The sequence below is a fragment of the Nonlabens ulvanivorans genome (assembly GCF_032922765.1).
In the GTDB taxonomy this organism is placed as follows: domain Bacteria; phylum Bacteroidota; class Bacteroidia; order Flavobacteriales; family Flavobacteriaceae; genus Nonlabens; species Nonlabens ulvanivorans.
Genome location: NZ_CP136694.1, coordinates 1,095,761 through 1,153,431 on the forward strand (window position 1 = coordinate 1,095,761; position 57,671 = coordinate 1,153,431).

A 57,671-nucleotide genomic window follows, 5' to 3' on the forward strand; every position below is an offset into this window, starting at 1 on the left:
TTTGCCACGCTCTGCAGTACGTCCTGCACGTCCAGACACTTGTGTTAATAGATGAAAGCATCTTTCATGTGCTCTAAAGTCTGGAAAATTAAGCATGGTATCTGCACTCAAAACACCAACTAAACTTACGTTTCTAAAATCCAGACCTTTAGTAAGCATTTGTGTTCCTACAAGGCAATGAACCTCACCAGTATCGATTTGCTCAATAATTTTTTCAATACTATTCTTTCCTCTGGTCGTATCTAAATCCATACGAGCAATCTTAAGATCTGGAAATAATTCTTTGAATTCTTCTTCAATTTGCTGTGTACCAAAACCTTTAGTGTCTAGAGATGTACTAGAGCAAGAAGGACATTCTGGAGGCACGATTGTATGATAGCCGCAATAATGACATCGCAACTGTTTTTTATATTGATGGAATGTTAAGCTCACATCACAGTTAGGACATTGAGGTGCATTACCACAAGTATTACATTCTAGGATAGGTGCATATCCACGTCTATTTTGGAATAAAATTACTTGATTATTATTCTTAAAAGCCTCTTGCATTTGCTCAATTAAGCTATCAGAAAAATGTCCTTTCATTTTCTTACGCTTATGCTTATCTTTTATATCAATTATTTGAATTTCAGGCATTAACACTTTTCCATAACGCTCTTTCAATTCAACTAATCCATACTTTCCTAAAGTTGTATTATAATAACTCTCTAATGATGGAGTCGCAGACCCTAATAAGACATCAGCTTTTTTCATATGTCCTAAGACTACCGCTGCATCACGTGCATGATATCGAGGATCTGGATCAAACTGTTTAAAACTCGTTTCATGCTCCTCATCTACAATAATGAGCTTTACGTTTTGAAATGGTAATAGAATAGCACTACGAGCTCCTACAATTACATAGGGCTCTTTATTTTCAATAACATGATTCCATACTTCTAATCTTTCATTAAGATTATATCTAGAATGATAAACGAGCACCTGATGTTTGAAATAATGCTTTAAACGAGATATAAGTTGGGTAGTTAAAGCTATCTCTGGTAATAGATATAACACCTGGTTACCTAACTCTAACTGTTCTTGAATAAGCCTTACATAAATTTCGGTTTTACCACTTGATGTGACTCCATGTAACAAAGTTGTTTTACCGGCTGCAAATTGCTCTCTAATCTCATTAAGTGCTTCTTGTTGCGCTGGTTGAAGTTCAAAAAGTTCGCTTCCTTGTTCTTTTTCATCGAGAACACGATCTATAGCTTGTTCTTCTTCAATAAAAATGTTTTTATCTATTAAAGCTTTAATAGTTGCCCTAGAAACTCCTGCTCTATCCTGCAATAATTTTGATGTGACTAATTTGTTTCCTGTTTGTAACATGAATAATGACATTACTGTATCACGCTGTTTTGGCGCTCGAGTCATATCATCTAGCAAATTTTTAAGCTGCTCTTCATCTTTATATCTTTTGTTGAGAAAGATATACTTTACCGTTTTTGGCTTATAAGTAGAATAGACTTCTTCTTGAAGAATGATCCACTCTTGTTCGAGCATCTTTTTAAGAATAGGTAATACAGATTTTCTGTCTAAAATATCCATTACCTCTTTTACCTTCAAGGCTGGTCTATGAAGTAGCGCTTCCATAATTAAGAATTGCTTATCATCTAAAAAATCATCATTAACTTCTGTATCTGGATTTTTAAGAATAATTGTCTCGCTCTCCAGTAGTAATGACTTAGGCAATGCAGCACGCATCACTTGACCTATACTACATACATAATATGAGGCTATCCATTCCCAAAACTTTAGTTGATCTTTTGTTACTGTAGGTAACTCATCAACTATGAGCTCAATATCTTTTACCTCATAATTAAGTGGTGGTGATTGATGAATGTGATGAACAATACCAGTGTAGATCTTAGATTTTCCAAACGGGACAGCAACACGCATTCCAGGTTCTAAAAAATCAGCCTCGGCAGCAGTAACTCGATAAGCAAAAAGCCTTTCAAGCGGTAATGGTATGATAACATCAATATAATGGGACATAAAAAAATCTACTATGTAAAAATAGTAGATGATTTAAAGTGTTGCATGATAAATAACGGTTATTTATCCAATAATTATTTTTACTTGAGTCTTACCCAAGTCTGTGTGCGATATAAAAATAGAATATATCCTCTAACCATTAACAGATCTGGATTATCCTCATTGAGCCAAATCTTGCAATCATAGGATTTACCATTTTCTGGATCAAGCACAGTACCATTTTTATAGACCTTACCTTTTGCCTCTAAGTCATTAATAATGACTAGACCTTCAATCGGTGCGTCCTTTAAGTCACCATCACAACTAATACATAGCGGTTTTTCAGGCGCTTCTGGATCTAGTACTTTTAATACTTTGCCGTAGTATTTCCCATCTTTCTCAAAGATTTCTACATGCGATTTAACAATACCAGATTCTTCGTCAACAGTTTTCCAAACACCCGTGATATCTTGTGAATACGCTTTCGCGAAAGCGATAAAAATAAAAGCTACGGTAATCAATAATCTCATATCTGTAAATTAAAAAACCCACGCAAAGTTACTTTACGTGGGTCATAATATTCTAAAAGTAATATTAAGACTTACCTAACATTCCTTCTTTTAAATCTTCATCTGCTGGATCGTCTCCTAACCAAATTCCGAATAGAGCTCTTTTAAATTCAATACCAGCAATAGTACCTAAAGCTTTACCGTTTTTAGAAACCATTGTCCCTTTTCCTGGTACATAAGCGATTTGAAACTCATCACCTTCTACTATAGCATCTTTAAAAAATCCTATAAATCTTGTAATATCTCCTTTAATTGCAGCACGCTCTGCATCTGTACAGCTATCTTCAAAGCCATCTTCTACAGCACTCTTCATTTTGTCCTGAGTCACTTTACTATCGGTAATATCTAGTGTGATAGCCATAGCTAAATCTGCATCTACTAGTGTAGAGCCATCACCAGACTTTACTGTTGTGTATAAAGCACCTACATATAGATCAAACCATAATTTTTCTCTAAGTCCTGCTCCATTAAGCATCAATTCTTGTCCTTCAACAGTAAGTGATTTTTCAACCTTTACATCATTGATAGTTACTTGTGCGTCTGCAGTAAAAGTAGCAACTAAGGCTACTGCTAATAAAATTAATTTTTTCATTGTGATTCTTATTTTGGGTTTTTAAAGATAATATTAAGTATTCAAATTCTGTGCCTTTAATTTTCTAAGTGAGGCATTTAATTCAAAACCTAATAGTAGAATGTTGGAATTGAGCCATATATAAATCATTAAGATCAGTAAAGCACCTATCGATCCATAAATTTCATTATAGGAAGTGAAATTATCTATATAAATACCGTAAAGAACTGACAATAAAACAATTAATATTGTAGTCACAGTCGCTCCTATTGAGAAAAATCGAGATTGTCGTCCATCTCTTGTACCAAAATAATAGAGCACGGCAACAAAGATATAGGTAAGTATTATCACAATTAAATATCTAACCAATACCAGTGTTCCACCTTGACCGGTTTCACTCATAATATTAGATTTGCGCAACTCTTCTAATAAGTATTCTACATAACCGGCTACAATTACCATGATTAAAAGAAATAAGGTAAGCATCACCGACACAGCTAGTGAAATAGCATATTGCCTAAAAAATCCACGATTGAAATCTGTATGATAAGATCTTTCAAATCCGTTAAAAACAGCATTGACACCATTAGACATAAAGATTAGTGAGGATACAAAGGCGATGGTTAATAAACCTGTATTACCTTGAAGTGCAATTTCTTTAAAGATTTGGTCAAAGATACTTACCGCTTGTGCTGGTAGTAATTCAATTACGAATTCTAAGAACTCATTCTGAAAATTCTCAATAGGAATAAATGGTATAAGATTTAATACAAATAGAAGAAAAGGAAATATGGCCATAAAAAAGCTATAGCTAATAGCACTAGCCCTTGCAGAAAAAGCTCCTTGTGCAATTCCTATAATGTAGGTCTCTGCTACATCATAAAGAGTCATCCCTTCTAATCCAGGTATACGTATTTTATTTGCAAGATTAATAGGCCATCTTAAAACCGGTATACGATCAAATAAATCTTTGGTTTTACTCATGGACCGCTTTAAGACTTAAATCTAAATTATAAACGCTATGTGTTAAAGCGCCACTTGAGATAAAGTCTACTCCACAGGCTGCATATTGAGGTGCGGTGTCTAAAGTGATACCACCGCTACTTTCTGTAAGGCATTGATCACCTATTAGTTCGACAGCTTTACGTGTGTCTTCATAATTGAAATTATCAATTAATATGCGATATACACCATCATTAGTTAGAATCTCTTTAATCTCATCGAGGTGTCTAGCTTCAACTATGATTTTTAAATCACGATTAGTTTCTTTTAGGTATTGTTTAGTTTTTTGAATCGCTTTACTAACGCCACCAGCAAAATCTATATGATTGTCCTTAAGCATGATCATATCATAAAGGCCAAATCTATGATTAACACCACCACCAATTTTTACAGCCCATTTTTCAAGAACTCTAATACCAGGCGTCGTTTTTCTTGTATCCAGTATTTTTGTTTGAGTACCTTCTAAAGCATCAACAAAAGTTCTTGTTTTAGTAGCAATAGCACTCATGCGTTGCATTGCATTTAGTGCTAGACGTTCTGCCTTTAAAATAGATTGTGATGAACCTGTTACATAAAACGCCTCGTCACCATATTTTACTGGACTGCCATCTTCTATTCTCACATCAATCTTTAAAGCCGGATCTACTTCATGAAATACAGCTTTTGCAAATTCTACACCAGCAAGAATACCATCATCCTTTACTAGTAAACGTGCTTTACCTGTTGCTGTTGCAGGAATACAAGATAAGCTACTATGATCACCATCGCCTACATCTTCTCTTAAGGCGTTAGTTATAATACGTTTAATTTCTTCTTTAAATGCTGTGCTTCCGTATTCCATTAGTATATATTATTAATCAAAAATAAGCTAAACATCTGTTTTTACATATTGTTAAAATGCAATTAACTTTGCTGATATGAAAATTACACTTCTAACCGTAGGTAAAACAGATGATTCTCGAATCGAACAACTCACACAGATGTATGTCGATCGCTTAAAACATTATATCAACTTTGAATTAGAAATAATTCCAGATTTAAAAAAAACAAAAAATCTGAGTGAAGATCAACAGAAAAATGAGGAAGGTAAACTAATCTTAAATAAACTTGAAAAAAGCGATTTTGTCACCCTTCTAGATGAAAGAGGTAAAAAACTATCAAGTCTTCAATTTGCTGAGTTAATTAACAAACGTAGTGTATCAGGCTTAAAAAGGCTGGTCTTCATAATAGGTGGCCCGTATGGATTTTCTAGTGACGTTTATCAAAGAGCAAATTCAAAATTGTCTTTGAGTGACATGACTTTTTCTCATCAAATGGTACGGTTATTTGCTACAGAACAAATTTATAGGGCTTTTACTATTCTAAGAAATGAGCCTTATCATCATGACTAAATAAAAATACCCCATAAAGGGTATGTCTATTTCCCATAAAAATTTGTTAATTGCATACTATAAACTAAAAAATTATGAAAAACCTTCTATTATTAATGCTTGGAATGCTTTCATTACAAGCAATTGCTCAAATTGAAATTAATGATGATAATGCCGAAGAAAAATTACTAATAAACAATGATAAACTTATCATAGTAGACTTTTATGCTACGTGGTGTGGTCCTTGTAAAAGAATGGATCCGATTATAGAACGTCTCGCTGAAAAGTATGGTGACCGTATTTCTATATACAAAATTGATGTTGATGAAAATGAAGTAGATGATGCATTAGATGTGACTTCTATCCCAACTTATTACTTTATAAAAAATAAGGAAACTCTAGATTATATGGAAGGTGCTATGTCTGAAGAAGATTTTGAAGATCTTATCATTGAACATGGTGGTTTTTCAAGTAGTTCTTCAAGTGCTGGTAATTCTGAAGGTACAGAAGGTGAATATAGTCAAGACAGCATAGATGCAATATGGTATGATAGTGACGCCTTAAATAGTAAAGCTTGGCATGCTTATTTAGAACATACTGAAATTGATGTATTATTAAAATCTATTAAAATTGTTAAAAGATCTATAGAGTTAGATGCTAACTACAATAATACCGATACCTATGCAGCATTATTATATAAGACTGGTCGATATGATGAAGCATGGAAACAAGCTAAAGCAGCTATTTTACTAGCTAAAGAAGAAGACGTAAATTATAGTAGCACGCAAGAATTATTACTTAAGATTGTTGATAAAATGTAAATTATCAAACACTAATAAAAAAGCCGTTCTATGTGTAGAACGGCTTTTTTTATGTCATTTTTCTTCCTCTTAACATCTCACGTTTGCCTGGTGGACCAGGTAACCGCTCTATGATAAAGCCTGCTTCTTGCATATTTCTACGCGCTTGACCTTGTGCGCAATAGGTAGTTAAAATTCCTTCTGGCTTTAATGCTTTAAAAGCTGCATTAAATATATCTACCGTCCACAAATCAGGTTGAACTCTAGGCCCAAAAGCATCAAAGTAGATAATGTCAAAACGTGACACATCATTAATCTGATCAAATTTTTTCTCTAACTTTTCAATAGTAAACTGATTTGTAAGCTGCACAGCTTGCTCCCATTCACATTGATGAAGTTTTTCATACAATACTTGATTTCCTAACAATTGTCCATAATTAACTTCAATAGCTTCAGATACAGCTATCGGAAAAGCTTCTACGGCGGTGTAATAAATAGAGTGTTTAGTTGGAAACTGTGCCGTAATCATGGCGTTAAGTCCAGTCCCTAAACCATATTCTAATATAGAAATAGGTTGTGTAGGTTCACGCTTTCGCGAAAGCGTATCCTTAAAACCCATCTCTATGAAAACATGAAGCGCCTCTTGTAAGGCGCCATGTTTTGAATGATATTGTTCATTCCACTCAGGCATATGAATAGTTTTAGAACCATCGCCAGTAGTGATTATTTCACGTTTCATCTACTCTTCTGTAGTAGGTTCCATACCTTCTACATCTGGATTTTCAAATTCTTCCACCAAAGCACCATCTGCCATAAAAGCATAGGTTACTTTGTCCTCAGTTATCTTTGCTATTTCTTCTTCACTTTCTCCAGCGTCTTGTGCATAATGAATCAACTCATCTTTAGGAGTAACACTTTTATAAGCCTTACCTCTTAAAATAACTTCTTTATCTGTACCATTTTTAGGCAAAAAGAAACCATAGTCTTTAAATTTTACAAAAGCAGACTCTGTATCATTAACAGGAAATTTAATCCAGCATCCTTTATTGACACATACCTCTTGAATCATTCCTTTTACTTTAACTTGCATGGTATCTCCTTCTTTCATGCCTTCATAAAAGCTACCTAACTTTACCGCTTCAATGGCATCAGATGCGTCAATTTTTTCTCCATAGCTCATATAAGCCATTTCTTGAACTTGCTCATCGTTGACAGCTGGTGTCATGTCTACTTTCACCTCTTCTTTACATCCTACCATAGCAGCTGCTGCTAGTAAGGAGAATACAATTTTTTTCATAATGTTGATAGTTTAATGCAAATTTAAGAATTCGTTTAGGTAATTGATGTACAGATATCCAGTATCTTTGCAAAAAACTTTGACAAGCCATGACAGACGCCTACGAAATCGTTATCGATAAGATTCAAGAATCAAAATTAAGCCTTACTGATTTTGATAATTTGACATTCGGTAAAACATTTACAGACCACATGCTAGAATGTACATGGCGTGATGGTAAATGGGAAACTGCTGTTATAAAACCTTACGGTCCTATAATGGTAGAGCCTAGTTGCAAGGTATTCCATTATGGACAAGCGATTTTTGAAGGAATGAAAGCATTTAAAGATGATGCTGGCGATGTCTTTCTTTTTCGCCCAGAAGATAACTGGATACGTTTTAATGAAAGTGCAAAGCGTCTAGCAATGCCTGAAGTACCTGAAGAAGTATTTATTGAAGGGCTTAAAACACTTGTTAATTTAGATAAAGATTGGGTACGTCATGGCGAAGGATTATCTCTTTACTTACGACCTTTTATGATTGCTAGTGAAAATGGTGTGGCCGCTGCCCCATCAACTGAATATAAATTTATGATTGTAATGTCTCCTGCATTTGCTTATTACAAAGGTGATGTAAGAGTTATTATTGCGTCTGATTATTCTCGTGCTGCAGATGGTGGTGTAGGATATGCCAAAGCAGCAGGAAACTATGCGGCTAGCTTCTACCCTAATAATCTTGCACTAGCAGAAGGTTATCAACAAATCATTTGGACTGATGCTGCCTCTCATGAATATTTAGAAGAAGCAGGCACGATGAACATTTTTGTTCGTTTAGGAGATACACTTTTAACGGCACCTAATAATGATCGTATTCTTAATGGAGTTACCAGACGTAGTGTTCTACAGTTAGCTAAAGACGCAGGTTTGACAATTGAGGAACGCAGAATAAGTGTTAAAGAACTTAATAAAGCTGCACGAGACGGCAGCCTTAAAGAAATATTTGGATCTGGTACCGCTGCGGTTATTGTACCTATTAAAGGTTACAAGCATAAAGATTTTAAATATGAGCTTCCTATTTTAGAAGACAGCTATGCAGAACATTTTAAATCTGCTTTAAAAGATATACAATACAATCGTGCAGATGATCAGCACGGTTGGAGAGTAAAAATATAAGTTAACAGAATATCCTAATTCAAAAAAGCCATCAACTAATGATGGCTTTTTTTTTGATAATGCTTTATGAAGTCTTCAAAATCTTCTCAAAATTAGGTTTGAAATAATTAGGCCCTTTAAGCACCTTACCATCCTCACGATAAATAGGTTTTCCATCATCTCCCAATTTACTCATATTAGATCTTTGTATTTCATCAAATACATCTTCAATAACGTCTTGCATACCATGCTCTATAATAGTACCGCAAAGTATATATAGCATGTCACCCAATGCATCTGCAACTTCTACTAAATCATTGTTTTGTGCAGCCTCAAGATATTCTTCATTTTCCTCTTTCATTAATTCAAAACGTAATTTATTTCGACGTTCTGTAATATCACCTTGTGGTTGATGATTCATTCCTAGTTTAAATGCTGTGTGAAATTCTTCTACTGCTTTAATTTGTTTCTTCATGTGCTGTTATTGATAAGATCGTGTCGTAATTTTGTCAAAAATAGTTATTCTATGTTTCATTTATTATTACTTGCAAAAGACCCTATGTTTTCTAGTGGTCAGATTACCTTTGGTATTATATTCTTTATTGCTTTTGTAATAATCATATCATTCATGTATTTGAAAGATAAAGGAATGCATAAAAAAAACTATAAAGGAGTTAAATGGATTCTTGTAGGCTTTATTGCCTTCATCCTATTACTATTCGTTATTAAAGTCTCCCTAAAAAGTTAAGTTGCATTTTAAATATACCCTTTAAAGGGTATTGACTTGAAGTATTGATTAGGTTTAATTTTGAATTTAAACTTAACCAATGAGAAAATTATTTTATAGTGCTATAGTGTTCTTAATAAGCTTTTTAAGTATTGCACAAAGTTATTCTGGAAAAGAAACTGATAATTATTCAGGCATTACTAGTCTTTCCTTTAATCCTGCAAACTTAGCAGACTCAAGATTTAAAACAGATATTAATCTATTTCAAGTATCATCTACTACCTCTAACGATTACTATGCTTTTAACTTTTCAGAACTTTTCAATGATGCCAGCGGTATCAGTTTTGAAGAATCTGGAATGCGTTTCCCTCGCCAAAATAATAATGTGTATCAAAATTTAGATGTACTAGGACCATCATTTTTATTCAATCTTTCAGATAAACATAGTCTTGCCATTTCTACCCGTGTAAGAGGTTATTTAAATTTGAGAGAAGTCAACGGTAATCTTTTTGAAACCTTACAAGATGGAGATATCCTCAATAAAGACTTTAATATCGATATGGAAAACCTTAATGGTACCGCACATGCATGGGCAGAGGCTGGATTAACCTACGGATTTGTAGTGATGAATAAAAAAAATCATTTCTTAAAAGCTGGTGTAACAGTAAAATATTTATTGGGAGCTGGTGGCTTTTTCATAAACTCAAATAGTATCAATGGTTCTTATGATTCTATTGCTGAAACTATATCTGCAAATGGTGATTTATCATATGCCGCTGCTAATTCGACAGATGAAGATGACGACTTTGATTTTGGTAACGGTAGTTCAAGTGTAGGTGGTGATATTGGTTTAATTTATGAGTATCGTCCAGAACTTAAAAAGGACCGTAAATTAGACTCACTAGCTTTAAGAGGTCATAATCAATACCGCCTTAAACTAGGTTTAAGTATAACTGATATAGGAAGCATTACTTATCAAGACGTCAATATCGACACATACTCTGTATCTGGTACGGTAAGTGCTTCAGATTTTGACGAGGATTTTGAACAAGGTCTTGAAGACAATTATTCTTTTATTTCTAATACACAGGATGTGACTGTTCAATTACCTACTGCTCTCAGATATGCCATAGACCTACGCGTTGATCGCAATATTTACATTGCTGCAACAGGCGCTGTGGGATTAAATGCATCGACAGATCCTTATAGTAATAATCAATTGAATTACACAACTATAGTTCCTAGATATGAATCAAGACTATTTACATTATATACTAATATTAGTTTTGTAGAATATGCTGATATGACTTGGGGCGCAGGATTAAGGTTTGGCCCATTGAGCTTTGGTTCTGGATCTATTCTTAGTAACCTTATTTCAGAAGATTCTCAAGCTGCTGATTTTTATATAGGTCTCAAAATACCATTCCATCATCGTTTAAAATCAAAAAAGAAAAAGAATAAATTTAAAGAGTTGATCTAAAAGAAATCAAAAAACTATTTTGTTTAAACCAAAATAAAGAGGCTCATAAAAAGATTATAAAATCTTTTTATGAGCCTCTTAAATTTTAAACTATTACTGATTAGTCTAGATGACCATACTTTTCTGAATACATCAACATTTGATCTGCAAACGTCTCTGGTTGCTCAATGGTAAACGATGTAATCTCATCACCTTCCATAATTGGTGTAATCATAGGATTTACAAAACCTCTATAAGCTGGTGTTTTAAATTGACTATTACGATCTAACACCTCACGATGTAAATCTTGATCTACCTTAACACCATAGTCTTCAACTAGTGCTTGTGCAGCCTCAAAATCACCTTCACTAGTAATACGTTGAGTCTCTCTCAATAATTCACCAAAAAGTGTTCTCAACTTTTCATAATCATTAATGTCATAATAGGTCTTTCCGTCTTTAGTTACTTTTTCAATAACATTATCTTCTAGTCCTCTTTCATAAACCCATGCACTCACCCATTGTCTATTACGCATATGGTCTTCTTCTACATCTTGACCTAACTCTAAACGTACTAATTGAGAAATCAATCCATTTCTTATATAACCATCATATGCAGCTGTTCCAGTTTTTTTCCAATCTTTTACAAGACCTAGCTCTTCTAGTTTAGGGTCCATTAAGTAATATAGACCAAATAAATCGGCTCTACCTTCCTCAATAGTAGATTTATAACTTTTTAAAGTTTCTTTAGGCGTTGCAACACCTTCATTAATTTGTCCAGACGCGTGACCTACTACTTCATGTAATGCAGTATGTAATTTATCTGCAAGCGCTCCATATTCTTTTTCAAGTGCAATCTCTTCATCATCAAAGGCAAATTCTTCTAATCTACCTGAGCTACCAGAACTACCATAAGCCTCAATAATGTTACCTAAAGAAACCGATTTACTACCATGCACTTCTCTAATCCATACATTATTAGGTAAATTAACTCCTATTGGAGTCGCAGGGCTAGCATCTCCAGCCTCACCTGCCACATTTACCGTTTTATAACTTACACCGGTAACTTTCTCCTTTTTATGTTCATCCATTAAAGGCGAGTTATCTTCAAACCATTGAGCATTTGAACTTAACACTTCCATCTTACGTGACATATCAAAATCCTTAATCTGTACAATAGTTTCATAACTACCCTTATATGCGATAGGATCATTATAAACTTCTACAAAACCTGTTATCCAGTCTACTGCACCATCTGTTGATTTAGACCATACAATAGCGTATTCATCCCATTTATGTAAATCACCTGTTTCATAATACTCTATAAGCAAACCTATAGCTTTTGCTTGTTCAACGGTTTCTGCCACTCCTTGAGCTTTTTGCAACCAGTAAATCATTTGATCCATCGCTGGACCATATAAACCGCCACTTTTGTAAGCTTTTTCTACGAGTTTACCATTCTCTTTTACAAGTTGAGAATTTAATCCCACTTCAATAGGTTCATTAGGGTCGACATTAATACTTTTATAATATGCTCTGGCTTCTTCCTCAGTTACATCAGGACCATAAAAATTAACCGCACTAGCTAGTACAATATCTTTTCCTTTTGCTTTATCAACTTTTTTAGCATCTTGATCATTAAACATGACCATCCACACGTCTTCAGCTATAGTCACATTAGTCTGTGCCATTAAACGTTTAAAATAGTCCTCATCAAATCCTGGTTTCATCTTATCCATACTGTAGTGATGATGGATTCCATTTGCAAACCATACTCTATGAAGATAAATTTCAAACTCTTTCCAGTCTACATCATTTACATCACCTTTATAAGACGTGTAAATAGATTCTAGACCTTTACGCAGTTCTAGATTATGGCGATAATTTTGATCCCAGATAATATCTCTACCACTCAATCCTGCCTGAGTTAAATAATAAACAAGTTTTTGTTGTTGAAGATTTAATTCTTCCCATCCTGGGATTTGATATCTTAAAACTCCTATGTCAGCAAATTCAGTCACATCATAGCTAAATTCTGTAACAGGAGCCTCCATTGTTTCAGGTACTTTATCATTACAAGAAATTAACGCTGTTGTTGCTAGTACAATGCTAGCAATCTTTAAATATTTCATAAAATACAATTGTTTAAAATAATTTAATGGTTTGGATTACGCTTTCGCGAAAGCGTAACATGATAACTCATACTAAATGAAACCAAATTTAAGAAAATAAACAAGTAGTAATTAACGTGTAGGAATAGATTTTATAAGAGGAAGATTCCTAACCGATAGTTTATTATATTTGAAAGTATAACGTTCCCTACTTATATAATGGCTCGACTTTTCCCTTACAATCACGAATCGACAACTCGATTTATAATCACTATCGTGTTAATCCTTACATCTATACAGCAGGTTATTGCGCAAGCACAACCACTAGATAGTGTCATGAATATATTGAACCGTAATGACATCGCGCAATTAAGAGAAATAGTAAAAAATCACGATGTTAATGACCTAAATAAAAGTGATCAAGCTCTTTATTTTCTAGCTACTGGCGGTATTAAATGTGCCATAGATGATTTTGAAAATGCTTATAAAGATTTACAAAAAGCAAAAAATCATTCTGATGATAAGCGTGTCATTTTTATGGCAAACGATTACATGATGGAACTTAGTAATTCAGCATCAGAATTACAGGTAGCGCCAGAGTCGCTAATGATTGAAAATCTATCTATTGCGACAGAGCTTAACGACCCTACTCTTTTGATTAAAAGTAAATTCTATTTCATGTTCAAAGAAATACAATTGGGTAATTATGCACAAGCACAAGATATTTGTTATGAGATGAGAAACATAAGTATCGAGAATGATTTGAAACAAGAATTGATTGATACCGAATTTAATCTAGGAACCTTACATTACTATCAGGCACAAAATGATTCTGCTTTATTTTATTATCAAAAAAATCTTGCAGACGTCATTGCAAAAAAAGACACTTTTGATATCGCCGTGAGACTTAATAATCTAGCCATGTTACAAATGGCTATAGGTGAAAATCAAGCTGCGGTAGATAATTTAATTGAAGCCAAAGAACTGATTAAAAATAAAAACGATAAAGAATTAAGTGTAGGCTTATTGCGCAACATAGCCGATGCTCAAACGGCTGCTGGTAATTACAAAGAAGCAATTGATTACTACAATCAGTTCATATCAGAAGAGGATTCTTTGGAACGTAGTGACATAGCTCAAAACTTAAAGGAACTACAGACCAAATATGAAACAGCAGAAAAAGATCTTGAAAACGCTGAGCTAACTGCTAAAAACCTGACTAGTAAGAACAAAATTTATTTATTGCTCTTTATTCTTGCCTGTATTACGGGAATAGGTGCTTATCTATTTAATAGAATGAGACAAAAGCAAAAATTACTTGCCGCACAAGCTGAAGCTCAAAAACAAAGAGAAGAAAAATTACTGCGTGATCAAGAATTAGCAGGTATTGATGCGATGATCACTGGACAGGAAAAAGAACGTAAAAAAATCGCTCAAGATTTACATGACGATATAGGCAGTTCCTTGACTACTGCTCGTATGTGTATTGAAAATGTTATAGGTAAAAGTAATCAAGTAGAAAATAAAAAAATACTAGAAAACGCCTATGATTTATTGAATGAAACGTATACTAAAGTTCGCAATATATCACACGCTCAAAAAAGTAGTGTTCTAAGTTCACATGGTTTAATAGGTACATTAGAACAACTTGCTAGCCGTATTAACGCCGGTAAGTCCATACAGGTTGAAGTTATACATCATGGTTTACAAGGTAATTTAAGCAATAGTATGGAGTTAGGTCTTTTTAGAATTATTCAAGAACTGCTCAACAACACTATCAAACATGCCGAAGCACAAAACGCAAGCATTATATTAACTGGCTATGAGGACCATGTAAGTATTATGGTGGAAGATGATGGTAATGGTTTTATTCCAGAAAATTTAAATAATAATGGAACAGGTCTTGATAGCATTAATACTAGAGTTCAAAACTTAGATGGTACTATGGAAATTGATACTAAACTAAAACGCGGAACCACTATTAATATTGAAATTCCCCTAGTATGATATTTATAACTATTGCCGAAGATCACATCTCGCTCAGTGATGGTCTTAAGGTTTTTCTAGAACAAGATTCTAATATCGAGGTTATAGGGAACGCGCCTAACGGAAAAGAAATGTTAGAAATGCTCAAGTTTGTAAAACCACAAGTGGTACTTACAGATATTAACATGCCTATTATGAATGGTGTTGAGTTATGCACTGCTATTAAATCTTTAAATAAAAACATTAAAGTAATCGCTTTAAGTATGTATGATAATCCTGGCGCCATTAAGGAGATGATAGATGCAGGTGCAGATGGATATGTCCTTAAAATAAGTCCCTTAACAGAACTTAAGAAAGCGATTGAAACAGTCGCATCTGGTAAAAATTACTTTGATCAAGCAATTGACCTTGAAGAAGTCAATAAAAAAGAACAAAATGATGATGTACAACCTTTATCGCGCAGCGAGACTGAAATCCTGAAGCTTATTGCATTAGGAAAAACATCTGCAGAGATTGCCGAAGAAAGACAAACCGCAGTGAGTACCGTTGTTAAACATAGAAAAAATATGATTCATAAATTGCAATTAGAAGGTAAAAATGAGCTCTACAAATATGCCTTACAACGTTATGGCCATTATAACCAGTAAACATGAAAGCATTTAAATATCTTCTTTTCATTTTTATAATTATCTCCTGTAAAGATCAGTCGCCCACTAATATATTTACACCTATCGCGACAACAAATATCAGTAGTTTTGAAATTCAAAATCCAATAGAGAACGACACTATTCTATATTTTAATAACTTTAAGTCTAGTTATGTTGACCAGCGTCAACTAGAAATCTGGTTACCGCAAGGTTATCCTCTAACCGACGTAGATTATAAATTATTATATATGCATGATGGGCAAAATGTATTCAACAAAAGTTCTTCAAATTATGGCAAAGCATGGGAAATAGATGAGAAAATGGATTCCCTATCTGTCATTAATGCTATTAAGCCTACCATTGTAGTTACAACATGGTCACATTCTAAGAAGCGCATGAATGAGTATATGCCGCAACAACCTAAAGAATTAACACAATCCAAATTTGCAAAATCTGAATTAAAGAAAAACACTGGTTATGACCAACTCTACTCAGACGAGTATTTAAAATTTGTAACCACGGAAGTATTACCTTTTGTAAGAAACAAATTTCAAGTATCTGTAGAACCTAAAGATAATATCATCATGGGAAGCAGTATGGGCGGATTAATATCTCTGTATGCAATGATGGAATATCCTAACATTTTTGGTAACGCAGGTTGTTTGAGTACACACTGGCCTGTTCCTTATTTAGGTAAAGCTTTTATAGAAAGTCTACCGGAAACCATACCACCGGCAAAGAATCATCGCATTTACTTTGATTATGGAACAGAAACACTAGATAAAGATTATGAACCATACCAGCTGCGTGTGGATAGTATGTTTATAGAAAAAGGTTATACATCAGTTAATTATAGGTCTATCAAATTTGAAGGACATGAGCATGATGAAAACTATTGGAGACAAAGAGTGGCACCAGCATTAGTCTACTTACTAAACTAATTGAAGTATTTAATTAGTTTAAAATATAAAAAATCCCATTTCAAAAAAGACATTTGAAATGGGATTCATAATTAAAGATAGACCTAATTTAAAATTGGTACCTCACTCCTACTTTATATGTTCTACCTCTAGTTTGATATCCAAACAATTCTTGGAAATCAGTATCTGTAACGTTGTTGATACCAGCAAAAAATGTAGCCGGTACATTTTTTAACCCATAAGTTAGGTCTAGATCCACTGTATGATAACTACTCAATACCACAGCATCATTAGTAAATGTATTTGAGTTAAAGAAAGAATCTCCTCTATCATCATTGTACTGATATCTTAAGGTTATAAATCCTCTTGCGATAGCTTCAACTCTTGCACTAGCATTAACTTTGTGTTTTGGTATACGGCGCAATAAAGATTGATCATTACGTTCTATAAAACTATAGTTTGCTGTCAGCATTAATTTATCAAACAATGTGGTCTGACCACTAACTTCTATACCTTTTGCAGTTAACTCTTCTTCAACATTCTGATATTGTGAAATAAAATTTACAGGATCAATGGTTACGAACTGTACAAGATTATTTTCATCACGTTGAAAAGCACTTACAGTGACTGTACTCTTACCTTTAGTCCAAGATAAACCAGCTTCAAGAGTAGTATTTTCTTCTGGTTCTAGCTCATCATTGCCAAAACCGGCAGCATATAATTGAAATAATGATGGTGTAATATAAGCCGTACTATAACTACCATAGACTTTAAAAGTAGATTTACCTAAATCAAATCTATATGATGGATTTAAATTATAAACCACCTGTCCATCATAATTACTATGCTTATTATAACGAGCACCAGCATTTACATTGAGACCAAAATCACTGATATAAACAACATTTAAATACGGATCATAAATCTGTGCATTAACGTCATCTTTATCAGCATTTTGTTCAAAACTAGAACTTCCGAAAGGGATGCTAAAATCCTCATAGCGATCTGTTCTAAAGTTAAATCCTAATATCGTTTTTAATGAAGATTCCTCTCCTATATCAAAGGTGTACTTGTTATATAAGTCTAATGAATAACCATCGGCGTTGTAAAGTGATGGGAAACTACTTCTCGTGTCACGACGGGTATGTGTACTCACATCTGTATAAACAATTTCTCCTTTTTTAGAATATTTCCAGTTAACATTAGTTCCCCATCGTACCTGACGGCTATAGGTTTCATTATTTGCGTCAACTAATGTAAAATCATCAAATTCGGCAGTATACTCATCAAAAGACAAATAACTAGAAATTTTAAAGTTTTCTCTGTTGTCATATCCTATTCTACCTAATAGGTTGACCCTATTAAAGTCGTCAGACTCATTAGGTGAGGCTCCATCTGCAGCTTCGGCAGCACTTAGACCACCATTAGTTGCTTGATGGTTAAAACCTACTCCATAGGTCAAACCTTTTTTTGCAGTACCTTGTAATTGTACACTATTAGTAAACTCATCGGGACCATTATTAGCTTGTTCTACGCTTTTATTAGTACCAATAAATGAGGCAACAGTTACACGCACACCAGTTACTGGCGACTTGCGCAGCTTGATATTAATTACAGCAGTACTAGCATTTGCACCATATAAAGTACTCGCAGCTCCTTTAAGTATTTCTATTTCCTCGATTTGATTAAGGTCTACTAATCTTATATCAAACTCATTACTGATGTTACTTGCATCACTGACTTGTGCACCATCAATTAAAAATGCTACCTGTCTAGTGCTACCACCACGTACAAAATATCCTAGATTCTGTCCAGCATTGCTGCGTGCGCCATTCATTTCAATACCAGCATATTGATTTAATAAATCTGCTAGACTTGCTGCGCTTTGTGCTTCAATGTCTGCTCTGGTAATTTTGATAACAGGTTTACCGCTATCTTTTCTTGTTAATTCAAATTTAGAATCTGCACTAATAAGTACTTGATCCAGTTTAGTTGCAGTAGAATCTACTTGTGCAATTCCCGACACAGCAGCTACCATCATAGCGCTCATGGCAATGATTTTTTTGTTCATTTTAATGATTTTAAATACGGGAAAAGAGAAGAGAAATCATATCAAGCACGGTACTAATGGGTGATCATATAAGAAAGGATCAACCATTAAACTTACTTAAAAGACTCGCTACCTTTATCCCGAAGGTTAACAATTAGTTTGTGTAAGCTGGCAGGTCTCCTGACTTATTTATTTCTATCGCCTTCCCAAGTCCAAGACTCAGTGACTTTTTGATAGAAATCTCTACGAGACATCTTACTAAAAGATGTAAACTTTACAGTTGCGGGAACAGTTCTAGATTTACACTAGATTCCCTTTTAATTCTCTAATCTTCATTTATCTCGCTTTCGCGAAAGCATAATCTAACTAGAGAAACCAATTTTACACGGCAAATGTATGCTAATAATAGTATTTTTGAAGCGCTATGAAGAACTTATATTTTCTCTTATTTTCCATATTGTTGATCACGTCGTGCAAAAACAATGAAATATCAACAACGACAGAAAATGTAAAAATATCAGAGGTCGATTACATAGATGTAGATATTAAATATGCCACTGGATTTAGTATTAATTCCACAGATACAGGATATTACATCACTATAAAAAACCCATGGCCAGAAGCAGATTTAGAATATTCTTTTAAATTAGAAAACGGTAATTCTACAAATCGAATACCAGAACCTGATGCTCCTCAGATTATTAACATTCCTATTAAAGAAATAATTCTAAGCTCTACTACTCATATACCACCAGTCGTTTTAATTGATGAGCAATCTTCAATTATAGGATTTCCTGGTACTGATTACATCAGTGATAACAGCGTTAGAACACTTATCGATAAAGGTCGTATTGAAGAACTAGGACAAAACCAGACCATAAGCGTTGAAAAAGTATTAACCATGCAACCAGATCTAGTAATGGGATATGGTATCGACGGCGATAACCCAATCTATGAATCAATTCAAAAGGCTGGAATACCGGTTATATACAATGGTGACTGGATAGAGAAACATCCATTAGGTAAAGCAGAGTGGATTAAGCTTTTTGGGGTGTTATATGGTAAAGAAAAAGAAGCAGATCATATTTTTAAAGAAATTGAAAAAGAATATCTTGAGACCAAAAAACTTGCTCGAACCTTAGAATCACCTAGTGTCATCGCTGGTGCTACATGGAAAGATACTTGGTATCTACCTTATGGAAACTCGTGGCAAGGTAAAATTATTGCAGATGCAAATGGTAATTACATCTATACAAATACCACTGGTACAGGTTCTTTATCGTATAATGTAGAACGTGTACTTACAGATGCGCAAAATGCTGACATATGGATAGCGCCTGGGCAGTATACCAGCTATAGAGCCATGGAGAAAGATAATAGCGCTTACAGCCAGTTTGATGCCTTTAAAAACAGACAGGTCTATACCTTTGCACTTAATGTAGGTGCACGTGGTGGTGTTACTTATTATGAAGAGGCTTCTATGAGACCAGATTTAGTATTAAAAGATCTGGTTAAAATACTGCATCCTAATAGTTTACCGCAACATCAACTCTACTTTTTTAAGCCGCTTAACGATTGAAAAATAAAGTCCTTTTTTTATTAATTATAGCTGTCATTGTACTATTTATAGCAGACATATGTCTGGGCACTGTGTTTATTAAACCACATAAAATTTGGGACGTATTGATAGGCGCAAATAATAGCGCATCAGAGAATTATATTATCACCCAAATGCGTTTACCACGTGCCGTAATGGCCATTTTAACTGGTGCTGGACTTGCGATTGCTGGATTATTAATGCAAACACTTTTTAGAAATCCTCTAGCAGGACCATTTGTATTGGGAATATCATCTGGTGCAGGATTAGGAGTTGCACTTGTTGTCATGGGCAGTGCTGTCGTAGGAATTAGTGCAGTGTCTGGATTAGGACTTGTCACGGCGAGTGTCATAGGTAGTATATTGGTGATGATGCTTATTATTCTCATGTCGTTGCGTATTAAAGATACTATGGGATTACTTATCGTTGGGTTAATGGTAGGAAGCTTAAGTAGCGCTATAGTTGGTATTTTATCATATTTCAGTTCTAGCGAGCAATTGAAACGTTATGTATTCTGGTCTTTGGGTAGTTTAGGTAATCTTGAATGGAGCGATATTTTAATCTTGACAGTTATTTTGTTGATTTCTAGCTTACTAGTTATTATCATATTAAAACCACTCAATGCGATGTTGTTAGGTGAGACCTATGCTCGCAGTTTGGGAATCAACATTAAATCTACTCGATGGATCATTATAATAATTACTAGTCTACTAGCTGGTAGCATAACCGCATTTGCAGGACCTATAGCATTTATAGGACTAGCGGTACCTCATCTAGCACGATTACTATTGCCTACGGTAAATCATAAAATATTAATTCCCACTGCTGTTTTATTAGGTGCTTCACTCCTATTAGCTTGTGATATTATATCTCAATTACCTTTTTCAAATTACTCATTACCTATTAATGCTGTGACGTCATTACTAGGCGCGCCGTTAGTAATTTGGCTTATATTAAGAAAACGTAATCTACATTTTTAATGATCCGTTTAGAGCACTTACAGATAGGATATGGTCATTGTGTTATTGCACATAATGATAAAGAAATCGCTTGCGAGAAAGGTAAATTTATCACACTTATAGGTGCTAATGGAACTGGTAAATCTACTTTGCTACGTGCTATTTCTAACAACCAACATGTAATTAAAGGCACTGTTTATATAAACAACACTAACATAAATAATATTAGCGATTTAGATAAATCAAAATCTATTGCTGTTGTTCTTACGAATCGTGAGTTCAGTCAATTCTTAACTGTTGAAGAAATCTTATATTTAAGTCGTGCACCTTACACTAATTTTTTAGGAAAGCTTACACCATCAGATATCGCTTTTGTGGAAGAAATCATGACTGATTTTGAGATCTTAAAAATGAGGTCGCGTAGGCTATCAACGTTAAGTGATGGACAATTGCAACGCGTTCTTATTGCAAGAGCTTTAGTTCAAGACACGCCTTATATTGTCATGGATGAGCCTACCAGTCATCTCGATGTACATCATAAAGCAGAAATATTACTAAAACTTAGAGATTATTGCCATCAACATCAAAAGTGTATCATATTCTCTAGTCACGAGTTAAGTATTGCTCTAGCATTAGCAGACGAAGTACTCGCCATAAATGATTTAAAGCTTACTCATCAAAGTAAAGCAGAATTCGTAGCAACAGGTATGCTCTCTAAAATGTTTCCATCACCATTATTAGATTTTAAAGATGGTAAACTTGGTTTGAGGTTTAAGCAAAGTAAATCAACAGAATTATAAATCCAATCAACTTAAACATAACAGCAAAAACTCTAAAAATCAGTCTAATGAAAAACTTATTTACGATATTTATTTTTACTCTATGTTTAATGAGCTGTGATAGCATTACCGGTGAAGAAATAGGCAGACTATCCATCAATAAAATAAGTACTGATAACGATAACAAAATATTAAAAGAATTTACAGTAGACCTTAAAAAGGGTGATGAAATTGGTTTATGGTCCGATATGGATATAGAGTATAATGGTGAAGTTACATTGACCTTTAAACTAACAATGTTTAAGAATCGTAAAAGGATCGCCACCATAGATATCGATCCAACAGATAAATACATCACCATAGGTGAAATGCAAAAGAGCATCAACGGTAAAACAGACTGGAGTTTTCTAGGAAAAAATACTTCATTAACAATAGATGATGATGCCACATACACATTTAAAGGAATCTTAATAGCTACAAAAAATCCAACATTACAAATCGATCAAGCTGAAGTTGTTTTTAAAAGGAGTTAGCATAACATAGAGCTTAATTACCTTTTTATTATTATTCTATAGTTTTAAGGAACGATAAACAAATTAAGAATGATTTTTAAAGGATTCAGATTCATCTTTACATTTTCAATACTTCTAGTAATCACTAGTTGCAACCCTAATAACTTCAAAGAAAAAGCAAATCAACAGTTTGGTGATCAGCATTTTAAAACAGCTATATCTCTTATAGAGTTACATAAGCTGCGAGAAGGTAGCTATCCACCATCGTTAGATAGTTTAAAATATATAGGTGATTGGGATAAAATAATATTTACTTCTGTAAAATATAAAAAGCTAGATAATGGTTATCAACTAGACTTAACCAATGGATGGATAGGTAAACCTAAAGAATTAAGCTATCCAGATGAATTCTGGAAAGGACTCGGATTAGTAAAATCTAATATGAAAAAGAAGTCGCAATAACATCTTTTGATTGAACTACATTCCTTTCAATTTAGAATTTCATTAAATTAGATTCATGAATAGAGACAAAAAACCATTGTATCGAAAAGTAAACACACGTGCAAGAGGCGTTATTCACAATTTTGGAAGTGATTTTAAATATTCTAGAAATAAAAAGCGAGAAACTCTAGAACAGACCAAAGGCTCTATGCACGGTAAAAAAGAAAGAGGACTTGATTACACTCCTTTATTCAGATTTTTACTATCCAAGGTCGGAAAGAACTGGGATGATATATTTAGTGAAGCTAGTTCAAGACTAGATAAGACAGAACCTATATTTTGGATTGTGGCACTAGATGAAAATGAAAAAGAAGAATATGTAAGAACTGGAGAATCTTCTTTTTTCTCTGGATTGTATGTTGATGTAGAAAATAATTTACAATTAACCAATCCAAACTTAATAGCCAAAGATATGATCCCATACTGCAATTGCTGCACGCATACCTTAAATGGAAAAGTATTTGGAACAGAATAGAGCTTGTGAATTTGATTATAGGACTATTGCAAATTTTAATTTTTGACTAACTATCACTCCAACAAAATATTTAACTATGAAAGTAACCGCTGAAAAGAATGAGAAAGTAGCCCAAATGATTTTTGGGTCTGTTTATCCACACTACTTGAGTAGAATAGAAAAAAATGGAAGAACAAAAGCAGAATTAGATCAGGTAATAGAATGGCTCACTGGTTATGATACAAACCATGTTCAAACCTTGATTGATGAAAAAGCAACCTTTGAAACCTTTTATAATGAAGCAAATATGCATCCCAACGCTCATTTAATTAAAGGCGTTATTTGTGGATACCGTATTGAGGATATTGAAGATGATTTTTTAGTATATAGACAATGTAGATATTTAGACAAACTAGTAGATGAACTTGCCAAAGGTCGTAAAATGGAAAAAATATTGCGTAAATAATTCTATCCATGCGCTATAAAAATATCGTAAAAACTATATTGCTATGGTTACCTAGTATTCCCGTTATTATCTTCTTTGTGCAAAATGCATTTGAAAAGATAGTAAAGCACGATCAACTAGATAAAATAGGCACCAGCCCTACTCTACTTATCACAACGGGTTTAGTTTTACTAATAGCTATCGGGCTATTTATATATCATAGAACGGTACTTTATGGAACACTCATTTTAAGTCTTTATATGACAGCTATTGTAGCAATACATATCCATAAAGGAAAAGGCTTTTATCTAACCATGTTGATTATTATTGGAACTTTAGTGGCTGGATGGTTAAGAAAAACCTATTTACCCATTAAGCCAGATTAACGATAATCCATGAGTCGTTACCTATTTTAAGCATTAAATTTGTAATGTAAATTAAATACTTCATGTCCATTAACAATCGTATTCTATTTGAAGATAATCACCTTATTGCTGTGAACAAGCAATCTGGTGATCTAGTACAAGGCGATAAAACAGGTGATGTCATTTTACCTGATATGATTAAAGAATACATTGCTGTAAAATATGATAAACCAGGAGCCGTCTTTCTAGGTATTACACACAGACTAGACCGTCCAACTAGTGGTGTAGTAGTTTTTGCCCGAACCTCAAAGGCATTACCACGAATGAACAAGTTATTTGCAAATCACGAGACGCGCAAGACCTATTGGGCAGTAGTAGAAGGTACAGCGCCCAAAAACCAAGATCGATTGATTCATCACTTAATACGCAATACAAAGCAGAATAAAAGTTATGCTCATGACCACGCTGTACCTAATTCTAAAGAAGCCATTCTATCATATAAAGTTGTTCAAAAACTAGATCGATATACCTTATTAGAAATAGCGCTAGAAACTGGTAGACATCATCAAATTAGAGCTCAATTGAGTAAAATAGGTTGTGTGATTAAAGGTGATTTAAAATATGGTGCGAGGCGCAGTAATAAGGATGGTAGTATTCATTTACACGCTCGCCAGTTAGAATTTAATCATCCTGTAAAGAAAGATCCCGTGAAGATAATTGCGCCTGTACCCGTTGGTGACGCAATATGGAAGGCCGTATCTGATTAGCTGTTAATATTTGATTAGTTCTAACATAAAATTGGCTAGACATATTACGCTTTGGTTCTATTTTAGTGATTAAATTGAATGAAATGAAATCACTAAAAATTGCTTTAGATTGGACTCCTAACGCAAATCATGTAGGCTTTTATGTGGCACAACAGATGGGTTTTTATAAAAATGCTGGTATCGATCTACAAATTATACATGCTGGAGAAGATCATTATAAAATCACACCTGCAAAAAAGGTAGAACTAGGATTAGTAGACTTTGCTTTGTGTCCGCTAGAAAGTGTCATGAGCTATCAGACTAAAGCAAGTCCTTTTTCACTTCAAGCGATAGCAACACTTTTTAAAGAAGATCTAAGTGCAGTGGTCTGTAAGTCAAATAGAGGAATTGAATCACCTAAACATCTTGATGGTAAATCATATGCAAGCTATAAGGCACGATATGAAGATGCTATCATAAAACAAATGATTATTAATGATGGTGGTTCTGGCTCTATCGAACTCCAATATCCTGATAAGTTAGGAATATGGAATACTATAGAAAATAATCAAGTAGACGCAACGTGGATCTTTATGAATTGGGAAGGTGTACAAGCTCAACAAAAAGGTCTAGATCTTAACGTTTTTAAATTAAAAGATTATCAGATTCCCTATTCTTACTCGCCTGTAATTGTAGTAGATAGCAATAAAATAAAAGAAGAACAAACGGTTTATTCAAGCTTTCTTAAAGCCACTAAATTAGGCTTTTTATATGCTCAAGAAAATCCAGATCAAGCCGCAAAAATTTTAAAACCACACTTACCAGAAGCAGATAAATCAATCGATTTGAATGAATGCATTAGGATTAAATGCAACGCCATGGGTGATGAAAAAAATTGGGGAATTTTGGAACCTTTAAGAGTGCAAGAATTTTTAAAATGGTTACAAGAACATCACTTAGAAAATCATCACCTTAAGGCAGATTCTCTTTTTACAAATTCATTACTAATCCATCACTAATGACCGAGATTAATCAAATACACCATTTCCATCAGGTACAGCAAGAGTTTTTTAAATCACAACAAACTAAGGATGTTATATATCGCATTAACGCACTGCAAAAACTAAAGGCGGTTTTAAAGCACAAAGAACAAGAAATCTATGACGCGCTTGCTAATGATTTAGGTAAAAGTGAATTTGAAGCATTTATTACAGAATATCAAGTGATTACTGGCGAACTGGATAAGTATATCAAAAAGACCAAAAAATGGGCAAGTCCAAGAAAAGTGCGACCTTCATTGCTTAACTTTCCATCAAAAGCACGTCAATATCCCGAACCTTACGGCAATACTTTAATCATATCACCGTGGAATTACCCTTTTCAATTGGCACTAGCTCCTTTAATAGGTGCTGTAGCTGCTGGTAATACCGTAATTCTTAAACCTAGTGAATTTTCTACCGCTACATCGCAACTATTGCAAGATATTATCGATGAAGCTTTTATACCACAACATGTAAAAGTCATACAAGGCGATGCGACCATTGCCAAAGAGCTGACCAGTCTCAAATGGGATTATATATTCTTTACAGGTAGTCCACCAGTAGGGAAAGCTATTTATCAAGCCGCTGCAAAACATTTAACGCCTGTAACACTGGAATTAGGTGGTAAAAACCCGTGTGTCATACATGATAGTGCATCGCTTAAAGTGGCTGCACGTAGAATAGTCTGGGGAAAATTTCTCAATGCTGGTCAGACCTGTATTGCACCAGATTACATATTGGTTCATGAAAGTGTGAAACGAGAATTTATTGAACATGTACAGACTGAAATAAATAATTTCTTTGGAGTAAACCCTAAAGAAAGTCCGGATTTTCCTAGAATAATAAGGAAACAACATTTTGAAAAACTAGTAGAAATGTTAGATGATCAACAGATTCTTATCGGTGGTGATCATGATATAAATTCTTTGTTCATAGCTCCTACTTTATTAGATGAACCATCGAGAGAAAGTACCGTGATGCAACAAGAAATTTTTGGTCCTATACTTCCGATAATAAGTTATAAGAATCAAGGTGATATCATCCAGTGGATTGACTCTTATGAAAAATCATTGGGTGCATATATATTTAGTAATAACACTAGGTTTGAGCAATGGTTCATTCAGCGATTTTCATATGGTGGTGGCGTTATAAATGACAGTATTGTACAGTTTGTGAATGAGCGATTACCCTTTGGCGGCGTAGGAAATAGTGGTATTGGTAATTATCATGGTAAAAAGACTTTTGAAACTTTTTCACATATAAAAAGTATAGTACATCGTGGCACCTGGTTAGATATTCCTGTAAAGTATGCCCCATACGATGGTAAATTAAACATCATAAAAAAAGCATTGCGATGGCTCTAACCTTCATAAAATTCTCATAATGAATCCTTAAGATGTTGTTATTACGCTTTCGCGAAAGCGAGATTGCTCTTATCTTTAAAATAAAAAAATGATTAGAGAAGGTAGTAATGTATCATGGAAATGGGGAAATGGGACAGCAGAAGGAAAAGTAAAAGAAACTTATGCAGAGTCTGTTACAAAAACAATCAGTGGTAACGAAGTCAGCCGTAATGGTGAAAGTGGTAACAAAGCACTCTATATTGAACAAGATGATGGAGATATGGTGTTAAAGTTAGAAAGTGAAGTTAAAAAAGCCTAGTTATAAAGTTTTATGATTAACTTTATAAGGAATTTTTATATCATGTTTTACAGTTCAACATCTACAGACTTACAATTACTCTTAATGTCATCTACAGACTGGATGACCTTATTAGTGATTAGTAGTGTCATAGCGCTGGGGACATTTGTGGTTTATCGCCTTTATGACGAGGATGCTGACAAGGCTAAAAAATCGGTTATGATTAAAATAGATCGCAATGGGAAACATAGATATGAGATTAAGGAAAATCTAGATAACGGTAAGGTCTACTTCTGGATGAAGGTGATTTTTTTTATTATCGCTTTAGGTTTACTTTTTATCCCTATTCATAGTTGGTTTTATAAATCATAATTCATCATGGCACAATTAGTACGTATATATGAGGACAATCCTAGTCCCAAGGAGTTACAGCGTATCGCAAAAGCTATGAAAGATGGCGCTCTAATTATTTATCCTACAGATACCGTTTATGGTCTAGGTTGTGACATTAATCATAAAGGAGCATTAGAAAAAGTAGCTAAGATAAGAGGTGTAAAACTTGAAAAAGCAAATTTTTCTTTCATTTGTGAGAGCTTAAGTGATTTAAGTGAATACGTAAGTCAAATTGACACGGCTACTTTTAAAATTCTAAAACGTAATTTACCAGGTCCGTATACCTTTATTTTGCCAGGTAATAACAATCTTCCTTCGGTATTTAAAAAAAAGAAAACAGTTGGTATACGTGTACCAGATAATTCTATAGCTATAGGATTAGTTCAGGCACTGGGCAATCCTATTATTTCTACTTCTATAAAAGATGATGATGAAGTTATAGAATATACTACAGATCCTAGTCTTATTGTTGAGAAGTGGAATCATCTGGTGGATTATGTCATCGATGGTGGTTATGGTGATAACGTTGCTTCTACAGTGATAGATTTAACAGGTAATGAACCAGTATTGATTAGAGAAGGAAAAGGTAGTGTAGAGTTATAGTCATGCGTGTAGAGCGATTAGTTTCTTATTTACTCTTTGGTATCGTTGCTATTCTAGTAATTACAGCTTTTTACAATCCCATTGAAACTATACAATACGTAGAAACAGACACTTATTTTAAGGATGCGCATCGTGAGGCTTTGTTAATATATGCTGCGTTTATTTCTATACCAGGTTTTATGTTCCTTTTGTGGTCTGATAAAAACAACTCCTTTATTGCATACTTATGCTGGTTGATGCTGGCATCAGCAATTATTATTTGTGCTTCCATTTTATATCTTACTTATTTTGTAAACCCATATGATATGGGATTTGATGATTATACAACATATAGCTGGTACATTGCCTATGCTCTCATTGCGCTTATTATTCTCAATATCATCTATTTAGTTGCTAAGCTTTTTAAAGTAGGCAAGGATTAATTCAATTTATATTTATCGATTTTGAAGACTTATTGCACACAAAACACCCATCGAGGTATATCTTTTATATTCTTATTATTTGCTTCAATTAGTACAAGCTATCTTATCTTAAATCATGGATTAGATTTGTTAAACATAAACATAGGCGACACTTATTATGTTTATGCACAGTATCAATATATTACTCTAATTAATGTGTTTCTAATTGTTATGGGTTTGTCTACCTTATGGATTTCATACGGTAAGAATAGGAAAGTCCTTTGGCTACTTGTCATTAATATTTTCTTTGTAACGTTATTTCTTATCATGAATATTCTATTGCAAATGGATATAGTTACAGAGCAACCATTTGATATAAACACCTATGATCCAAAGGCTATTGATTATGTAAGTCGTTATCGATTTTCACTCATCATTCAAGCTCCTATCATTCTGATAACAGCCCTATTGTATCTTCTTATTAATCTGATATCTAAATTGCAACAGATATTAATAAAGTCATAATTCACAATTAATTAGAATCTGCTCTAATCTAGTTTTCTATCTTTAATAAAATTATAATATGCCCTATTTAGAAAAAACGACTGCACAACACGATGCAGATGTTAGTATATATTTTGAAGACCAAGGAGAAGGACAACCTATTATTCTAATACATGGATGGCCATTAAGTGGCGCTATGTGGGAATATCAAGTACCAACGTTAATAGAAAACGGATATCGAGTGATTACTTATGATAGACGTGGTTTTGGTAAATCATCACGTCCTTGGAACGGTTACGACTATCATACCATGGCTGAGGATTTAAATGATCTCATTGAGCAACTAGAAATTGAAGATGTGATTTTAGTCGGGTTCTCCATGGGTGGTGGCGAGTTAGCTCAATATGTAGATACATTTGGAACTAGTAAAATAGACAAACTAGTCTTCATGAGTTCAATTGCACCATATTTATTAAAAACAGATGATAATCCTAGCGGTGCGCCAGATGACGTATTTAAAGGAATGGAAAATGGCATTAAAAATGACCGTGCCGGTTTCTTAAAAGGCTTTGGTTCTGGATTTGTAAATTATGAGGAAAACAAAGAACGTATTTCTCAAGCACAGTTAGATTATAACTTTCAAATTGCATTAGATGCAAGTCCTAAAGGGACATTAGATTGTATCAATGCTTTTGGTCGCACAGATTTAAGAGATGCGCTTAAAAAAATTGATGTCCCTACTCTATTCATTCATGGTGATACTGATAATATTGTACCTATTGAACCTAGTTCAAAACAAGGTCATTCTATTGTAAAAGATTCTAAGTTAGAAATTATAAAGGATGCTCCACATGGCCTGTATGTGACACATAAAGATGAAGTCAACAAAATTCTATTGAATTTTATTAAATAAAATTATATCCATTTGATATTAAAAAGGATTGAGCATATTCTATTATGATCAGTCCTTTTTTTATAAATAACCTTATTAATCATTAGGACCATGTGTTTTAATAGTAGAAATGTCATACTATTTCTTTATTTTTCATGCTAGAAAAAACAGGTATGAAAAATATAAATCAAATTTTTGACAATAATAAAGAATGGATCAAGTCTAAACTAGCAACAGATAGCACTTACTTTGATAAGTTAGCATCTGGTCAAGATCCTGAAATATTATATATAGGTTGTTCTGACAGTCGTGCTACTGCAGAAGAAATAATGGGACTAGGTCCAGGAGATGTATTTGTACACAGAAACATCGCAAACATGGCATCTAATCTAGATCTTACGGCGATGGGTGTTATTAACTATGCCGTTGAGCACCTTAAAGTTGATCATGTAGTTGTATGTGGTCACTACGGTTGTGGTGGTGTAAAAGCTGCTATGCAATCTCAAGATTTGGGAATCTTAAATCCATATTTGAGAAACATACGTGACGTATATAGAATGCATAAAGATGAATTAAATGCTATTACCGATGAGGATTTACGTTATAGACGTCTTGTAGAATTAAATGTACAAGAACAATGCATCAACGTCCTTAAAACTAGTGATGTTCAAATCGCATTTAAACGTCGTGGTATCACTGTACATGGTTGGGTTTTTGATCTTGCCACCGGTGAACTTATTGATCTTAAAATTGATTTTGCTAAGATTCTAGAAGACATTATGGAAATCTATCATTTAGACTAAAACGATAGACCATATCATTAAATATTTATATTATCACGCTTCCGCGAAAGCGTAATTAAACAACACATATATTACTAAAAGCGTTTCCTTGTATAACGATCACGGCGCTTATTTTTAGTAGTATATGTGTTTTATTTTTCTTATATGAAATTATTTGCTCCTGCAATGACACTAAGTTTATTGCTCCTATTATCTAATACTGTAAACGCTCAAAAAGACAAACCTACCGCACAAGAGGTGTCCAAAGCTAAAACGCTTAAAGAAAAATATGAAGATGAAGATGTCGTTATATCTGACAAAAAGACTGAAATCACATTTTCTCGCAACAGTAGAACTAATAAAGTAGAAGTTAGAGAAGAAATTACAACTACTTTTTTTTCACTAGCTTCTAGAGCAGACATAGGCTACAGTACAGGTTATGATAATGAATCATCTATAGAAACATTAAACCTTACTGATAAAAGAAATAAGAGAATTGCATGGAATATCAACGATGAGGCCTACTCTACTCAGTCTATTTTCCATAACGATTACCGTGTCAAATATGCAAAACTCACCTTTCCACTACAAGGCTATCTAAGAACCGTTAAAGAGGTTAAAGAATATAAGGATATAAAATACTTTACTACAGACTATTTTGTAGAACCTTATAGAGTTATCAAAGGAACGATGTCGATCACCATACCAGAGTGGTTAGAAATGGAGATTAAAGAATACCATTTCGGTAATAACGACATCAAAAGATTATCAAAAAAAGTCGGCGCAGATACACAGGTGACTTTTAAAATTAATAATCTCTCACCTATGAAAAGTGAATACCGCATGCCTGGTAACTCTTACATATATCCACATGTTCTTTATTTGACACAGTCCTTTAAAGATAGTAAAGGTGCAGAGATAACGTTGTTTAAAGAAACACAAGACTTATATAATTGGTATTCATCTTTAGTTAATGATGTAGATATACAAACAACTGATATAGCCGTTAAAGTAAATGAACTTACTGCAGGTCTTACTACCGACGATGAAAAAGTAAAAGCTATCTATTATTGGGTACAAGATAATATTAAGTACATCGCCTTTGAAGATGGTATCGCAGGATTTAAACCAGACAGTCCACAAAACGTTTTTAGTAAAAAATATGGAGATTGTAAAGGAATGGCAATACTGTTGAAAACAATGCTGATAGAAGCTGGCTATGATGCTCGATTAGTATGGATAGGTACAGATCATATATCTTATGATTACTCAACGCCATCACTTAGTGTAGATAATCATATGATTACCGCAATTATGGTAGATGGCAAACCTATTTTCATTGATGGTACTGAGAAATTCAATTCTTATGGCACATTTGCTACTAGAATTCAAGGCAAACAAGCCTTAATAGAAAACGGAGATTCCTTTTTACTTAAAAAAGTACCACAGGCTACTCCAGAGTTTAACAAAGAAATATATCAAGGTACTTTCAAGATTAATGGAAATGATCTAGTGGGAATTATGAATAAAGAGCTTACTGGTGAGCAAGCAAGTAGTTTCCTTTATGACTTTACAGGTATGGAGCAAGATAAACGTCAAGAAGTCATGCTAAAAGTTCTAACTGATGGTAACGATAATGCTACGGTAGAAAATGTAAGTGCGTTTGACCCAACAGATAGAGATGCTATTCTTAAACTCAATTATGACATGAAAGTATCTAATGCTGTAAGTAGCTTTGATGACAATCTATATCTTGAACTAGATCCTGTACGTTATCTAGCAAACTGGACCATGGATGAAGACCGTCAGAACTCTTATAAAATGAATAATACCCGAGTTGAACAAAAGAATATCTCGCTAGAACTACCGGCAGGATATACAGTAGAAACTCTTCCTGATGCCATATCAATTGATAATCAATTTCTTAAAGTTGAAGCTCATTACACGCTAGACGGTAACCAAATTAATTATAACTCTCAAATTAAAATAAAAACTCGATTGATTGAAAAAAATCAATTTGATACATGGAACACTGCTATAGAACAAATCAAAAATTTCTATGACGAGCAAATCGTGTTGAAAAAAGCTTAATTACCCAACTAACCAAAGTAATATACTACTAGTACTATGAGATTAATTTTATTAACGATTACCACTTTGTGCTTCACGATCATTGCGCAAGGACAAAGCAAACTAGAAAAAGAACTACAAGAAAAATTTTGGAATCAAACAGGTTCTCAAATAACCGCCATGGAGATTCCTGTAAAATGGAATGAAGAAAGTGCTGTTATTCTTAAAGATCATCGATATATGCAATATATCAATAGTGGAAAAGTAGTTTACTTCAAATCAAATAAACATCAATTAATTAAAATACAAGATCAAGCTTCTCTTGAAGGTTTTTCGGAAATTTCACTGAATAAGGATTCTAAGATTTCTTTTGGATGGACGACAACATCTCGCAAAGAAACCACCATAGGAATACGCATTATTAAAAGTGATGGAACGGTAAGTGTCGTTAATGTAGAAAAGGAAGAAGTTGAAGAAGATGATAAGCGTAAAATAGCAATCCCTAATTTAGAGATAGGTGATATAATCGATATATATATCCAGACTGATCGTAAGGAAAGAGATTTTGATGGATTAGATATTTATCCAGCAGTAGAAACTACCATTAAAGACAACTACCCTATTCTAGACTATCGTATTGCTGTAGAAGTAGAAAATGATTTCTTCTTAAACATGAATACCTATAATGGCGCACCAGCAGTAAAAGAAGAAGAAACAGAACGTAGCGCTACAAAGATGTATGTTGTTGAAGCTCAAAATGTAGATAAATTAGAAACTAATAGATGGTATTTTCCGCTAGTAGAAGAGCCTTCTGTAAAATTACAAGTAGCTTTTGCTAGAAAAAGGTCTAATGAATATGCCGCACAAATCTTTAAAGGCGAAGACGGCGAGCGCAAGGCAACAGTCGACAAAGCAGATGTTCTAGATTATTTTGATCGTAAATTTAATCGAGCTTATAGCTATAGTGCAAAAGAAGTGATCGCTTATATCAAAAAAGGTAAGTTCAAAACCAAGGCTGATAAATTAAAAGCTGGTCTAGATTATATAAGATTCAATAGATACACCAGATTTTTTGAACCTATTTTTGCTTATCAAGCAGATATTGTTGCAGGAACACCACGTACAAAATGTTATAATTTATACTTCGGAATCTATGAAAATGATGCACAGGTAGTAAATGATTTAAGAGCTATTAGTGAAGAATTTGATATTGATTATGACATAGTTCTAGTTCAACCACGATATGATGGTGAATTAGATGATTTGCTGATTAAATCAAATGCGCGTGTTGGTCTTAAATTCAATACACAACCAGAATTATTTTTCTTTGACTTTAGTGAAAATATGACTTTAGAGCGTTTTCCAGAACAATTAGAAGGTGCAGAAGCGTATATAGGATCCGTAGTGAAAAAGAAGAAAATATCTTCGGTCACACGAACAACACTTAGATCTTCAGCAGCAAATGAGAATGTCTATCAGGAAAAAATAAATCTATCATTGAGCGATGATAATAAAGGTTTTAAAATAGATAGAGAACTGTCTGCGACTGGACACTTTGAAAGAGAATATATTTTTTCATGGATCCACTGGACAGACTTTTTAAAAGAAGATTATAGTATATATAAAGATCAAGAGCATTTCTATGAATGTGGTAGTAAAAAAGAATTATTACGATATGCAGAGCAGTTCACAGCGTTAGAAGACAAGAAAATCGAAGAATTTAGAGAGCGTAGAGAAAAATCAACAGATCGCGAATGGGATGCAGCAACAGTTAAGGACTACACCTCTACCGTTATAGAAACTGGTAGATATGGTGACAACTCACCATTAATTGTAAAAGAGACCATGACTCTTAAAGATGGTTATATTAAAAAAGCAGGTAAAAACCTTATCATCGAGATTGGTAAATTTATAGGCGGACAAGTTGAACTTGAGAAAAAAGAAAGAGAACGTACGGTAGATGTCTATCTAGATCATGCTAAAACATACATCTATGAAATAAACCTTGAGATTCCGGCAGGTTATACGGTCAAAGGTATAGATGCCTTAAATAATTCTGTAGATAACGCAACTGGTAATTTTATTACTACCGCAGTTATCGATGGTAATGTGCTTAAGGTAAAGACTATTAAAACTTATAAGAGCAATTACCTTAAAAGTGAACAATGGAATGATATGGCACTGTGGCTAGATGCCGCATTTGCTTTTAATCAAGCAAAAGTCCTTTTGGAAAAACAATAAATTAAGAATTCCTTATAAATTAAAGCGCTCTAGAGATTTTTCTAGAGCGTTTATTTTTTGCTCCATTTTATTAAAGAAAATGGAACGTTCTTTTAAAGAGCTGTCTTTTATCGAGGTAGATTGTCGTATCTGATGTTTAAAGAAATCATTCATTCTATTAAGTATATTACTACCGCTAAATCTGATGTAACCCAACATAGTCATCGTAACAAAGCCTGCAACAGGAATGCCTTTTTTACGTACTACCGCATTATTACTCATTAACAAAAGTTCATGATAATAGATACTGTAAGATTCTTGTAATAAGTCTGCTGACGCATTTTTTAGTAATTCTCTTAAATCATTGCATAACACCTTAGCCGTATCGTGATCAATATAACCAGCCTCGTGATAAAAGTGTATTTGCTGCAAACTACTCGATATCGTGGTGTCATTCCATATTTCAACTCTTTTGAATTGCTCAAATAACGATTTATTTATTTTTATTTGTTCTTTAATAGATAGCGGTAAGTGAAAATCTGCAAAACGCTTGCCTTCCATGGTGTCATCTAGCAAGTGCAACCAGACATATATTTTAAATCGACCTAACAAAGAATCATTAAAGTGATGAAAAACAGGTATATCCTTTGCACTATAGATCCACTCGACATCTTCTTTACCAGCTGCTTTTAAATTAGTTTCCATATCCTTAAAATACTTTTCAAGACTTTCTATAGAATTAATAGTATCAGTAGCAGTTCCTAAAGCTGTCAAATCTTGTTGAGCGGTCATGATCTGATCTAGCGAAAATTGACCAACTTTTGCCAGCTTCATAGATTCTTCTATATCCAACTTAGCTTTACCTTGTATACGGCGATAAGCAGCATCATAGCTTATTTCTAACACATCTGCTAGATGTTGAATAACAGATTTGGTCTTGGGTACGCTTTCGCGAAAGCGTTCTATAATCATCTCTTGAACTAGCATCATATTTGCGATTTTCACAAATTAAAGATACTACATTCTCAAATTACACAGACACATATGTGAAAATCAATATAAATTTGGTCAAAACAAACTAACCAATTATAAAATGAGAATACAAATTTCTATAAAATCTTCATACTATTTGATACTATTATTAGTTATCATCTTACAGAGTTGTGCCACTTTTGATAAGGAATTATTAAATACTAATCCTTTACATAAAGAGAATTTAAGCACGCTTAATGGGTCTTATCATATTATATCTATTAAAGATGATAGTTTAGCTAAAAAATGGAATTCAAAATCCTCATTACAACGCAATAATTTCTTAAAAGAGATTGACCGTAAGGAGTTAAAGGACACACTTAAAATAGATAGTCTTAAAACCTACAGTGTAGAATTAGAGGTTCTCAATCCTAAACAATTACAGATTAATTATATAGAAAATGGTCGCGTTTTTAGAGAACGAATAATAAAAACCAAATTAAAAAAAGATGGCTATCTATACCTTAAAAACAAAAATGTGCAACCTGTTTTAATCCCATACGTGATGGGTGCAATAAGTATCAAAAAAACTAGAATTACAAAATCAATTGAAGGAAATCTAATTTTTGATGCAAATGATCATAGATCAGGTGCTGCCTTTCTTATAATGTTCCTTGGTTGGAATAGAACAAAATACAGACTGGAATATCAACCATTTAAAAGCGTTAAAAATGAAAAAGAAAATATTTAGTAACCCAGAAGTAGAAGCTTATATAAAAGATACCTTAAGACAACTCAAATACTTAAGGTCTAGATGGAGTTTTACTCAGCAGACAAAGAATCTAGGTAAAGGTAAAAATCATCTTTAAATTTTAAGTAAGAATCACCTGTTGCCTTACCATTAAATCCTGTATGGATACGTCTCACCTTTCCATTTTTATCGATATAAATTGTAGTAGGATATGATAGTACATGATTTAGCATTGGTAATTTCTCTTGCGCTACTTTCTTATCTACATTACCATATTGTGCTAGCAATACAGGATAAGGAATTTCTAATTGCTTTTTCATGCGCTCTATAGATTGAAATGCTTTTTCTTCCGTACGAGCATATTCAAAAGCGAGACCTATGATTTGTACATCGGTATCTGGATTTGTCTTTAAATAATCAACATAAAATTGAGTTTCTTCCATACAATTAGGACACCAAGATCCTAATAATTGTACAAGCACCACTTTGTTTTCAAATTGTGAATCACTTAAAGAAATACTTGTACCATCTGAATCTTTAAAACTGAAGTCTAATTGTTCATAGCCTTCTTTAAGAAAGGTCAACTCCTTAGCGTCTGGTAATTCATAAGTATTATTAAGTTGTGCTGTAAAAGGCTCTTGCCAGTGATTGCCACTATAAAAAATACCATACAAGGTTGAGTCTGTTACCGTTGCTTCAAATAAGAAAGCATGTGCACCATCAAAAGTCGAGAGCTTTAATTGATCACCTTCTATCACTCCATCTAGGTAACGATAATCACCTGTGGTTGTTCTAAATGTTCCGGTCACATGCTGGCCATACTGATTGAAAATACCTAAAGCAATATATCGATCCTCATCACTATCAGGACTGAAAACGGTTTCCCATTTACCTGTAATATTTGTAGTAGGCTCTTTTGTTCCTACTTGAAATCTATGTTGATCACCATATTGCATAGTAAATGGCACTACTCTATCTAGACTAGGTTTTATAAAATCTCCTTTAATGGTAATCTCATCTACAAAAACGCCTTTAAATATTCCCTCAAAAATGGGTGGTTGAAATGTTATAGAATCACCTTTAATAGAGATGTCTTCCACCTTAATACGTTCTTTATCGTTAATAAGAATGATCTGTGATTCTTCTGTGACCTCTATTAATACAGGTAGTTCTTTTGCATTACCTAGATCAAGTGTCAATCGCCACGAACCCGATTTTAATTCTTTTGTTACATTAGACTGACAACCAGCTACTAAAATAAAAAGTAATAAATATAAATTTTTCATGTGCAATGTTACCTCTTAATTATCACAGAAACTTCATCTATATAAATTCTAACATTACTTTATAATTCTGCATTTTTGCAAGATGCACAGACATTTTTTGATTTATAAACCTTATCGCATGTTGAGTCAATTTATGACTAATGATAGACATCAAAAAAACAAAAGGTTTTTAGGTGAACTCTATGATTTTCCTGAAAATGCAATGGCTGTAGGAAGACTAGATGAACTATCTGAAGGTTTATTATTAATTACAACCGATGGTCAATTAAGCCATCATATCAATAAATCTGGTAAAGTAGATAAAAAATATGCTGCACTAGTAGATGGTTTAATAACTGATAAGGCTATCACACAATTGCAAAATGGTGTTACCATTAGTATCAATGGCTCAACCTATGATACAAAGCCATGTCAGGTACAAAAACCACATCAGACACCACACTTACCCGAGACGAAGCAAAAAATAAGAGATGAACGTCATGGCCCAACATCATGGGTAAATGTGACCTTGAGTGAAGGCAAATTTAGACAAGTGCGAAAAATGACAGGCGTTGTAGGCTTTCCTACTTTAAGACTTGCTCGAGTAAGAATCGGGCCGTATAATATCGATTCATTAAAAAATCAAGAGGTTATTGAAATATCTGATCAAGAGATAAGATCGCTACTCTTTTATGACTATTAATAGAGATTTTACTCCTGCATTAATCATACATATTTTTTGTTCCATAACCTCACCTTCATCGTCTCTAATAACAATTCCAGAGGTGTTGGGTGCAGAGTAACCTTGATTAAGAGCTTCAATTTCTATTTTATTAAATCCATCTTTTAAGGTAATAGGAAAACCTTGAGCGGCATTTAAGAGCGTCATGTCTGTAATCAGGATTTCATCATTGAGCCATATACGCACACGATCGCCATCTTCTAACCTAGGATCCCAAAGAGTCATCTTTAAGATTTGTTTACCAGTTCTAATTTCACCTAGATAAGTATCATTGATAAAATTAACTGGTGGCGCATCGCTTTTAAATTTTTGTCCTTGAAAGCGTACACCTGGATCCAGTAAATCTGTCTTTTGGGTAAGATCTATGGTCGGCGCTTCACTAGGTCTTACATACTTCTTCTCTTCTGTACTATTAGGAAATAACATAGAACCACTAGTATTAGTTCCAGAAGGTACTGGTTCTATGGTACGTGGTGTGGTAGTAGGGATTTCTTGCGCAGTTGTAAATGCACTAGTAAGTAAGATAAGAAATATAAAAAACTTGTTCATGATTTAAAGCTAGCAAAAGTCTTGCCTAAAACGTTGAATTTTAGACATAATTATGACTAAAGTAATATAAAAAGGTTTAATTACGCTTTCGCGAAAGCGTAATTAAACCCATTATATAGAAAATAAAGTTATGCTAGACGTTCAATCTTAGCACCTATTTTTTTCAATCGGGTATCAATATTTTGATATCCGCGATCAATTTGTTCAATGTTATGTATGGTGCTAGTACCTTTTGCACTTAAAGCTGCAATTAGCAATGAGATACCTGCACGTATGTCTGGAGAAGTCATGGTAGTCGCTTTTAAACTAGACTGAAAATCATGTCCTATAACACTAGCTCTATGTGGATCACAAAGAATGATTTTTGCGCCCATGTCAATCAATTTATCGACAAAGAATAAGCGACTTTCAAACATTTTTTGATGAATCAGTACACTACCTCTAGCCTGTGTTGCCACAACTAAAATAATACTTAATAGATCTGGCGTAAATCCAGGCCATGGTGCATCAGATATAGTGAGAATAGAACCGTCGATATAATTTTGAATTTCATAACCATCTGTATGAGCTGGAATAAAAATATCATCACCTTTACGTTCTATCGTAATTCCTAATTTTCTAAATGTATCTGGAATAATACCTAATTCATCATAAGCAACGTTCTTAATGGTGACTTCACTTTTAGTCATTGCAGCAAGTCCTATCCAGCTACCTATTTCTATCATATCAGGAAGTATGGTATGTGTCGTACCACCTAATTTTTTAACACCATTAATAGTTAACATATTAGAACCAATTCCTTTAATATCAGCACCCATACGTACTAACATCTTACAAAGCTGCTGTAAATATGGTTCGCACGCTGCGTTGTAAATGGTCGTTTCACCAGTAGCCATTACAGCTGCCATAACGATGTTAGCCGTTCCGGTAACAGATGCTTCATCCAGCAACATATAGGTTCCATGAAGCTCATCTGCCTCTACTCCATAGAAATATTCTTCTTTGTTATATCTAAATTTTGCTCCTAGTTTAATAAATCCTTCAAAGTGCGTGTCTAGTCTTCTACGACCTATTTTATCACCACCTGGACGTGGAATATAACCTTTACCAAAACGTGCTAATAAAGGTCCTACTAACATAATTGAACCTCTTAATCCACGACCTTGCACTTTATACTCTTCAGATTGCAGGAAATCTAGATCAACTTGATCTGCTTGAAAGGTATATGATTCAGGTCCATTTTTAGTAACCTTAACGCCTAAGTTATTTAAGAGAGCAATCAATTTATTAACGTCTATAATGTCTGGAACGTTATTGATGCGTACTGGTTCATCAGTTAATAAAACGGCACATAATATTTGTAACGCCTCGTTTTTTGCTCCTTGTGGTTTAATATCACCCTTTAATTGGTGTCCACCTTCTATAATGAATGTTCCCATTTTTGTATCTTATTAATATTTTAAAAATACGAGTATAGTGACGGCTTGAAAAGCTTTCTAGCGATAACTATTCATATTTAATTAACAATGCTATTAACTAAAAAAAGCAGCCCATGGGCTGCTTTTTTTTGATTACATTATAATTATCTAGATCGTTTATGATTGCGATTATTAGATTTATAATTACGTTTATTATTACGTCGTGGTGGATTGGTACTATGATCTCTACGACCTACTGTTTTGTGAATTAAGGATTTTGAATCTAGAAGATCTTCTTCTTTTGCAGCTAGATTGATCTGGCCGTTACTCATTTCAAATAGATGCTTAAAAATCACATTATCATCAACCGAATCCTTATTCCAATTAAGGAAGGATTTTTTCATGTGATTTGCGATAATAAAAGTAAGTGCTTCACGCTTTTCACCTTTTTCCCAGCTCAACGCTACATCGATCATGTTTTGAATATTATTCCCATAAAAACGATATTTAGGTCGTTTTTGAGGATAAGGCATGCGCTCTGGTGAAGCCGCTAATTGCTCTGGATCTGGTAATGGATATGGAGAATCTGCATCTAAATCAAAATCTGCTATGACAAATAATTGATCCCACAGCTTGTGTTGGAAATCTGCTACGTCACGTAAATGAGGATTAAGGTTACCCATAACGCCTACAATTGCTGTAGCCATGCGGTTGCGTTCTTCCTTAGTTTCTAAAGCTTTACAATGCTCAACTAATTTTTGAATATGTCTCCCATATTCAGGTATATTGAGGTGATTACGCTCTGTATTGTATTCTAATGATGGTACCAAAATGATTTTTTAATTACTTGTGAAGAGCTGCAAAATAAACAATTTACAGCAATTATATGATATATTATTTATAAAGAAATAACACCATCTATTTCTCCTACTTCTTTATATTTTTCAATTACAGCGTCAGGAGATTTCATGGTTACTTTAATTGAAATACTGGTATAAGTTCCTTTACTTGAAACCTTATTGTCTATAATTGCTCCTAGCCCATCAAATATATTTGAAATTTTATCTAACTTCTCTGGTAAAGAAGGTACAATAAATTTATACATATATTTTGCAGGCCAGACACTAGTTTCAGCTAGTTGATCTTTAAGGTTTTTGTAAAACGAGTCAGAATTATTTTTGTCCATAATATAAATATCTACAAATATAAGTCAACATATAACGCTGCACTAAAATTGAATTTAGTTATTTTGTACCTGTTATGACAGATTGTAAAAGAATATTACTAATAGGTGGACCAGGATCTGGTAAAACCACCCTAGTGAACTATATAGAATCCCAAGGTATCATCGTACATCACGAAATATCTAGACAGGTAACTCTAGAAGCTCAAGAAAAAGGAATAGAACAGTTGTTTTTAACTGATCCGTTAGCTTTTAGTAATAGTTTATTGGCTGGCAGAATTAACCAATTTAAAAATGCAACTTCAGGAATTAATTACTATGACCGAGGCATACCGGATGTACCTGCATATCATGTATTTACCGGCGATCCTATACCAGATAATTACATAACTGCCTGCAAGGAATATCAGTATGATGTTGTTTTTCATTTACCGCCATGGAAAGAAATTTATGAATCTGATAATGAACGTTATGAGACCTTTGAGCAAGCACAACAAATCAGTAATATTTTAGTAGATTATTATAAAAAGTTTAATTATAAACCTATCGATGTGCCTCAAGGCACCATAGAACAACGTTTTCAATTTATACAAGATCAACTTAACTCTTGAATCTAGAAGCAAAGAACATATTAAAAAACACCTTTGGTTTTGATCATTTTAGGCCACAGCAAGAAGAGATTATAAATGCCGTTATTGAAGGTAATGATGTCATGGCTCTCTTACCTACTGGTGGTGGAAAATCTCTATGTTATCAAATTCCAGGATTAGTACGCACAGGAATTTGTATTGTAATTTCTCCATTAGTAGCATTAATTAAAGATCAGGTAAATGCCCTTAAACAAAAAGGAATAAAAGCTACTGGTATCACTGGTGGCATAAGTTATAAAGACCTCGATGATATTCTAGATAATTGTATTTATGGACAATATCAATTTCTATATTTAAGTCCAGAACGATTGCAACAAAGTCTCGTGCAAGAACGTATATCTAAAATGCGAGTTTCTTTAATCGCAGTAGATGAAGCTCACTGTGTAAGTCAATGGGGTCATGACTTCAGACCTGCCTACAGAGACATTAACTTATTACGCACCATTCATAAAGAAATCCCTATAATAGCAGTTACAGCAACGGCTACAGAATCGGTGCAACTCGATATTATCGATAACCTAGAATTAAAAAGTGCTCAAGTATTTAAAAACAGTCATTTAAGGCCCAATATTTCTTATCAAATAACAAATACTACAGATAAAAACTACTCTTACATCAATTTTTACAAAAAGTATGTAGGTAGTTCGGTTACTTATGTACGTAGTAGAAAAAATGCCATTACCTACTCTAGATTACTTACCACAAATGGTATTTCTTCTGGTTTTTTTCATGGAGGATTGCCCAATAAGGTAAAAGTCGATACCGCGCAACGATGGATGAAGAATCAGACCCAAGTCATAGTTGCGACTAACGCTTTTGGGATGGGAATAGATAAACCAGATGTGCGTACAGTCACTCATCTACAACTACCAGACAGTATAGAAAGTTATTATCAGGAAACTGGTCGTGCAGGACGCGATGGAAAAGAAAGTATAGCACAGTTTTTTTATAATATTAATGATATTAATCACGCTCAAAATCAATTCATCAAATCTCTACCTACGGTAGAAAATATCAAATTTGTTTATCGCAAACTCAATAATTACCTGCGTATTGCGATGCATGAAGGCGAAAATACGACTCATCAATTAAGCTTCTCAGACTTTGCCAGCACCTACTCTATTAATGGAATGATGTGTTATAATGCACTTCTGACGTTAGACCGTTTTAGTGTGATTAGCTTATCACAAAGTTACCATAGAAGGTCTAATATACGCTTTCGCGAAAGCGGGAAAAATATCATTGATTTTCTAGGAAATCAAAAAGATATGAATGCCATTGTTCAAGCTATTTTGAGGACATACGGTAGCAGTACTTATCAAGATTTAGAAATCAACACCTCAATAATCGCGTTACGTAGTAACACGAGCGAGCAAAAAGTGATTGAAACACTACAGAAACTTGAAGAACGGGAACTGATAGAGGCTAATATTATTGATGCAGATACCCAAATTAACTTCTTAGAACCACGTGATGACGATCGCACTATCAACCGATTTTCTAAAGAACTTACTAAACAGAATAAAATAAAAAAACAAAAGTTAGAGCAAATGTTCTACTTAGTTACTCAAAAACAAAAATGTATTAATGTTCTTATCCTGAGATACTTTGGCGAGAATTCCCAACCTTGTGGTAAATGCTCTGTTTGTATCGGTAAAGTGCCTCAAATTCTGGTACTAGATAAAATTAAAGATCTTCTAATTAATAAGGATTTAAATAGCGGCGATATCGCATCTTTGCTACCACAAATAGATAAAAATAATTTAATAGAAACCATAAGCTTGCTATTAGAGCAAGGAAAAGTTTCTCTTCTGGACAATCATAAATATCACTGGAATGGATAAACCCTTAAAAATTGTGTTTTTTGGCACACCTGAATTTGCTACAGGTGTATTAGAGACTTTACATAATTCTCATCATCAAATCGTTGCGGTTGTTACTGCTGTTGATAAACCTGCAGGACGTGGTAGGAAGTTAAATGAAAGTCACGTAAAACAGTTTGCTATTCAAAACAACATCCCTGTTTTACAACCTAGTAATCTAAAAGCGCCAGAATTTATAAAAGAATTAAAGAGCTATAATGCAGATTTACAGGTGATTGTAGCTTTCAGAATGCTTCCTAAGTTGGTATGGAACATGCCTGCCATGGGAACTTTTAACCTACATGCTAGCCTTTTACCCGAATATAGAGGTGCCGCACCTATTAACTGGGCTATTATTAATCAAGAATCGCAATCTGGTGTTACGACATTTTTCATTGATGAAAAAATAGATACTGGAGCTATTATAGACCAACAAAGTTGTGACATTGATGAAAACGAAACGGTAGGTACCTTATATAAGAAGCTTATGGACATGGGAAGTATCTTATCGCTTAACACCGTAAATAACATTGCAGCTGGCAAGATTACGACGCAAACACAGCCTATGAAGGACACTCTTAAAGAGGCTCCAAAGCTTAACGCTGCAAATACTACAATAGACTGGAACAATAGTACCAAAGCCGTAAATGCTATGGTGAGAGGATTATATCCTTTTCCTGTTGCAAAAGCTGTTTTAATACAAGAAAATATAGAAACAGTTAAAATTTATCAGACATCAATACGATTAGAAAAGCATAAAATGAATCCTGGAAGTATTGTTATTGAAGATGATATTTTTAAAGTAGCATGTACAGATGGGTTTTTAATCATAGATGAAATGCAATTACCCAATAAAAAAAGAATGGATGTAAAAAGTCTATTGAACGGATATAACTTTAGCGCTGACGCTAGATTCCACAACGGATTGCTGTAAATTCAGTTAAAAAGTCTTAACTTATTAACAATCGTCCAGTTTTATAAACAAATTTTATCATTTATCGCTCTAATCCTTGTGTGGTAGCATAATCCGTATAAATTTGTTCCACGTTTTAGTTTAACCAACATTAATTTAATTTCAATTATGAACAAAACAGATTTAATCGAAGGAATGGCAGAGCATGCTGGTATTTCAAAAGCAGCAGCTAAAAAAGCATTAGAATCTTTCTTAGGTAACGTAGAAAAGTGTCTTAAAAAAGGTGATAGAGTATCTTTAGTAGGATTCGGATCTTTCTCAGTTTCTAAAAGAGCTGCACGTGAAGGTAGAAACCCACAAACTGGAAAAACTATCAAAATCGCTGCTAAAAAAGTAGTGAAATTCAAAGCAGGTAGCGATTTACAGAAAGCTGTAAACTAATTACCACTTTGTTGAAAGTATCAACCCGATTCTGAAAAGAATCGGGTTTTTCTTTGTCTTAAAATGTCAGTGAAATAGAATTATAGAAAATTATCGTGAACTGCATGGGTGTTTTTAAAAATAATTATTTAAGTTTAAGAATAATTAATTCATGAAAACAACAGAACTACATAAAGGAAGCTTACTTGTTTCAGAACCTAATATTATAGGTGATGAATCTTTCTCTAGATCAGTAGTGCTATTAACTGAATATGATGAGAATGGAATTGTGGGCTTTATTCTTAATAAACCGTTACAATTCACACTTAATGATTTAGTTCCAGAAATAGGATTAGAACTTCCTGTTTTTCAAGGTGGTCCTGTAGAAATGGATAATTTATATTTCTTACATTCAATCCCAGACTTGATTCCCAACTCACACCTTATAGCAGATAATATTTATTGGGGTGGTGATTTTCAACGTGTACACCATCTTATAAGTGAAAATAAGATCACTGGTGATGAGATTAAATTTTTCTTAGGATATTCTGGATGGCATAAAGATCAACTGTTACAAGAGATTAATGAGCGTTCTTGGGTTATCAAACCTAATACCTCGTCAGAACTTATCTTATCTGATGAAATTCATGGCTTGTGGAAGAAGGAAATGTTAGAATTAGGCGGTAGTTATGAGTTATGGTCTAATGCACCAGAAAACCCTTCTTATAACTAATCGAAAAATTTATCATTAAAAATTTCTAATAATTCTGTTGCTAATTCTTTATTGAATTCTTTTTTTCTGTATTTGTTTACACTTTGAATTCCCTTTATGACATTAGTTGTGAAAATTTCATCAGCACGTTGTAATTCAAATGGTGATAATGTTTCTTCTATGATATCATAATCGAGCATGCGCTTCAATTGCTGTATGACTTGTTCCCTCATTAAACCATTAAGACAACCGTCTAATACTGGTGGAGTTTTTACTTTATTACCTGTTCTAACAAAGACATTTCCAGAAATACCTTCGGTAATCATTTTTTTCTCATTTACCAGAAACATTTCTTGGTAGTCATTATCTAATGCATACCTACCAGCAAGAACATTAACAATCTTATTTGTGGATTTAATGGTATTTAATAATCCAGATAAAACGTAGTGATCTTTAAATAACTCGGCTATACGATTTGTATTATTTTGATAAATACCATCTAATTCTGTAGATTGAATGCTGTAATGTACACCATTATCTAAAGGTGTATAAAGACCACCAGCCTTACGCCATACAGTAAACCTCACTCTAGCATGTCCTGTATTGAGGTTATTTTGATTTAATATATCAACTATTGAATCTTCAATAAACTCTGGTGTGAAGGATGCTGGAATATCCATTCTTAAAATGCGCATACCAGACATAAGTCTAAAATAATGCGCTTCATAAAGTAATGGTTTCCCGTTAAAACATCTTATTGTTTCAAATATCCCATCTCCATAAAATGTTCCTCTATTATTAAATGCAATGGTAGCATAATTACTAGATTCTAACTCACCGTCAATATTTACCATAAAAAAAGCCCTGTTTAATTCAGGGCTCAAAATTAGGTATAGAAATTAGGTTTAACTAGAACCTAGTACTTTTTTTAACTCTCCAATTTGATTTTCCCAAAACATTTTTTGATCATCTACCTCATCTTCATCATCTCCAAAATCAGTAATCATTAAAGAAACATCCTTTGTAATCTCATCAACTTGAATACTCATTTCAAAATATTTTTTAGTATCCTCATCATAATCCCATTGAAAACGAGCTCTTTCCTCACTAACTCGTTTGATAATTTTTGCTTTTTCCTCAGATCCATCCCAGATAAATCTAAAGTACTCACCTCTACTATTTACATTATCTGCAAACCATTCTGACATTCCTGATGGTGTTGCGATGTATTGATACAATAATGCTGGTGAGACGTGAATAGGAAACTCCAGGTTAAATTTGATTGGTTCTTGCATGAGATAATTACTTTGATGGCAATATAGTAGATAAATCCTGAAAAGAAAAAATCAATTTCAGAAAAATATTAAGAGAATTAGATTTGGTTAGAATAAAGAAATAAGTATATATTTGCAGCCGCTTAGGCAAGTTTGCTTAACATGGCGTGGTAGCTCAGCTGGTTAGAGCGCAGCACTCATAATGCTGAGGTCGGCGGATCGTGCCCGCCCCACGCTACGAAAGTCCTCTTTTAAAGAGGACTTTTTTATTTTCTAGTAGTTCCTCTTTCTAGTAATGTAGTCTTTAAGGTATGAATACGAGTCACTTGTACCTCATCCTTATTCTTCATTAAGTTTAAAATTCTAGTAAAGGTTTTTTTACCTAATTCTTTTGAATGTTGATCTACTACGGTTAATTGAGGATATGAATATTTTGCCATTGTACTATTAGAATAGCATATAATTTGTAATTGTTCTGGAACTTTAATATCTAATTCCTTTGCTTTATTAAGTGCCATAATACCTGATCGTTGATCTAAAGCTATGATTGCATCAGTTTTTTTATTAGTCAAGGTTTCTTCCATTTTCTTCATAAAAATGTCATCCTCATCTTCTAATACATATTCAAGCTTTAAATCTGGACAATTATCGACTTTTAACCTTATTCCTTGTTCTCTAAGTTGTCCAACACTTAATTTACTAATAGTTGAAGCAACACATAAACTACGATCTCCCTTTTTCTTTAAAAAGTCTACTAATCTAGATCCAGAAGCAGCATCATCAACAATTATCTTATCACAGTCTAAATCATCAATAACTCGGTCAAACATGACTAATTTTAAATCGGAGTTAAGGATATCATTGTAATGCTCATATTGATTAAGCTCTTGTGTTTCCATTGATGCAGCAATGATAAATCCATCTACAGCACCGTTAGAAAACATTTCTATATAATCCCTTTCCTTTATATAAGATTCATTGGATATACAAATTACAATTTTGTAATTGTGTTGAGAAGCCTCTTCTTCTATTCCCATCAATACTTGTCCAAAAAAATCATTCACTATTTCTGGAAGTACTACGGCAATTGTTCTGGTCTCTCTATTTCTTAGAGACGCAGCTGCCGTGTTAGGCCTATAACCCATTAATTTTGCTAGTTCTTTAACACGTGTTTTGGTATCCATACTAATCTCTGCACTGTCCTTCAATGCTTTGGACACTGTAGATGTAGATAGTTGTAATTTCTCAGCAAGTACTTTTAGCGTTGGCTTTTGATTCATTGTAGTAGTTCTAAAAAGTAAAGATAGGCTTAAATCGTAATATTTATTGAATAAATGCTTTCGCGAAAGCGTAAAAAAACTTGTTGTTTTTAAACATTTGTTAATTTAATCGATTAAACGCACTTAACATGGGTTGCTTGACGAGTTTATAGATGAAATACAAATTTAACTGACATACTACATTAATTTTACTGCACCCGAAAATAAATTGTAGACGATTATGAATAATTTTACCTTCCTAAATTGTAAAAATCTATTACTAAGTACTATATTATTCTTTATTACTTTATTATCCGTTGCACAGACTAGCGAGGTGATAGTAACTGTTAACTGGCCAGCCTGGTCTGGTGAAAATTATTTACGTGTATATGACCCGAGTGGCACTACACTATTAGATTTATGTAACCCTGCAAATTGTTACACTGGTGCAAACACAAGTTACAATACATCTGTAAATATAGGTTGTTTAACTGATGCCAATAATTATAGCATCAGAATGTATGACAGATATGGAGATCAATGGAATGGTACAGGTGCAAATGTAACTATCACTTCTGGCGGTAATGTGGTATTGAGCACTAACCACGGTGGTGGTGCCAGTTCTACCGTTAATTTTAATGTATACGGTGGTGGATCTGCTTGTGTATCGGGACCTCAAGAAATTGACATTTACGGTAATGGAGTTTTAATAGCAAATAATGATATAACACCAGATACCGCAGATGGAACTGATCTAGGTATCGTTGAAGGTAGTGGAACATTAAGTTCTGTTTTTGTAATTACCAACTCTGGAAGCAATAGTTTAAACCTTACGGGAACACCTAGAGTTGATATTACCGGTTTAAATGCCGCTGATTTTTCAATAACGACTCAACCTAATGCTACTATCGCCGGTGGTGCTACTGAAGACATAATGATAGACTTTAATAGAGCTACTGTGGGAATTAGTACTGCTACTGTTACTATATTAAGTAATGATAGTGATGAAGCTTCCTATAACTTTAATATCACCGCTCAATCTGTAGCACCTCAATACACCATGTATTATGAGAATTTTGATAATGGTGCTGCTGGATGGACATCTAATGGTGGTTCTTTCAACTGGACACTAGGTACTACTTTTGAGAAAGGTGAAGGAGATTACTGGTATACCGATAATTTTAATAACTATCCTGACAATGCTGAGGCTGTATTAACTAGTCCTTTAATATCAACAACGGGTTATACAAATTTAAAATTCTGGATTGATTTTAGAACTAACACTGCGGATACTGAAGATGCAATGCGTATCGAATATAGCGCAAATGGAGGAACAACTTGGGATACCTTGGGTGCAGTAGGTAGTGGTGATAATTGGTATAATGGAAATGATGCTGATGGTATTGCAAATAACGCTCATGCATGGGTAGGTGACAATTCTAACTTAGATTCTAGCCTTAGTAGATTTGAAGAAGCATCACACGAGTTACCTACTACTTTATACAATAACCCATTAGTAAGATTTAGAGTAAGATTTGAATCAGATAATAATGGACAACGTGATGATGGAGTTTTAATTGACAATGTTATCATTACAGGTTCTCCTCTAGCCTTACCTATGGCTACTGATGGACCTGCAGATGTTAGTGATAATTTAACTTTATGGTTAAGATCTCAAGACATACCTCAGACCGATGGTAGTTTACTTACTAACTGGAATGACATGGCAATAGGTAATGATGCTAGTGAGATTGCATCTAGTGCTCCTACTTTTGCTAACAATATTGATCAAAATATTAACTTCAATCCAACTGTAAACTTTGATCGCTCTCAACAACAACATATGAGAGGTAAAGGTGGATTTAATTCTAATGATTACTGGATAGTTGTTAGAAGTTCTATTAACATGACTAATTCTCTTGCAGGAGAGACAATGTTATTAGGTGCAAAATATGCTCCTATTAATCCTGCAAAAGACCCATCTGGACTAGGTTGGGGACCAGTGTCTGCAAGATATGCAAATGAGGTTCTTGCTCATAGTGTAGGTACCGTTTCTGAAAATGATGCAAATAGTGGTTATGGTCGTGCATTTTCTGATGCATCAAGAACTTTTGATGACGTACATATTATAAATGTAAAAAACAATCCTTCAAATAATCAAACAGAAATGTATTTGAATGGTCGTAAAATTGATAATGCTACTGGTCAAACAACAATTAGTAATCAAACCTTAAATTTTGAAGGTTTTACAAATAAGCCGTTTTATCTAGGTGCTGGAAGATATCAATTAAATGGACTTCCTTTTGAAACTCACTTAAATGGCCAAATCACTGAAGTTTTCAGTTATAGAGATAAATTAAATGCTTCAGTACAACAACGTATCTATTCTTACCTAGCAATCAAAAATGGTGTTTCACTTCACAACCCTACTAGTACTTTGGACGATCATAGAGCAGATTGGGATTATCTTAATAGTGATAATAACATTATATGGGATTATAGCTCAAATACTAATTATAACTATGATGTAGCTGCAATAGGTAGAGATGATAATTCTGATCTTAATCAAAAGCAATCTAAAAGTGAAAATTCTACTTCAATTGTAGCAATAGGTCTTGATAAAGTTGAAGATTTAGGAACTGATAATAGTAATACTTTCCAAAACGATAAGGACTTCCTTGTATGGGGACATAATGGACAGGACTTAAATGCTTATGCAACTGTTCTAGATTACGATTTAGGTATTGTAAACGCAGTTGAAACTAACATAACAAGAATCAATCGTATATGGAAAATTAATGAGGTTGCGACCACTGATGTTGCTAAAACCGAAGTAAGAATTTCTACTACAGACTTCAATGGTCTACCAGCACTTACTGCTGACAGTAAATATGTTTTAATCGTCGCAGACGACGAAAACTTTACAACTAATCTAGAAACAGCATTCTTTAAAGAAGATGGTTCTTACCAGCGCGCTAAGTACGATTTTGATGGTACAAAATACTTTACTATTGGTATTACTTATGTAAAGCAAGAAGAGCGCAGTATCTCTTTTGATGGTATAGATGATCATATTGAAATTCCAGAATCTGATGGATTAGGTGGTCGTTTTACATGTTCCGTTTGGATTTATAGTGAAGGTGCTAATAGTACTAGCTCTAATAAGACCATTGTTGCAAAAAGAACAGGGAATTCTGGATTCCAAATGTATTTAAGACCAGATAATAGAGTTGCTGTATGGTGGAACAATAGCGGTGCACAAGAAATTATCTCTAACACTGCTGTAGCAGATAATGCATGGAGACATATCGCTGTTACTTACAATGGATCTGATGTTACACTTTATATTGATGGTGTGATTGATAATACAGCTTCACTAGTGCCTCCGACTGCAGATTCAAATACTTTAAGTATAGGTGCTCGATTTGAAGATGAAAGTAATGTTATAGAGCACTGGAAAGGTGAACTAGACGAAATTAGAATGTGGAACATTCCTCTATCTACAGATCAAATTAGATTTATAATGAATCAAGAACTAGAAAATAATTCTGATTTAGTAAATGGAACCATCATACCTTATACAGTTTCTAAAAATGAAATTGCCTCATTAGACTGGGATGAGCTTAATGCTTACTATAGTATGAATAGCTTTATCGGTACAGCTCTTAACGATGAGTCTGTAAATGAAGGGTATGGTCGTATGGCAAACGAGAACTTTTTTGAACTTAAAAGTCAGACAGCTCCACTTCCTTATGAATCAAACGGAAATGGAACATGGGAAGATCAAAGCTCTTGGGAAAATGGTAGTAAGCAATTTACTCCTGGTAGTTACAGAAATATAGATGGTGCTACAGTAAAAATCGATTGGAACATTGTTAGATCTAACCATGACCTTGATATTTTAAATACAGATGTTGCATTATTAGGATTAATGTCACAATCTGGACAGGTTAATGTTGATAATGATCATGGACTTACCATTACACATTATCTTGAATTAGATGGTATTATTGATTTAAAAGGTGAATCTCAATTAATACAGACCGAAGACAGTGACCTAGTTGCTACTAGTGCTGGTCACCTAGAAAGAGATCAACAAGGAACTGCAGATAAATTTAACTACAATTACTGGACATCACCAGTAAGTAGAATCAGCAATACTAATAACAATGATGGTTTCAGTATAGCAGGTGTACTTAAAGACGGTACTTATGTTAACAATCCTCGTGACTTAAACTTTACAAACTATAACACACGTGATGGTGCAGCAGGAACCGCTAGTACAGCTGCTACTATTTCTTCAAGATGGTTGTATAAATATGGTAATCAGACAGGTGGTCAGTATTCTAACTGGCAACTAGTCGATCAAAACACAAACCTTAGTCCTGGTGAAGGATGGACTATGAAAGGTACCGGTGCTGGTGGAACCGCAGATGAGCAAAATTATGTATTTGTAGGTAAGCCTAATAATGGTGACATCGATTTACCTATTAATAATGGTAACGATTACCTAGTCGGTAATCCTTATCCTAGCGCACTTGATGCACACGAGTTTATTAATGATAATCCTAATATTGATGGTACTGTTTACTTCTGGGAACATTGGGGTGGTAACTCTCACCAGTTACAACAATATCAAGGTGGATATGCAATGTATAACCTATCTGGTGGATTAGGTAATGCAACCTATGGTACCTCTCACCCATCAATTAATCAAGGTGGGATTGCGACAAAAGAACCAGGACGTTTTATTCCAGTTGCACAAGGATTCTTTGTTTCAGGAATATCTGATGGTACTGTAAAATTTCGTAATGATCAACGTCAGTTTGTAAAAGAGTCTTCTGGTAATAGCATCTTTGTTGCAGCACCTGGTAGTAATGCAAACAGTAATCCATATTCTGGTTATAATACTCAAGGTGATATGCGACCTAAATTTAGATTTGGCTTTGATTCTCCTAGTGTTATTCACAGACAATTATTATTAACGATAGATCCTAATGCTAGTAGTGCATTTGATAGAGGTTTTGATGGTTATCAATACGATACTCAGACCGATGATATGTCATTCAAAATAGGTAGTAAGAGTTTAAATATTCAAGGTATTGATCAAATCTCTCAAAGTACTATTTTACCTTTAAATGTTAAGATAGGTACGACTGGAGTCATTACCATTAAAATAGATGAATTAGAGAATGTAGATCCTACTCAAGGAATATATCTTAAAGATGGTGTTACTAACACTTACCATGATTTAAGAGCTAGTGATTACACTAGTCCACAATTATGGGCTGGTAATTATAATGATAGATTTTTTATCGTATTTGATGATCCTACAACACTAAGTAATGATGATGTAGTTTTAAATGAAGATGATCTAATCATTTACACTCCTCAAGGAATGCAAAGTCTAAATATTAAAAAAGGTGTAGAAATGACAATCGACTCTATCACCTTAATTAATATGTTAGGACAACAAGTGAAGACTTGGACTGTATCAGATCAAAACGGAATCATAACTGTACCTACAGATCAAATCGCAAGTGGTAATTATATCGTTTCTATGGAAACTAACTACGGTGCTCAATCTAGAAAAGTAATTATCCAGTAAACTCAACTCAATTAAAAAATTTCAGGATTTAAACTATGATTAGTTTGAATCCTGAAATTTATTCTATCACGCTTTCGCGAAAGCGTATATCTGTAAATCTCCCCATACTTAGGACCATATCTTATGAAATTAAATTTACTTTCTCTACTATTCTTCTTATTAAACACAGGAGTTTTTATTTCTAATGCTCAACAAAACAATGTATCAATAGATATCAACTGGCCTAGCTGGTCAGGTGATAATCAAATAGAAATATTTGACCCTAATAATAACTTAATTGCCACTTATTGTGATCCCGCCAGATGCTTTAACGGTACAAATGGTAATTACAATACAACGGTGTCATTGGGTTGTCTAGCTGTTGCAAATAACTATAGGGTCGTTTTACGTGATTCCTATGGTGATGGGTGGAATGGTGGTGGAAATATTGTTATTAACATAGGCACATCGAATTCATATGTTTTTGCCTTAGGAACAGGGAATAATTCTACAGAGAATTTTGATGTTACAGGTAGTAATATTTCCTGTAATACACCAGACATTTCTATTACCGCAAATAATATTGAAATAGCTGATGGGGCTCCCGGAACAAGTACAGCTAACAATACAGATTTTGGGAATATAGAAGGTCCTAAAAGGATATATAGAAAATTCACCATCAACAATTTAGGAGGACAAGAATTAATAATGTCAGGTAGTAATCCAGTGACATTTTTTGGAGCAGGTGGTGCATTTTATGATGTTGTAGAACAGCCTACAGGAATAATTCCTGGTGGTGGCTCCTTAAGCTTTTTTGCATATGTTACTAGACCTACGCCTGGTACAAGTTCTGCAACTTGTACTATTAACTCTAACGATCCAGATGAAGCCTCTTATACCTTTGAAGTAACCTCTACCTCTACTGCTAAAAAAAGTACATTCTTTTATGAAAACTTTGATTCTGGAGCAAATGGATGGACTAGTAATGGAATAAATCTTAATTGGACTTTAGGTACCACTTTTGAAAACGGAGAAGGATTATATTTTTATACAGACAACTTCAATAATTATCCTCGTGATGCTAGGGCGACCTTAGAGAGTCCAACGATTTCTACATTAGGCTATACAAATCTAGAATTTCAACTAGATTTTAGAACTAACACTAATGATGTAAATGATGGTATGCGCGTAGAATACAGCGCAAACAACGGTATTACTTGGGATGTATTAGGTGCACAAAACTCTGGCGTGAACTGGTACAATGGTAATAATGTGGATGCATTATCCAATGATTCACATGGTTGGGTAGGTGATAATTCTACCTTAGATACTGCAGATAGTCGATTTGAAAATGCTTCTCATGAATTACCTGCTATACTTAATAATAATCCTTTAGTAAAATTTAGAGTAGTATTTGCATCAGATGGAGATAACACTAGAGATGATGGTGTATTAGTAGATAATATCATGTTAAGAGGTATTCCTAATACAATCCCTGTTGCACCTGATGGACCAGCAAATGTTAGTGATGATTTATCCCTATGGCTTAGAGCATCAGATATTGCAAGTACTGATGGAACACAAATTTTAACTTGGGAAGATTTAGCTTTAGATAACGACGCTAAGGAAGCTAGTCTAAATGCACCTTTTTATGTAAATAATGTCGACAAAAATGTGAATTTTAATCCTGCAGTTGATTTTGATAGAGCTTCTCAACAACACATGAAGGGAAAAGCTGGATTTAATTCAAATGATTATTGGATCGTTGTAAAATCTACTTTAGATATTAGTAATTCAAACGCTGGAGAGACGATGCTTCTAAGTGCAAAAGTATCTTCAGAAAATCCAGCAAAAGATCCTTCTGGTCTAGGTTGGGGACCAGTCTCTGCTAGATATAACGATGAGGTTCTAGCTCATAGTGTAGAAACAGTTCCGACAGCATTAACAGATAACCTACTAGGCTATGGAAGAGCATATAGTGACCCTACAAGAACTTTTAATGATGTTAACATTATTAATGTAAAAAATGACCCATTTAATAATAGTACCGAAATTTACATCAACGGTAGAAAGGTAGATAATGCAAATGGTGTTACATCATCTAGTGGTGAAACATTACTTTTTAATGAATTTTTAGATAAGGCATATTACTTAGGTGCTGGTAGGTATCAATTGAACGGTTTACCTTTTGAGACACACTTGAACGGTCAGATAACAGAAGTTTTTAGTTATTCTGATCGACTGACTATAGATGATCAACAAAAAGTTTACTCTTACCTAGCTATAAAAAATGGTATCACCTTACATGAACCAGCAAGTACATTAGATGATCATCAGGCAGACTGGGAATATATAGATTCTAGTAACAACATGATTTGGGACTATAGTTCTAACACAAGTTATAATTATGATGTCGCAGCCATAGGAAGAGATGACAATTCTGAGTTGAATCAGAAACAATCTAAAAGTGAAAATTCTACTTCCATAATCGCTATTGGACTAGGTGATGTTGAAGATATAGGAACTGATAATTTAAATACTTTCGGAACTGATAAA

Annotated in this window: 56 protein-coding genes, 1 tRNA gene and 1 riboswitch (2 of these 58 running past the window's edge); of the genes, 38 read left to right on the top strand and 19 right to left on the bottom strand. The window is 33.8% G+C overall.

Going from position 1 to position 57,671, the window contains the following annotated elements; translation table 11 throughout:
- From priA to nadC, 5 genes are all read right to left on the bottom strand, one after another.
- Nucleotides 1-2,037 carry the 5' portion of a replication restart helicase PriA gene (priA, locus tag R1T42_RS05030; protein ID WP_317291536.1) on the bottom strand. 414 nt of this gene lie to the left of the window's left edge, so 2,037 of the gene's 2,451 nt are visible here — the first part of the coding sequence; it begins with the start codon at nucleotides 2,035-2,037; its stop codon lies off the left edge, out of view.
- An 80-nt stretch (nucleotides 2,038-2,117) separates the two neighbouring features.
- Entirely contained in the window at nucleotides 2,118-2,546 is a 429-nt protein-coding gene (locus R1T42_RS05035; protein ID WP_042271868.1) for a DUF2147 domain-containing protein, read from the bottom strand.
- 64 nt (nucleotides 2,547-2,610) lie between these two features.
- Nucleotides 2,611-3,177: a chalcone isomerase family protein gene (locus tag R1T42_RS05040; protein ID WP_317291537.1), complete on the bottom strand. Its 567-nt coding sequence runs from the start codon at nucleotides 3,175-3,177 to the stop codon at nucleotides 2,611-2,613.
- 33 nt (nucleotides 3,178-3,210) lie between these two features.
- Nucleotides 3,211-4,140 carry a YihY/virulence factor BrkB family protein gene (locus tag R1T42_RS05045; RefSeq protein WP_317291538.1) on the bottom strand — a complete coding sequence of 310 codons (930 nt, stop codon included), beginning with the start codon at nucleotides 4,138-4,140 and terminating at the stop codon, nucleotides 3,211-3,213.
- Nucleotides 4,133-4,999, bottom strand: a complete 867-nt coding sequence (nadC, locus tag R1T42_RS05050) for a carboxylating nicotinate-nucleotide diphosphorylase (RefSeq protein ID WP_317291539.1) — start codon at nucleotides 4,997-4,999, stop codon at nucleotides 4,133-4,135. Before nadC ends, R1T42_RS05045 begins: the two co-directional genes overlap by 8 nt.
- Nucleotides 5,000-5,075: 76 nt before the next feature.
- Between nadC and rlmH the strand changes: the two genes are divergently transcribed.
- The gene (gene rlmH / locus R1T42_RS05055; protein WP_317291540.1) at nucleotides 5,076-5,549 is read left to right on the top strand and encodes a 23S rRNA (pseudouridine(1915)-N(3))-methyltransferase RlmH; all 474 of its coding nucleotides are present in this window, start codon (nucleotides 5,076-5,078) and stop codon (nucleotides 5,547-5,549) included.
- A gap of 74 nt (nucleotides 5,550-5,623) precedes the next feature.
- On the top strand, nucleotides 5,624-6,349 hold the full coding sequence (locus R1T42_RS05060; RefSeq protein ID WP_317291541.1) for a thioredoxin family protein: 726 nt from the start codon (nucleotides 5,624-5,626) through the stop codon (nucleotides 6,347-6,349).
- A gap of 49 nt (nucleotides 6,350-6,398) precedes the next feature.
- Here R1T42_RS05060 and mnmD read toward each other — a convergent pair whose 3' ends face one another.
- Both mnmD and R1T42_RS05070 read right to left on the bottom strand, forming a co-directional pair.
- The gene (gene mnmD, locus R1T42_RS05065) at nucleotides 6,399-7,067 is read right to left on the bottom strand and encodes a tRNA (5-methylaminomethyl-2-thiouridine)(34)-methyltransferase MnmD (protein WP_317291542.1); all 669 of its coding nucleotides are present in this window, start codon (nucleotides 7,065-7,067) and stop codon (nucleotides 6,399-6,401) included.
- Nucleotides 7,068-7,625 (bottom strand): DUF4920 domain-containing protein, encoded by a 558-nt coding sequence (locus R1T42_RS05070; protein ID WP_317291543.1) that lies wholly within the window; start codon nucleotides 7,623-7,625, stop codon nucleotides 7,068-7,070. It abuts the gene before it with no gap.
- Nucleotides 7,626-7,714: 89 nt separating this feature from the next.
- Here R1T42_RS05070 and R1T42_RS05075 point away from each other — a divergent pair, with 89 nt between their 5' ends.
- Nucleotides 7,715-8,776 carry a branched-chain amino acid aminotransferase gene (locus tag R1T42_RS05075; protein WP_317291544.1) on the top strand — a complete coding sequence of 354 codons (1,062 nt, stop codon included), beginning with the start codon at nucleotides 7,715-7,717 and terminating at the stop codon, nucleotides 8,774-8,776.
- A gap of 64 nt (nucleotides 8,777-8,840) precedes the next feature.
- On the opposite strand, the gene R1T42_RS05080 is transcribed toward R1T42_RS05075, so the two are convergent.
- On the bottom strand, nucleotides 8,841-9,230 hold the full coding sequence (locus tag R1T42_RS05080; RefSeq protein ID WP_317291545.1) for a nucleoside triphosphate pyrophosphohydrolase family protein: 390 nt from the start codon (nucleotides 9,228-9,230) through the stop codon (nucleotides 8,841-8,843).
- A gap of 51 nt (nucleotides 9,231-9,281) precedes the next feature.
- Here R1T42_RS05080 and R1T42_RS05085 point away from each other — a divergent pair, with 51 nt between their 5' ends.
- Both R1T42_RS05085 and R1T42_RS05090 read left to right on the top strand, forming a co-directional pair.
- Nucleotides 9,282-9,503 (top strand): hypothetical protein, encoded by a 222-nt coding sequence (locus R1T42_RS05085; protein WP_317291546.1) that lies wholly within the window; start codon nucleotides 9,282-9,284, stop codon nucleotides 9,501-9,503.
- A gap of 79 nt (nucleotides 9,504-9,582) precedes the next feature.
- Nucleotides 9,583-10,962, top strand: a complete 1,380-nt coding sequence (locus tag R1T42_RS05090; protein ID WP_317291547.1) for a DUF5723 family protein — start codon at nucleotides 9,583-9,585, stop codon at nucleotides 10,960-10,962.
- A 100-nt stretch (nucleotides 10,963-11,062) separates the two neighbouring features.
- On the opposite strand, the gene R1T42_RS05095 is transcribed toward R1T42_RS05090, so the two are convergent.
- Complete coding sequence (locus R1T42_RS05095) at nucleotides 11,063-13,072, bottom strand: dipeptidyl-peptidase 3 family protein (protein ID WP_317291548.1); 2,010 nt, start codon at nucleotides 13,070-13,072, stop codon at nucleotides 11,063-11,065.
- Between the two features lie 198 nt (nucleotides 13,073-13,270).
- On the opposite strand from R1T42_RS05095, the gene R1T42_RS05100 reads away from it, so the two are divergent.
- Genes R1T42_RS05100 through R1T42_RS05110 form a run of 3 tightly spaced genes read left to right on the top strand, consistent with a single transcriptional unit; the run spans nucleotide 13,271 to nucleotide 16,625 of the window.
- Nucleotides 13,271-15,058, top strand: a complete 1,788-nt coding sequence (locus R1T42_RS05100; protein WP_317291549.1) for a sensor histidine kinase — start codon at nucleotides 13,271-13,273, stop codon at nucleotides 15,056-15,058.
- A complete protein-coding gene (locus R1T42_RS05105) occupies nucleotides 15,055-15,684 on the top strand; it encodes a response regulator transcription factor (RefSeq protein ID WP_036585058.1) in 630 nt (209 codons plus the stop codon). Before R1T42_RS05100 ends, R1T42_RS05105 begins: the two co-directional genes overlap by 4 nt.
- A gap of 2 nt (nucleotides 15,685-15,686) precedes the next feature.
- The gene (locus tag R1T42_RS05110) at nucleotides 15,687-16,625 is read left to right on the top strand and encodes an alpha/beta hydrolase (RefSeq protein ID WP_317291550.1); all 939 of its coding nucleotides are present in this window, start codon (nucleotides 15,687-15,689) and stop codon (nucleotides 16,623-16,625) included.
- 88 nt (nucleotides 16,626-16,713) lie between these two features.
- Here the strand turns inward: R1T42_RS05110 and R1T42_RS05115 are convergent, their stop codons facing one another.
- Nucleotides 16,714-18,675 (bottom strand): TonB-dependent receptor plug domain-containing protein, encoded by a 1,962-nt coding sequence (locus tag R1T42_RS05115; RefSeq protein WP_317291551.1) that lies wholly within the window; start codon nucleotides 18,673-18,675, stop codon nucleotides 16,714-16,716.
- A 133-nt stretch (nucleotides 18,676-18,808) separates the two neighbouring features.
- Nucleotides 18,809-19,049, bottom strand: a riboswitch (cobalamin riboswitch).
- Between the two features lie 29 nt (nucleotides 19,050-19,078).
- Between R1T42_RS05115 and R1T42_RS05120 the strand changes: the two genes are divergently transcribed.
- The 20 genes from R1T42_RS05120 (at nucleotide 19,079) to R1T42_RS05215 (ending at nucleotide 35,579) form a co-directional block, all read left to right on the top strand.
- Nucleotides 19,079-20,233 carry an ABC transporter substrate-binding protein gene (locus R1T42_RS05120; RefSeq protein WP_317291552.1) on the top strand — a complete coding sequence of 385 codons (1,155 nt, stop codon included), beginning with the start codon at nucleotides 19,079-19,081 and terminating at the stop codon, nucleotides 20,231-20,233.
- Entirely contained in the window at nucleotides 20,230-21,231 is a 1,002-nt protein-coding gene (locus tag R1T42_RS05125) for an iron ABC transporter permease (RefSeq protein WP_317291553.1), read from the top strand. Before R1T42_RS05120 ends, R1T42_RS05125 begins: the two co-directional genes overlap by 4 nt.
- Nucleotides 21,231-22,010, top strand: coding sequence for an ABC transporter ATP-binding protein (locus R1T42_RS05130; protein WP_317291554.1), 780 nt, complete (start codon nucleotides 21,231-21,233; stop codon nucleotides 22,008-22,010). The genes R1T42_RS05125 and R1T42_RS05130 overlap by 1 nt, the downstream gene beginning before the upstream one ends.
- A 47-nt stretch (nucleotides 22,011-22,057) precedes the next feature.
- Entirely contained in the window at nucleotides 22,058-22,522 is a 465-nt protein-coding gene (locus R1T42_RS05135; RefSeq protein ID WP_042296439.1) for a hypothetical protein, read from the top strand.
- Between the two features lie 69 nt (nucleotides 22,523-22,591).
- On the top strand, nucleotides 22,592-22,963 hold the full coding sequence (locus R1T42_RS05140) for a hypothetical protein (protein WP_042247042.1): 372 nt from the start codon (nucleotides 22,592-22,594) through the stop codon (nucleotides 22,961-22,963).
- A 55-nt stretch (nucleotides 22,964-23,018) separates the two neighbouring features.
- Nucleotides 23,019-23,477: a hypothetical protein gene (locus R1T42_RS05145; protein ID WP_042272697.1), complete on the top strand. Its 459-nt coding sequence runs from the start codon at nucleotides 23,019-23,021 to the stop codon at nucleotides 23,475-23,477.
- A gap of 76 nt (nucleotides 23,478-23,553) precedes the next feature.
- Nucleotides 23,554-23,922 carry a DUF2200 domain-containing protein gene (locus tag R1T42_RS05150; RefSeq protein WP_317291555.1) on the top strand — a complete coding sequence of 123 codons (369 nt, stop codon included), beginning with the start codon at nucleotides 23,554-23,556 and terminating at the stop codon, nucleotides 23,920-23,922.
- Nucleotides 23,923-23,930: 8 nt separating this feature from the next.
- Entirely contained in the window at nucleotides 23,931-24,287 is a 357-nt protein-coding gene (locus R1T42_RS05155) for a hypothetical protein (protein WP_053234287.1), read from the top strand.
- Between the two features lie 62 nt (nucleotides 24,288-24,349).
- Nucleotides 24,350-25,033, top strand: coding sequence for an RluA family pseudouridine synthase (locus R1T42_RS05160; RefSeq protein WP_317291556.1), 684 nt, complete (start codon nucleotides 24,350-24,352; stop codon nucleotides 25,031-25,033).
- An 83-nt stretch (nucleotides 25,034-25,116) separates the two neighbouring features.
- The gene (locus tag R1T42_RS05165) at nucleotides 25,117-26,031 is read left to right on the top strand and encodes an ABC transporter substrate-binding protein (protein ID WP_317291557.1); all 915 of its coding nucleotides are present in this window, start codon (nucleotides 25,117-25,119) and stop codon (nucleotides 26,029-26,031) included.
- Nucleotides 26,031-27,416: an aldehyde dehydrogenase gene (locus tag R1T42_RS05170; RefSeq protein ID WP_317291558.1), complete on the top strand. Its 1,386-nt coding sequence runs from the start codon at nucleotides 26,031-26,033 to the stop codon at nucleotides 27,414-27,416. The genes R1T42_RS05165 and R1T42_RS05170 overlap by 1 nt, the downstream gene beginning before the upstream one ends.
- An 88-nt stretch (nucleotides 27,417-27,504) precedes the next feature.
- A complete protein-coding gene (locus R1T42_RS05175; protein ID WP_317291559.1) occupies nucleotides 27,505-27,714 on the top strand; it encodes a hypervirulence associated TUDOR domain-containing protein in 210 nt (69 codons plus the stop codon).
- Between the two features lie 12 nt (nucleotides 27,715-27,726).
- Nucleotides 27,727-28,065, top strand: coding sequence for a hypothetical protein (locus tag R1T42_RS05180; RefSeq protein WP_317291560.1), 339 nt, complete (start codon nucleotides 27,727-27,729; stop codon nucleotides 28,063-28,065).
- Between the two features lie 6 nt (nucleotides 28,066-28,071).
- Entirely contained in the window at nucleotides 28,072-28,689 is a 618-nt protein-coding gene (locus R1T42_RS05185) for an L-threonylcarbamoyladenylate synthase (RefSeq protein WP_042247034.1), read from the top strand.
- A gap of 2 nt (nucleotides 28,690-28,691) precedes the next feature.
- Nucleotides 28,692-29,111, top strand: a complete 420-nt coding sequence (locus R1T42_RS05190; protein ID WP_042296449.1) for a hypothetical protein — start codon at nucleotides 28,692-28,694, stop codon at nucleotides 29,109-29,111.
- Nucleotides 29,112-29,237: 126 nt separating this feature from the next.
- Nucleotides 29,238-29,615, top strand: coding sequence for a hypothetical protein (locus tag R1T42_RS05195; RefSeq protein WP_152565622.1), 378 nt, complete (start codon nucleotides 29,238-29,240; stop codon nucleotides 29,613-29,615).
- Between the two features lie 58 nt (nucleotides 29,616-29,673).
- The gene (locus R1T42_RS05200; RefSeq protein ID WP_317291561.1) at nucleotides 29,674-30,507 is read left to right on the top strand and encodes an alpha/beta fold hydrolase; all 834 of its coding nucleotides are present in this window, start codon (nucleotides 29,674-29,676) and stop codon (nucleotides 30,505-30,507) included.
- 152 nt (nucleotides 30,508-30,659) lie between these two features.
- Entirely contained in the window at nucleotides 30,660-31,289 is a 630-nt protein-coding gene (locus R1T42_RS05205) for a carbonic anhydrase (protein WP_042247134.1), read from the top strand.
- Nucleotides 31,290-31,433: 144 nt separating this feature from the next.
- Nucleotides 31,434-33,359: a transglutaminase-like domain-containing protein gene (locus R1T42_RS05210; RefSeq protein WP_317291562.1), complete on the top strand. Its 1,926-nt coding sequence runs from the start codon at nucleotides 31,434-31,436 to the stop codon at nucleotides 33,357-33,359.
- 36 nt (nucleotides 33,360-33,395) lie between these two features.
- The gene (locus R1T42_RS05215; protein ID WP_317291563.1) at nucleotides 33,396-35,579 is read left to right on the top strand and encodes a DUF3857 domain-containing protein; all 2,184 of its coding nucleotides are present in this window, start codon (nucleotides 33,396-33,398) and stop codon (nucleotides 35,577-35,579) included.
- Between the two features lie 12 nt (nucleotides 35,580-35,591).
- Here R1T42_RS05215 and R1T42_RS05220 read toward each other — a convergent pair whose 3' ends face one another.
- Complete coding sequence (locus tag R1T42_RS05220; protein ID WP_317291564.1) at nucleotides 35,592-36,548, bottom strand: hypothetical protein; 957 nt, start codon at nucleotides 36,546-36,548, stop codon at nucleotides 35,592-35,594.
- Nucleotides 36,549-36,651: 103 nt separating this feature from the next.
- Here R1T42_RS05220 and R1T42_RS05225 point away from each other — a divergent pair, with 103 nt between their 5' ends.
- Complete coding sequence (locus R1T42_RS05225) at nucleotides 36,652-37,281, top strand: hypothetical protein (RefSeq protein WP_317291565.1); 630 nt, start codon at nucleotides 36,652-36,654, stop codon at nucleotides 37,279-37,281.
- A 71-nt stretch (nucleotides 37,282-37,352) separates the two neighbouring features.
- On the opposite strand, the gene R1T42_RS05230 is transcribed toward R1T42_RS05225, so the two are convergent.
- Complete coding sequence (locus R1T42_RS05230) at nucleotides 37,353-38,567, bottom strand: peroxiredoxin family protein (RefSeq protein WP_317291566.1); 1,215 nt, start codon at nucleotides 38,565-38,567, stop codon at nucleotides 37,353-37,355.
- 82 nt (nucleotides 38,568-38,649) lie between these two features.
- Here R1T42_RS05230 and R1T42_RS05235 point away from each other — a divergent pair, with 82 nt between their 5' ends.
- The gene (locus R1T42_RS05235) at nucleotides 38,650-39,249 is read left to right on the top strand and encodes a pseudouridine synthase (protein ID WP_317291567.1); all 600 of its coding nucleotides are present in this window, start codon (nucleotides 38,650-38,652) and stop codon (nucleotides 39,247-39,249) included.
- On the opposite strand, the gene R1T42_RS05240 is transcribed toward R1T42_RS05235, so the two are convergent.
- The 4 genes from R1T42_RS05240 to R1T42_RS05255 all read right to left on the bottom strand — a co-directional run bounded on the left by R1T42_RS05240 (nucleotide 39,229) and on the right by R1T42_RS05255 (nucleotide 42,441).
- Complete coding sequence (locus R1T42_RS05240) at nucleotides 39,229-39,837, bottom strand: hypothetical protein (RefSeq protein WP_317291568.1); 609 nt, start codon at nucleotides 39,835-39,837, stop codon at nucleotides 39,229-39,231. The genes R1T42_RS05235 and R1T42_RS05240 overlap by 21 nt on opposite strands.
- Nucleotides 39,838-39,965: 128 nt before the next feature.
- Nucleotides 39,966-41,276: a UDP-N-acetylglucosamine 1-carboxyvinyltransferase gene (gene murA, locus R1T42_RS05245; RefSeq protein WP_317291569.1), complete on the bottom strand. Its 1,311-nt coding sequence runs from the start codon at nucleotides 41,274-41,276 to the stop codon at nucleotides 39,966-39,968.
- Between the two features lie 143 nt (nucleotides 41,277-41,419).
- On the bottom strand, nucleotides 41,420-42,085 hold the full coding sequence (locus R1T42_RS05250; RefSeq protein ID WP_036585012.1) for a DUF4290 domain-containing protein: 666 nt from the start codon (nucleotides 42,083-42,085) through the stop codon (nucleotides 41,420-41,422).
- 68 nt (nucleotides 42,086-42,153) lie between these two features.
- Entirely contained in the window at nucleotides 42,154-42,441 is a 288-nt protein-coding gene (locus R1T42_RS05255) for a DUF493 family protein (protein ID WP_036585010.1), read from the bottom strand.
- A 74-nt stretch (nucleotides 42,442-42,515) separates the two neighbouring features.
- Here R1T42_RS05255 and R1T42_RS05260 point away from each other — a divergent pair, with 74 nt between their 5' ends.
- The 5 genes from R1T42_RS05260 (at nucleotide 42,516) to R1T42_RS05280 (ending at nucleotide 47,016) form a co-directional block, all read left to right on the top strand.
- Nucleotides 42,516-43,049: an AAA family ATPase gene (locus R1T42_RS05260; RefSeq protein WP_042247011.1), complete on the top strand. Its 534-nt coding sequence runs from the start codon at nucleotides 42,516-42,518 to the stop codon at nucleotides 43,047-43,049.
- The gene (locus R1T42_RS05265; RefSeq protein ID WP_317291570.1) at nucleotides 43,046-44,932 is read left to right on the top strand and encodes a RecQ family ATP-dependent DNA helicase; all 1,887 of its coding nucleotides are present in this window, start codon (nucleotides 43,046-43,048) and stop codon (nucleotides 44,930-44,932) included. The genes R1T42_RS05260 and R1T42_RS05265 overlap by 4 nt, the downstream gene beginning before the upstream one ends.
- A complete protein-coding gene (gene fmt, locus R1T42_RS05270; protein ID WP_317291571.1) occupies nucleotides 44,925-45,884 on the top strand; it encodes a methionyl-tRNA formyltransferase in 960 nt (319 codons plus the stop codon). Before R1T42_RS05265 ends, fmt begins: the two co-directional genes overlap by 8 nt.
- Nucleotides 45,885-46,031: 147 nt before the next feature.
- On the top strand, nucleotides 46,032-46,304 hold the full coding sequence (locus R1T42_RS05275) for an HU family DNA-binding protein (RefSeq protein ID WP_036585005.1): 273 nt from the start codon (nucleotides 46,032-46,034) through the stop codon (nucleotides 46,302-46,304).
- 151 nt (nucleotides 46,305-46,455) lie between these two features.
- Nucleotides 46,456-47,016, top strand: a complete 561-nt coding sequence (locus R1T42_RS05280) for a YqgE/AlgH family protein (protein ID WP_036585004.1) — start codon at nucleotides 46,456-46,458, stop codon at nucleotides 47,014-47,016.
- Here R1T42_RS05280 and R1T42_RS05285 read toward each other — a convergent pair.
- Nucleotides 47,013-47,849 (bottom strand): aminotransferase class IV, encoded by an 837-nt coding sequence (locus tag R1T42_RS05285; RefSeq protein WP_317291572.1) that lies wholly within the window; start codon nucleotides 47,847-47,849, stop codon nucleotides 47,013-47,015. The genes R1T42_RS05280 and R1T42_RS05285 overlap by 4 nt on opposite strands.
- Before the next feature lie 51 nt (nucleotides 47,850-47,900).
- Nucleotides 47,901-48,290: an START-like domain-containing protein gene (locus tag R1T42_RS05290; RefSeq protein WP_036585002.1), complete on the bottom strand. Its 390-nt coding sequence runs from the start codon at nucleotides 48,288-48,290 to the stop codon at nucleotides 47,901-47,903.
- A gap of 143 nt (nucleotides 48,291-48,433) precedes the next feature.
- Between R1T42_RS05290 and R1T42_RS05295 the strand changes: the two genes are divergently transcribed.
- A tRNA-Met gene (locus tag R1T42_RS05295) sits at nucleotides 48,434-48,507 on the top strand.
- Nucleotides 48,508-48,535: 28 nt separating this feature from the next.
- Here R1T42_RS05295 and R1T42_RS05300 read toward each other — a convergent pair.
- Nucleotides 48,536-49,549: a LacI family DNA-binding transcriptional regulator gene (locus tag R1T42_RS05300; protein WP_317291573.1), complete on the bottom strand. Its 1,014-nt coding sequence runs from the start codon at nucleotides 49,547-49,549 to the stop codon at nucleotides 48,536-48,538.
- 220 nt (nucleotides 49,550-49,769) lie between these two features.
- On the opposite strand from R1T42_RS05300, the gene R1T42_RS05305 reads away from it, so the two are divergent.
- Together R1T42_RS05305 and R1T42_RS05310 are read left to right on the top strand one after the other, a co-directional pair.
- A complete protein-coding gene (locus tag R1T42_RS05305; RefSeq protein WP_317291574.1) occupies nucleotides 49,770-55,136 on the top strand; it encodes a LamG-like jellyroll fold domain-containing protein in 5,367 nt (1,788 codons plus the stop codon).
- A gap of 123 nt (nucleotides 55,137-55,259) precedes the next feature.
- A protein-coding gene (locus R1T42_RS05310; RefSeq protein ID WP_317291575.1) for a LamG-like jellyroll fold domain-containing protein crosses the window boundary here: on the top strand, nucleotides 55,260-57,671 show its start. The gene runs 2,925 nt beyond the window's last position; the window shows 2,412 of its 5,337 coding nt (coding positions 1-2,412); its start codon is at nucleotides 55,260-55,262; its stop codon lies beyond the right edge, outside the window.

Coding starts and splice junctions, on each gene's coding strand:
- R1T42_RS05115 (WP_317291551.1), bottom strand. CDS start 18,675: ATGAACAAAAAAATCATTGCCATGAGCGCTATGATGGTAGCTGCTGTG.
- R1T42_RS05190 (WP_042296449.1), top strand. CDS start 28,692: ATGCGTGTAGAGCGATTAGTTTCTTATTTACTCTTTGGTATCGTTGCT.
- R1T42_RS05130 (WP_317291554.1), top strand. CDS start 21,231: ATGATCCGTTTAGAGCACTTACAGATAGGATATGGTCATTGTGTTATT.
- R1T42_RS05040 (WP_317291537.1), bottom strand. CDS start 3,177: ATGAAAAAATTAATTTTATTAGCAGTAGCCTTAGTTGCTACTTTTACT.
- R1T42_RS05135 (WP_042296439.1), top strand. CDS start 22,058: ATGAAAAACTTATTTACGATATTTATTTTTACTCTATGTTTAATGAGC.
- R1T42_RS05205 (WP_042247134.1), top strand. CDS start 30,660: ATGAAAAATATAAATCAAATTTTTGACAATAATAAAGAATGGATCAAG.
- R1T42_RS05290 (WP_036585002.1), bottom strand. CDS start 48,290: ATGCAAGAACCAATCAAATTTAACCTGGAGTTTCCTATTCACGTCTCA.
- murA (WP_317291569.1), bottom strand. CDS start 41,276: ATGGGAACATTCATTATAGAAGGTGGACACCAATTAAAGGGTGATATT.
- R1T42_RS05150 (WP_317291555.1), top strand. CDS start 23,554: ATGAAAGTAACCGCTGAAAAGAATGAGAAAGTAGCCCAAATGATTTTT.
- R1T42_RS05105 (WP_036585058.1), top strand. CDS start 15,055: ATGATATTTATAACTATTGCCGAAGATCACATCTCGCTCAGTGATGGT.
- R1T42_RS05280 (WP_036585004.1), top strand. CDS start 46,456: ATGAAAACAACAGAACTACATAAAGGAAGCTTACTTGTTTCAGAACCT.
- R1T42_RS05085 (WP_317291546.1), top strand. CDS start 9,282: ATGTTTCATTTATTATTACTTGCAAAAGACCCTATGTTTTCTAGTGGT.
- R1T42_RS05095 (WP_317291548.1), bottom strand. CDS start 13,072: ATGAAATATTTAAAGATTGCTAGCATTGTACTAGCAACAACAGCGTTA.
- R1T42_RS05240 (WP_317291568.1), bottom strand. CDS start 39,837: ATGAACAAGTTTTTTATATTTCTTATCTTACTTACTAGTGCATTTACA.
- R1T42_RS05300 (WP_317291573.1), bottom strand. CDS start 49,549: ATGAATCAAAAGCCAACGCTAAAAGTACTTGCTGAGAAATTACAACTA.
- R1T42_RS05185 (WP_042247034.1), top strand. CDS start 28,072: ATGGCACAATTAGTACGTATATATGAGGACAATCCTAGTCCCAAGGAG.
- R1T42_RS05260 (WP_042247011.1), top strand. CDS start 42,516: ATGACAGATTGTAAAAGAATATTACTAATAGGTGGACCAGGATCTGGT.
- R1T42_RS05035 (WP_042271868.1), bottom strand. CDS start 2,546: ATGAGATTATTGATTACCGTAGCTTTTATTTTTATCGCTTTCGCGAAA.
- R1T42_RS05070 (WP_317291543.1), bottom strand. CDS start 7,625: ATGAAAAAAATTGTATTCTCCTTACTAGCAGCAGCTGCTATGGTAGGA.
- R1T42_RS05215 (WP_317291563.1), top strand. CDS start 33,396: ATGAGATTAATTTTATTAACGATTACCACTTTGTGCTTCACGATCATT.
- R1T42_RS05180 (WP_317291560.1), top strand. CDS start 27,727: ATGATTAACTTTATAAGGAATTTTTATATCATGTTTTACAGTTCAACA.
- R1T42_RS05060 (WP_317291541.1), top strand. CDS start 5,624: ATGAAAAACCTTCTATTATTAATGCTTGGAATGCTTTCATTACAAGCA.
- rlmH (WP_317291540.1), top strand. CDS start 5,076: ATGAAAATTACACTTCTAACCGTAGGTAAAACAGATGATTCTCGAATC.
- R1T42_RS05305 (WP_317291574.1), top strand. CDS start 49,770: ATGAATAATTTTACCTTCCTAAATTGTAAAAATCTATTACTAAGTACT.
- R1T42_RS05160 (WP_317291556.1), top strand. CDS start 24,350: ATGTCCATTAACAATCGTATTCTATTTGAAGATAATCACCTTATTGCT.
- R1T42_RS05140 (WP_042247042.1), top strand. CDS start 22,592: ATGATTTTTAAAGGATTCAGATTCATCTTTACATTTTCAATACTTCTA.
- R1T42_RS05155 (WP_053234287.1), top strand. CDS start 23,931: ATGCGCTATAAAAATATCGTAAAAACTATATTGCTATGGTTACCTAGT.
- R1T42_RS05145 (WP_042272697.1), top strand. CDS start 23,019: ATGAATAGAGACAAAAAACCATTGTATCGAAAAGTAAACACACGTGCA.
- R1T42_RS05285 (WP_317291572.1), bottom strand. CDS start 47,849: ATGGTAAATATTGACGGTGAGTTAGAATCTAGTAATTATGCTACCATT.
- R1T42_RS05225 (WP_317291565.1), top strand. CDS start 36,652: ATGAGAATACAAATTTCTATAAAATCTTCATACTATTTGATACTATTA.
- R1T42_RS05230 (WP_317291566.1), bottom strand. CDS start 38,567: ATGAAAAATTTATATTTATTACTTTTTATTTTAGTAGCTGGTTGTCAG.
- R1T42_RS05210 (WP_317291562.1), top strand. CDS start 31,434: ATGAAATTATTTGCTCCTGCAATGACACTAAGTTTATTGCTCCTATTA.
- nadC (WP_317291539.1), bottom strand. CDS start 4,999: ATGGAATACGGAAGCACAGCATTTAAAGAAGAAATTAAACGTATTATA.
- fmt (WP_317291571.1), top strand. CDS start 44,925: ATGGATAAACCCTTAAAAATTGTGTTTTTTGGCACACCTGAATTTGCT.
- R1T42_RS05170 (WP_317291558.1), top strand. CDS start 26,031: ATGACCGAGATTAATCAAATACACCATTTCCATCAGGTACAGCAAGAG.
- R1T42_RS05220 (WP_317291564.1), bottom strand. CDS start 36,548: ATGATGCTAGTTCAAGAGATGATTATAGAACGCTTTCGCGAAAGCGTA.
- R1T42_RS05120 (WP_317291552.1), top strand. CDS start 19,079: ATGAAGAACTTATATTTTCTCTTATTTTCCATATTGTTGATCACGTCG.
- R1T42_RS05275 (WP_036585005.1), top strand. CDS start 46,032: ATGAACAAAACAGATTTAATCGAAGGAATGGCAGAGCATGCTGGTATT.
- R1T42_RS05100 (WP_317291549.1), top strand. CDS start 13,271: ATGGCTCGACTTTTCCCTTACAATCACGAATCGACAACTCGATTTATA.
- R1T42_RS05075 (WP_317291544.1), top strand. CDS start 7,715: ATGACAGACGCCTACGAAATCGTTATCGATAAGATTCAAGAATCAAAA.
- R1T42_RS05200 (WP_317291561.1), top strand. CDS start 29,674: ATGCCCTATTTAGAAAAAACGACTGCACAACACGATGCAGATGTTAGT.
- R1T42_RS05235 (WP_317291567.1), top strand. CDS start 38,650: ATGCACAGACATTTTTTGATTTATAAACCTTATCGCATGTTGAGTCAA.
- R1T42_RS05080 (WP_317291545.1), bottom strand. CDS start 9,230: ATGAAGAAACAAATTAAAGCAGTAGAAGAATTTCACACAGCATTTAAA.
- R1T42_RS05175 (WP_317291559.1), top strand. CDS start 27,505: ATGATTAGAGAAGGTAGTAATGTATCATGGAAATGGGGAAATGGGACA.
- R1T42_RS05110 (WP_317291550.1), top strand. CDS start 15,687: ATGAAAGCATTTAAATATCTTCTTTTCATTTTTATAATTATCTCCTGT.
- R1T42_RS05165 (WP_317291557.1), top strand. CDS start 25,117: ATGAAATCACTAAAAATTGCTTTAGATTGGACTCCTAACGCAAATCAT.
- mnmD (WP_317291542.1), bottom strand. CDS start 7,067: ATGAAACGTGAAATAATCACTACTGGCGATGGTTCTAAAACTATTCAT.
- R1T42_RS05045 (WP_317291538.1), bottom strand. CDS start 4,140: ATGAGTAAAACCAAAGATTTATTTGATCGTATACCGGTTTTAAGATGG.
- R1T42_RS05255 (WP_036585010.1), bottom strand. CDS start 42,441: ATGGACAAAAATAATTCTGACTCGTTTTACAAAAACCTTAAAGATCAA.
- R1T42_RS05090 (WP_317291547.1), top strand. CDS start 9,583: ATGAGAAAATTATTTTATAGTGCTATAGTGTTCTTAATAAGCTTTTTA.